The sequence below is a fragment of the Citrobacter sp. CK199 genome (assembly GCF_030333285.1).
In the GTDB taxonomy this organism is placed as follows: Bacteria; Pseudomonadota; Gammaproteobacteria; order Enterobacterales; family Enterobacteriaceae; genus Citrobacter_B; species Citrobacter_B koseri.
This window is the reverse complement of record NZ_JAOWGF010000028.1, coordinates 244333-302003: the sequence shown is the minus strand read 5'-3', so window position 1 is coordinate 302003 and position 57671 is coordinate 244333. Positions and strand designations below refer to the sequence as shown.

Sequence of the window (57671 nt, the reverse complement as noted above, 5' to 3'; positions counted from 1 at the left end):
CCAAAACCTGGGGGATGGAGCTGACGGCGGAATACAACGCCTGGGCCGTATCACCTTATCTGAGCGGCAACCTGATTCGTCGTCAGTATGAAGGTGACGTGCAGAAAACCTGGGATACCGGCGAACCGATGCTGACAGGCCGCGCAGGTCTGAAACACACGCTGCTGCTCAATGCCGCGAATATCACTTCCGATCTCTTCATCCGTGCGGCATCCAGCGCCAAAGACAACACGGGAGAGACTGAAATTCGCTATCCGGGCTGGGCGACGCTTAACCTCGCCTTTAATACCGAGTTTGGTCCGCAGGATCAGTATCAGGTCAATCTGGCGCTGAACAACCTGACCGATAAACGTTACCAGACCGCTCATGAATCCATTCCAGCGGCGGGCTTTAACGCAGCGATTGGTTTTGCGTGGAATTTCTGACGATGAAGAGACTTGTCATTGGCTTACTGGCGCTGGTTAACGCCTTCAGCGTGCAGGCGGCCGAACGACTGGTGGTGGCGGGCGGTTCTCTCAGCGAGCTTATTTTTGCGATGGGCATCGGCGATCGCATTGTCGGGGTGGATGAAACCACCTCTTATCCCCCCGAAACCGCTGCACTGCCGCATATTGGCTACTGGAAGCAACTGAACAGTGAAGGCATTTTATCGCTGCGCCCGGACAGCTTTATTACCTGGCAGGACGCGGGCCCGCATATTGTGCTGGAGCAGTTGCGCACCCAAAAAGTCAACGTTGTCACCCTGCCGCGCGTTCCGGCCACCGTTGACCAGATGTACGCCAATATTCATGCCCTGGCGAACACGCTCCAGGTTCCTGAACAGGGCGACGCGCTGGTTAACCGCATTCGCCAGCGGCTGGATCGTGTGCAGGACAGCGTGAAGGCGAAAGGCGCGCCGGTTAAGGCGATGTTTATTCTTTCTGCGGGGGGCAGCGCCCCGCAGATCGCCGGTAAGGGCAGCGTCGCTGACGCGATTCTGACCCTCGCTGGCGCGCAGAATGTCGCCCAGCATGCGCAATATAAAAGTTACAGCGCGGAATCGCTGATTGCGGCAAACCCGCAGGTGATTGTTGTGACATCACAGATGGTCGAGGGCGATATCAATCGCCTGCGCGCCATTGCCGGTATCACCCATACCTCCGCCTGGAAAAATCAGCGGATCGTCGCCATTGATCAGGCGTTGATTCTGGGGATGGGTCCCCGCGTCGCTGACGCCGTTGAAACTCTGCACCAGCAACTCTGGCCTCATTAAATGGATTTGGCATTACAATTATGAATACTCAACACACGCTGGATCTCACTCCACATTTCGCGCTGGAGGGGAACCAGCCCTTTAAGGATCGTCGGGCCACGATGCCGTGGCGTGGTGCGATTCCTGTCGCAAAAGAGCAATTGTCACAAACCTGGCAGAACGTCATCAGCCAGACCGTTCCACCGCGCAAAAGACTGGTGTATTTACATATCCCTTTTTGCGCAACCCACTGTACTTTCTGCGGTTTTTATCAGAACCGCTTTGAAGAGGATCACTGCGCACGCTATACCGACGCCCTGCTACGTGAAATAGAGATGGAAGCCGACAGCACGCTGCACCAGTCAGCGCCCATTCATGCGGTGTATTTCGGCGGCGGAACGCCGTCTGCGCTGTCGGCCAGGGATCTGGCCAGGATCATCACCACGCTGCGTGAAAAACTGCCGCTGGCGCCGGATTGCGAAATCACTATCGAAGGTCGGGTGCTCAACTTTGATGATGCCCGCGTTGATGCCTGTCTTGATGCGGGCGCCAATCGGTTTTCTATCGGCATTCAGTCTTTCAACAGCAAGATCCGCAAGAAAATGGCGCGCACCTCGAACGGCCCAACCGCCATCGCCTTTATGAACGGCCTGGTGCGGCGGGATCGCGCCGCCGTGGTGTGCGATCTGCTGTTCGGCCTGCCCGGTCAGGATGCCGCCCTGTGGGGTGAAGATCTGGCGATAGCCCGCGATATCGGGCTGGATGGGATCGATCTGTATGCGCTGAATTTGCTTCCCAATACGCCGCTCGGTAAAGCGGTTGAAAGTGGCCGGACGACCGTTCCTTCCCCCTCAGCGCGTCGCGACCTCTACCTTCAGGGCTGCGATTTTATGGATAGCGCGGGCTGGCGCTGCATCAGCAACAGCCACTGGGCGCGTACCACCCGAGAACGCAACCTGTACAACCTGCTGATCAAGCAAGGCGCTGACTGCCTCGCCTTCGGCTCCGGCGCAGGCGGTTCGGTCAACGGCTACTCCTGGATGGTGGAGAGAAACCTTTCCACCTGGCATGAAACTATCGCCGCCGGGAAAAAGCCGTTAATGATGATGATGCGTACCGCCGAACGCGGCTTTCAGTGGCGCCATACGTTACAGGCGGGGATTGAAACGGCGCGCGTACCGCTTGATGAGCTGACGCCTCACGCGGAGCAACTGATTCCGTTACTGACCCAATGGCACAACGCGGGGCTGACCCGCGATGCGTCAACCTGCCTGCGTCTGACCAACGAAGGACGCTTCTGGGCAAGCAATATTTTGCAGTCTCTTGACGAGCTGATTCAGGAACTTAACGCACCGCGCATCGCGGTAGATAAACCATAAAAGGAGTAACTTATGAGCCATGTCTCTTTACAGGATTTTTTGCGCACTGAGCCGGACGGAACGCTGGAAGCGATCGCCGCACAGTACAACACCACGCTTTTAGACGTAGTCAAAAACCTGCCCTCTCATACCCTGGTCAGCGGCGATAAATTCGATACCGTCTGGGACACCGTCAGCGAATGGGGCAAGGTCACAACCCTGGTGCACACCGCCGATGTCATTCTCGAATTTACCGGTGAACTGCCCTCCGGCTTCCATCGTCACGGTTATTTCAATCTGCGCGGTAAAAAAGGCATGACCGGCCATATCAAAGCGGAAAACTGCACGCACATCGCCTTAGTGGAACGCAAATTTATGGGCATGGACACTGCGTCTATTCTGTTCCTCAACCAGGCGGGCAGCGCCATGTTTAAAGTCTTCCTCGGTCGCGACGAGCATCGTCAGCTACTGGGCGAACAGGTTGACGCCTTCCGCACACTGGCCTCCTCTCTGAAGGAAAACGCCTGATGACACCGTGGTTACTTTTCGGTGCCGGCGGTACGGGCGTGGGTGCCAGAACGCTTGAACTCGCGCTGACGCAACAGCGCCCGGTCGTTGCCGTGATTCGTCACCCGGAAACCGCGGCCCTTTTGCAAAGCAAAGGCGTTCAGGTATTTATTGGCGATGCCTGCGACGCAAGCGTCGTGTCCTGCGCCTGCCATGCCGCAGGGCCGGAGGCGCTTGTCATTTCATCAATGGGGGGAAACCAGGATTATCTGGCGCACAGAACCGTTATTGATGAAGCCGAAAAAGTGGGCATCAAACGCATGATTCTGGTGACGTCGCTGGGATGCGGCGACAGTTGGGCATTTTTATCCCCTCGCGCGAAAGCCGCATTCGGCCAGGCCGTGCGGGAAAAAACGCTGGCGGAAAGTTGGCTGCAAACCAGTCAGCTGGATTATGCCATCCTGCGGCCTGGCGGTTTACTGAATGGCGATGCGACAGGTAAAGCGCAGCGCTACCAGGGACAGGAGTGCCACGGGTTTGTGATGCGTGCGGATGTCGCCGCCCATATTCATGAACTGGCCTGCGCGCCTGCGCTTAACAATCAGATCTACAGTCTGGTTGAGCCTGAACTAAAGCCGGTGTGATCCCCTCGCGGCGCGGACATCCGCGCCGCAATGACGTTATGGAGATTCGAGTGTTCAAGGATTCACTCTCTTCCCTCAGTGTATTGACGGGGCTTTCACTCTTGCTGATCGCACTGGTGCTGTTCGGCGCCAGCCAGGGGGCGCTGAACATCAGCTTCAGCGCGCTGTTTAACGAAGAGTACCGGGATATCTGGCTGAACATCCGTTTGCCCCGCGTTCTGTTGGCCGTGCTGGTTGGCGGCGCGCTGGCGACAGCGGGCGTGATCATGCAGGGACTGTTTCGCAACCCGATGGCCGATCCGGGGTTGCTTGGCGTCAGCAGCGGCTCTGCGTTAATGGTCGGCGTCGCGATCGTTTTCCCTCTTTCGTTGCCCGTCGTTCTGGCGCTCTATGAACAGATGATCTTTGCCGTCGCCGGCAGCGTGGTGGTCTGCGCGGTTATTTTTCTGATCAGCCTGCGCCACGCTCACGGCGGCATGATGCAACTGCTGCTGGCCGGGATTGCGATTAATGCGCTGTGCGGGGCGGCTATCGGCATACTGAGCTATGTTGGCGACGAACAGCAATTACGTCAGTTGACGCTATGGATGATGGGCAGCCTCGGCCAGGCGCAGTGGCCGACGCTACTGGTGGCCAGTTCGTTCGCGCTGCCCGCCATCGCCGCCACCGCCTGTCTTTCCGGGACGCTGAACCTGCTGCAATTAGGGGATGAAGAGGCGCACTATCTGGGGGTAAACGTAAAGCGTAAACGTCAGCAGCTGTTGTTGCTCAGCTCCCTGCTGGTGGGCGCTGCCGTTTCGGTAAGCGGCGTGATTGGCTTTATCGGTCTGGTGGTTCCCCATTTAATTCGCATGATCATCGGCGCAGACCATCGCTGGCTCATTCCCTGCTCTACACTTGCAGGGGCATGTTTGCTCCTGGTTGCCGACACGCTGGCACGCACGCTGGTACAGCCTGCGGAGATGCCGGTCGGCCTTCTGACCAGCCTGATTGGCGGCCCCTGGTTCCTGTGGCTCATTCTGAACAGCCGGAGGGTGGTATGATTGATGCCCAAAATCTGGTTTACAGCATTCATGGACGCCGTTTAACGGACAATGTTTCGCTGACTCTGCCTGGTGGTGAAATCGTCGCTATTCTAGGGCCGAATGGCGCCGGGAAATCCACGCTGCTGCGCCAGCTTACCGGGTATCTGAAGCCCGACTCTGGTCGCTGTACGCTTCTGGGCAAGCCGCTGACCGAATGGCCGCTGACGGAACTGGCGAAGACCCGCGCGGTGATGCGCCAGAACAGCCACATGGCGTTTCCGTTCAGCGTTCGGGAAGTCATTCGCATGGGCAGGCATCCTCATCGGACGCATAATCCACGCGATGAAACCGAGCACATCATGGCGTTGTGCGATTGCAGCCAGCTGGCCTCGCGTGATTACCGGCAGTTGTCGGGCGGCGAACAACAGCGGGTACAGCTGGCGCGCCTGCTGGTTCAGCTCTGGGAACCCGAGCCCTCGCCCAAATGGCTGTTTCTGGATGAACCCACCTCCGCGCTGGATATTCACCACCAGCAGCATCTTTTCCGTCTGCTGCGCCAACTGGTGCGTGAACGGCAGTTCAACGTCTGCTGCGTGCTGCACGATCTCAATCTTGCCGCACGCTATGCCGACCGGGTGGTGCTGATGGCAAACGGCCGCCTTATTGATAACGGCAGACCGCAGGAGGTGCTGAAACAACAGGCGCTGAAAACGCTTTACGGCGCGGATATCACGGTTTTAAACGATCCATCAAATCTCTCACCGCTGATCGTCCTCGATCGGTAAAACTTGCGGAGCATCGAATGCTGATGCTCCATTTTCTGTAACAATTGCCTGTTATAAGTGATCGCTTTCTCAATTCTGACTCTTTCAACTGGTCATTCTACGCGGGTAGATTTATTAATCTGCGGTAAAAATATAATATCTACGCGAGTAGAACGTGAAGAGTATAAACCTGCGACTTATGTCGACAGCTAACTTCAAGGAGTTCTTATGAACACGCATTCATCCTCTGTTCCCCTGACGGACGGCCAACAGGCAGCTCAGGAACGACTGGAAACCCCCGAGGGGCGCCGCGAATTCTGGCGAGCGACATTTTCCTGCTGGTTAGGCACGACAATGGAATATGCCGATTTTGCGCTGTATGGCCTCGCCGCAGGCATTATCTTTGGCGACGTCTTTTTTCCTGAAGCCACACCAGTTATGGCGCTACTTTCCAGCTTCGCCGCCTATTCCGTCGGGTTTATAGCACGCCCCATCGGCGCGCTGTTGTTCGGCTGGATAGGCGACCGTCATGGCCGGAAGACTGTCATGGTTATCACTATCGGGTTAATGGGTATGTCGACCATGTTGATCGGTTTAATTCCCAGCTACGCCCAGATTGGCGTTTGGGCGCCGGTATGCCTGGTCATCTTACGATTTTCCCAGGGGCTGGGCGCCGGGGCAGAGCTTTCAGGCGGCACCGTCATGCTCGGTGAATATGCCCCAGTTAAGCATCGCGGACTGGTCTCCTCGATTATCGCTCTGGGCTCAAATAGCGGAACATTGCTGGCTTCTTTAGTCTGGCTCATCGTACTGCAAATGGATAAAGACGCCTTGCTTAGCTGGGGATGGCGCATCCCTTTTCTTTGCAGCTTCCTCATCGCCGCCGCCGCACTGTTTATTCGCCGCCATATGCGTGAAACGCCCGTCTTTGAGCGTCAAAAAGCACTCCTGCAAGCCGAGCGAGAGAACGCGCTTCGCCAGGGTCAGGAGATGCAACAGTATGACACCCGTAGCTTCTGGCAACGCACCAGAGCATTCTGGACCATGGTCGGATTACGCATCGGCGAAAATGGCCCCTCCTATCTGGCCCAGGGATTCATCATTGGCTATGTTGCCAAAGTGCTGATGGTTGATAAATCTGTCCCCACTGTTGCGGTATTTATCGCCTCTATTCTGGGATTTGCCATTATTCCGCTGGCGGGTTGGCTTTCTGACCGATTTGGCAGACGTATCACTTACCGTTGGTTCTGTCTGCTACTGATTCTGTACGCATTTCCGGCATTCATGCTGCTGGATTCTCGTGAACCGTGGATTGTTATCCCGACGATCATTACCGGAATGGGGCTCGCTTCGCTGGGCATTTTCGGTGTTCAGGCTGCATGGGGCGTTGAGCTTTTCGGTGTGACCAACCGTTATACTAAAATGGCTTTCGCAAAAGAGCTGGGGTCCATTATGTCTGGCGGTACGGCGCCACTTGTCGCCTCGGCGCTGCTCTCATTTTACGGACACTGGTGGCCTATCGCCGTCTATTTCACCCTGATGGCCGCAATTGGGCTGGTGACGACTTTCTTCGCGCCAGAGACTCGTGGGCGGGATCTCAACTTGCCCGAGGATGCAATTTGAGGCCAGAGAACGTGAGTTGCGCGTTCTTTACCAAAGATTTTTGGGTCATAACGCCTTATGCTGTCTGGAAAAAAGATCACTCTGAACTCAATCAGGTAGGTGCCTTGTGACCCAATCACATTCACAACGCGTAACACGTTCTGATGTTGCAAAAGAAGCGGGAACATCTGTCGCTGTTGTCAGTTACGTTATTAATAACGGTCCGCGCCCCGTCGCCGAAGCGACCCGACAGCGCGTATTGCAGGCCATAAAAAAAACCGGTTATCGACCTAATGGTATAGCGCGCGCCCTGGCTTCTGGCAGCACGCAAACCTATGGACTCATTGCGCCAGACATCTCTAACCCGTTTATCGCCTCAATGGCGCATGCCCTGCAACGTGAAGCATTTTCTGATGGGAAAGTGCTCCTGCTGGGCGATGCGGGCGACAACAGCGGACGTGAGCGTGAACTGATTAACAATATGCTACACCGTCAGGTCGACGGGCTTATCTATACCAGTGTTGACCGGCATCCCTATATTGAGCTGATTCAGGAGAGCGGAACCCCCTGCGTCATGCTGGATCGCGTGGACCCTGGGTTGAATGTCAGTGTTATTCAGGTAGATGAACAACTGGCGGCCTGGCAGGTGACGAAGCATCTGATTGATCACGGTTACCGCGATATTGGCATTATTTGTGGTCCGCGTGAAATGTTGAACACCCAGGATCGTATCCGGGGATGGCAGCTAGCGCTGGAAGAGTCATCGCTAATTATCAACCCCTCCTGGATCTTTTCGACTAACTATACCCGCGCCGGAGGTTACGAGGCGACAAAACGCATGTTGCAAGGTAAACCGCCGCGCGCGCTGTTCGCAACCAATGAACAGCAGGCGCTTGGCTGTTTACGCGCTCTGGCAGAACAAGGATTACGCGTTCCACAGGATGTGGCGCTGGTCTGCTTTAACGCAACACAAGAATCGGCTTACAACGTACCTTCCCTGACCGCCGTCCGACAGCCTGTCGACAAAATGGCTCGTGCGGCAATTGATATGTTGAAAAACTGGGATGGAGAAGTTCGCCGCGTTGAATTTGAGTTTTTTTTACGAGTGGGAGAGTCGTGTGGCTGCCAGGGACATGAAGTACAACCTGAAACCAGATAAAAATAAATCTATGCGCGTGATTATCGACTGCGATCCGGGTAATGGCATTCCCGGCGCCAATATCGATGACGGCCTCGCGCTGGCACTCGCCATTGCCGCGCCGCAAATCTCTCTGGAGATGATCACAACGGTGGCTGGTAATACACCGGTAGAAATCGGATATGCAGTAGCCAAAGACTTCGTCCAACAATTAGGTGTACCCGTTTCTGTCTACCGTGGCGCCGCACGCGCGCTCAGAGAAGATCCGCAGCCCTGGCGGGAAAAGCTTGATCATGGTGTAGACCAATATGGCTTACGCCAACTCTGGGCTGATGTCCCCGTTCCGCAGGCATACCAGGCCACGAAGCCTCTTGCGCCTGAGGCGATAGGTGAGCTGATATGCAATAACCCCGGTGAGATAACGCTGGTTGCAACAGGCCCACTCACCAACGTCGCCATTGCTCTACAGCTCTATCCGCAGCTCGTTCATACGGTGAAGAATATCGTGATCATGGGCGGAGTATTCAATGTTCCTGGCTACCTGAAAGACACTAATTTTGGCCTTGATCCAGAAGCAGCTCATGCCGTACTCACCAGCGGTGCGCCGGTCACATTGGTTCCGATGGATGTCACGACAAAAACCCAAATGCTTCATACCGATTTGGATCGTCTGGCTGCGGCAGAAAACGTTCTTGGTCTCTATCTGGAAAAAACCATTCGCCCGTGGATCACCTACTCTATGCAGACCCGCAATCTGCCTGGCTGCTGGATCCACGATGTTCTGACGATCGCCTGGTTGCTTGATCCCTCGCTCGCCGCAACGACAGAAGACTTTCTGGACGTCTCGCTTGAAGGCCTTACTCGTGGTATGACCTGTCGTTATGGACGTGACACATTACGCCTGGACGTGGGAATACCCGAGCCCAAAGGCGCGATGATAAAAATTCTACAGACTATCGATAACCATCAACTTCTTTCGCTGATTGAACACTACATCCATCGCTACGGCGCATAGCGATGCTGCACAGAAAAAGAAGATATTCGCGCAGTGTGTAAGGTTATGTTTTTCTGGAGGAAAAATGAATACGTTAGCACTCATCCTCTCTGGTGAAGGAGAACCAATTTTAATTACATTATGCAAAATTTGCGTCGCTTTTTTCCTGGGAGGAATCATCGGGCTTGAAAGAGAATCAAAGGGAAAGCCTGTCGGGTTTAAAACATGTGTGATTATTTCAGTAGCCAGTTGTGCCCTGACCATTGTTTCGATTCAATCTGCGGAGTATTACGCTGAGATTTCAATGAATATCCGTAGCGATCCTATGCGCCTGGCCGCACAAATCATCAGTGGCGTGGGTTTTCTCGGTGCCGGGGTTATCCTCCATCGCCATGATGATGCGATATCTGGGCTAACAACCGCAGCTATCGTCTGGGCTTCTGCTGGCATAGGAATTACCAGCGGAGCCGGTTTTTATCTTCATGCCCTGCTTGCCACAGGGTTATTTCTGCTGGCTATAAAGCTCAGTTATTTTGTGATCTTTTTACAAACAAAAAACCAGCTCCCCGGCAAAGTAAAAATCCGCATTATTCTTGACGAAAAATCAGGGCTACAAACGCTGGTAGAAAGTATTAATCAGCAAAAAAGCATTATTGAGACCATTACTATCCGCGATGTAAAAAAGGGAAAAATAGAGGTCAACCTTAAGGTTGTGATCAGAAAAAAAATAACCTTGCCCGAACTGTACAGCAACCTTTCTACGCTCGAACACGTCTGTGCTATCGCGCTGGAACACTGAAAAACACGAGTATAAAACAAACTTCTTGACCTTCCCCTTGATGGAAGGTTTACCCTTTATCACAGTCAGTTAATCCTGTCATAAAGGAGTGTGTTATGTCTCAAACTATCGACCTGACCCTGGACGGTCTGTCCTGTGGTCACTGCGTCAAACGCGTGAAAGAAAGTCTTGAACAACGTCCTGACGTTGAACAGGCGGACGTCACGGTAACCGAAGCGCACGTTACCGGCAGCGCCAGCGCCGAAGCGCTTATTGAAACCATTAAACAAGCCGGTTACGGCGCGGAGTTAAGCCACCCAAAGGCTAAACCGCTGGCGGAGTCATCAATCCCGTCGGAAGCACTGACAGCGGTTCCCCCTGAGCTTCCGGCAGCGACGGTCGATGATGAAAGCCAACAGTTGCTGTTAAGCGGCATGAGCTGCGCCAGCTGTGTTTCCCGGGTGCAAAACGCATTGCAAAGCGTACCGGGCGTCACACAGGCACGGGTAAACCTGGCGGAACGCACTGCGCTGGTAATGGGCAGCGCGTCCGCCGCAGATTTAGTGCAGGCGGTAGAGAAAGCAGGCTACGGCGCAGAAGCGATCGAAGATGACGTTAAACGCCGCGAACGCCAGCAGGAAACCGCACTCGCTACCATGAAACGTTTCCGCTGGCAGGCGATTGTCGCGCTGCTGGTCGGCGTGCCGGTGATGGTCTGGGGGATGCTCGGCGACAACATGATGGTCACCGCCGATAACCGCAGCCTGTGGCTGGCAATCGGCCTGGCGACCCTTGCCGTGATGGTTTTTGCGGGCGGACACTTCTACCGCAGTGCATGGAAAAACCTGATGAACGGCACCGCCACGATGGATACGCTGGTGGCGCTCGGCACCGGGGTGGCCTGGCTCTATTCGATGAGCGTCAACCTGTGGCCGCAGTGGTTCCCGATGGAAGCGCGCCATCTCTATTATGAAGCCAGTGCGATGATCATCGGTCTGATCAACCTCGGACACATGCTGGAAGCCCGCGCGCGCCAGCGCTCTTCTAAGGCGCTGGAAAAATTGCTCGACTTAACCCCGCCGACAGCGCGCGTGGTCACTGATGACGGTGAAAAAAGCGTACCTCTGGCGGATGTACAGCCGGGCATGTTGCTGCGTCTGACCACCGGCGACCGTGTGCCGGTAGACGGTGAAATCACTCAGGGTGAAGCCTGGCTGGATGAAGCGATGCTCACTGGCGAACCCATCCCGCAGCAGAAAGGCGAAGGCGACAGCGTTCATGCCGGAACCGTGGTGCAGGACGGCAGCGTGCTGTTTCGCGCAAGAGCAGTCGGCAGCCATACCACTCTGTCGCGCATTATTCGCATGGTGCGCCAGGCACAGAGCAGCAAACCGGAAATCGGCCAGCTTGCCGATAAAATCTCCTCGGTGTTCGTGCCAGTCGTGGTGGTGATTGCCCTGGTGAGCGCAGGTATCTGGTATGTCTTTGGGCCGGCGCCGCAAATTGTTTACACGCTGGTGATCGCCACCACCGTCCTGATTATCGCCTGTCCGTGTGCGCTGGGTCTGGCGACACCGATGTCGATTATCTCGGGCGTCGGACGCGCCGCTGAATTTGGCGTCCTGGTACGCGACGCCGACGCGCTGCAACGCGCCAGCACGCTGGACACCGTGATATTTGATAAAACAGGTACGTTGACGGAAGGTAAACCGCAGGTCGTCGCCATCAGGACATTTGGCGATACCGATGAGGCGGGCGCCTTACGTCTGGCGGCAGCGCTGGAACAAGGCTCCAGCCACCCGCTGGCGCACGCTATCCTGGAAAAAGCCGCCGACGCCGCCCTGCCTCAGGTGAATAACTTTCGGACGTTACGTGGCTTAGGCGTTAGCGGCGAAGCGGACGGGCATACGTTGCTGTTAGGCAATCAGGCGCTGCTGAATGAACAACAGGTTGTCACGACCGCAATGGACGATGAAATTTCAGCGCAGGCTTCTCAGGGGGCAACGCCCGTATTGCTGGCGATTGACGGAAAAGCCGCGGCGCTGCTGGCGATCCGCGATCCGCTGCGCAGCGACAGCGTCGCAGCGCTTCAGCGCCTGCACCGCGCCGGGTATCGTCTGGTGATGTTAACCGGGGATAACCCGACCACCGCCAACGCCATTGCCAAAGAAGCCGGGATTGATGAGGTGATCGCGGGCGTGCTGCCGGACGGTAAAGCCGATGCGATTAAGCGTCTGCAAAGTCAGGGACGTCAGGTCGCAATGGTCGGCGATGGCATCAACGACGCACCGGCGCTGGCGCAGGCGGATGTCGGCATCGCGATGGGCGGCGGCAGCGACGTGGCGATTGAAACTGCGGCGATAACCCTGATGCGCCATAGCCTGATGGGCGTGGCGGACGCGCTGGCCATCTCACGGGCGACCCTGCGAAACATGAAGCAGAACCTGCTCGGCGCGTTTATCTATAACAGCATCGGCATCCCCGTTGCCGCCGGGATTCTGTGGCCGTTCACCGGCACGCTGCTTAACCCGGTTGTGGCAGGCGCGGCAATGGCGCTTTCCTCAATTACCGTGGTGAGCAACGCCAACCGGTTGTTGCGCTTTAAACCAAAAGAGTAAGGCGCCTGCGCTAACGCTTATCCGGCCTACGCAGCACTCTCATCGTAGGCCGGATAAGATGCTTTTGCGTCGCCATCCGGCATTTCACGCATTGCACCTTCCAGAGCCACACGCTAGCATGGTTTTCCACTAAGGGAGGGCGTATGGATCTGTTATACCGGGTAAAAGCGTTATGGGCTGCACTGCGCGGCAACCATTATACCTGGCCTGCCATCGACATCATGTTACCCGGCGATCGCTGTTTTCATCTTGTGGGCAGTATTCACATGGGAACGCACGATATGGCCCCCCTTCCGGCAAAACTGCTTAAAAAGCTCAGGCAGGCGGACGCGCTGATTGTTGAAGCCGATGTTTCAGGCAACGATTCGCCTTTTACCGACCTGCCTGCCTTTGCCGACCTGGATGAGCGAATTAGCGACGAGTTACGTCAGCGCCTGCATAAAATCACCCATGAACTGGGCATTTCCCCTTCTCTCTTTTCGACCCAGCCGTTATGGCAAATCGCCATGATATTGCAGGCGACTCAGGCGCAACAACTGGGGCTGCGACCGGAATACGGTATTGATTACCAGTTGCTGAAAACGGCAAAACAGGCGCAAAAACCGATCATCGAACTGGAAGGCGCTTCCAGCCAGATCAATCTGCTGTGCCAGCTCCCTGACAACGGACTGGCGCTACTGGATGATACCCTGACGCACTGGCATACCAACGCCAGACTGCTGCAACAGATGATGAGCTGGTGGCTGAAATCGCCCCCGCAGAATAATGCTATTTCGTTGCCGAATACCTTCAGTCAGTCGCTGTATGATGTGCTGATGCATCAGCGAAATGTCGCCTGGCGGGAGCGTCTGCATGCCATGCCGCCAGGGCGGTACGTCGTGGCGGTCGGCGCGCTTCATCTTTACGGGGAAGGCAATTTGCCTGCGCTGATGCGTTAAAAAAAATGGCCAATATTTCTATTGGCCCGTCAAAGAGGAATTTCATCGTTATTATTATGCCAGGACGTAGCGCCCTGGTTATGTCGATTGTCGCTCAAAGTCACCATCCTGCCAATACTATTGCGCAAGATGGTACTATTTTTTAGACCACCATCAGGCGTATGCTTTAAGGGTATTTTGTCTGGGCCAGGAATAATTGCTATGACACCCGCCGTAAAATTACTCGAAAAAAACAACATTACTTTTCAGATCCACGCCTACGATCACGATCCGTCAGAAACCAATTTTGGCGATGAAGTGGTGCGCAAATTAGGCCTGAATCCTGATCAGGTTTACAAGACGCTGCTGGTTGCCGTAAACGGCGATATGAAGCACCTGGCGGTCGCGGTAACGCCCGTTGCCGGACAGTTGGATCTGAAAAAAGTAGCGAAAGCGCTGGGAGCTAAAAAGGTCGATATGGCCGATCCGATGGTCGCCCAACGGACGACAGGTTATCTGGTCGGCGGCATCAGCCCGCTGGGGCAGAAAAAACGGCTGCCGACGCTGATTGACGCGCCAGCCCAAACGTTCGCCACCATTTATGTTTCCGGCGGCAAACGCGGGCTGGACATCGAGCTGGCGGCGGGCGATTTAGCCAAAATTCTGGATGCGAAATTCGCCGATATCGCACGCCGGGATTAAGCGATTTTAGAATGATTGCCTGATGGCGCTACGCTTATCAGGCCTACAAACCGCATTGACCCGTACCGGCACTACGCCCTGTTACTGCCAGCTGACTTCGCCCTTCGGCTCATACGCGCTGGCATCCAGCGGTGAGTTCTTCTGCACGTACTCTTTCAGCACTTCCGCATCAATAAACCCGGTATTCACGTATCCCGGTTTATTATCAATTTGCGGATACCCGTCGCCGCCCGTCGCATTGAAGCTCAGCGTCGCCATCCGGTAGGTTTTCGCCGGGTCAACAGGCTCGTCTTTAATTTTCAGGTCATGAAGTTTGCCGTCTTTCGCCACAAAACTGACGTTCGCAAACTGCGGATACGCCCCGGAATCCGGCTTCATCTGCGCGACGGCGGTCAGGTAATCAATTACCTCTTTACCGCTCATGTCGACATAGACCACAACGTTGCCAAACGGCTGCACCTTGAGCACGCTTTTATAGGTAATGTTGCCGCCTTCAATGGAGTCGCGAATCCCCCCGCCGCTCATCACGCCGAAATCGGCGCTGGTGCGCGCGATTTGCGCGGCCAGAATCAGATGGCCCATATTAGTCTGCACAAAGCGAACTTTGTTGCGATCCCCTTCAAGACGACCATTGACGCTGCCAATCTTCACGTCCAGCTGCGCTTTACCTTTGTTCTGGAATGGCGTCAGAAGCGAGAGCATTTGCTGATTTTCTGAAATTTCCGGGGTGTAAAGTACGCGCTCACTTTTCCCGTTATCCCAGGTGACTTTCTTCTTCAGGTTTACCGGAATGAGCTGATAGTTGACCATTTTCATCTCGCCGTTACGGAACTCAAAGTCCGCGCGGCCAACGTATTTTCCCCACTCATGCGCCTGCACAATCCAGATGCCGTTCTGCTTATCCGGCGCGCAAGGCGTACCCGGCACATAATCAACCTGCTTTTTGTTTTCGGACGCCATGCACACCGGGTCCTGTGAGTGACCACCCACAATCATCGCCAGCGAGCCTTTTGGCAGACTACGCGCCATTTCAACATCGCCCGGCGCGTTCGAACCGTGATCGCCGTTGTCATAGTGCCCCATGTGGGTAGTAGCGATAATGATGTCCGGCTTTTCATTCACTTGCAGTTCCTGAATCACCACCTTCGCCTCTTCGGCCGGTTTACGGAACTCGATATCGGTGAAGAATTCCGGGTTACCGATCTTCGCCGTGTCGTCCGTCGTCAATCCGAGGACGGCGATTTTCAGATCCTGGCGTTTAAAAATAGCCCAGGGCTTGAACAGGCGTTCTCCGGTACTCTTTTGGTAGATATTGGCGGAGAGGAAGGGGAATTTGGCCCACTTTTCCTGCTGACGCAGCACGCTGAGCGGATTATCAAACTCATGATTACCGACGGCCATCGCATCGTAGCCAATCAGGTTCATACCACGAAAGTCAGGTTCCGCGTCTTGCAGGTCGGATTCCGGTACGCCAGTGTTAATGTCGCCGCCGGAAAGCAGAAGCACGCTGCCGCCTTCAGCCGCAACCTCTTTGCGAATGCCGTCCACCAGCGTTTTTTGCGCCGATAAACCGTACTCGCCGTATTCGCTGCGCCAGAAATGGCCGTGGTGATCGTTAGTATGCAGGATGGTGATTTTATAGGTTTTATCTTTTTCATAAGCCTGAACAGGCTGGCTTGCCAGCGTAAACGCGGCAAACAATGCCAGCGCCACACCCCGTTTCAAAAATTTCATGCTTCTCTCCCTGACTCAATATCAACCGCTGAAATTACAATGATCTGAAATAATAGTCGAAAATGTTTTCAGAATTGAGACTTCCTTCAAACACCGTCCACAGGTATGTTAGTCGAGTAATAATTACAAATTCGATTATCCCCAACATCGCAAACAAAACAGAAGTGACATTCTATGGCAATGAGTGAACCAACCCAGCCGTTAGCGGGCGCCTCTGCTGCGGCGACTAAAGCACGCACCTCGTTTGGCATCTTAGGCGCGATCAGCCTGTCTCATTTGTTGAACGATATGATCCAGTCGCTAATTTTAGCGATTTACCCGCTGCTGCAATCAGAGTTTTCCCTGACCTTTATGCAGATAGGGATGATTACCCTGACCTTCCAGCTCGCCTCCTCCCTGCTCCAGCCGGTCGTCGGATACTGGACGGATAAATATCCCATGCCGTGGTCGCTCCCCATTGGGATGTGCTTTACGCTGAGCGGTCTGGTACTGCTGGCGCTGGCGGGCAGTTTTGGCGCTGTGCTGCTGGCGGCGGCGCTGGTCGGCACCGGTTCTTCGGTATTTCATCCAGAATCTTCCCGCGTGGCGCGTATGGCCTCCGGCGGGCGCCACGGGCTGGCGCAATCCATCTTCCAGGTTGGCGGCAACTTCGGCAGCTCGCTGGGGCCGCTACTGGCTGCTGTCATCATCGCGCCATATGGCAAAGGTAATGTGGCCTGGTTTGTATTAGCCGCGTTGCTGGCCATTATTGTGCTGGCGCAGATCAGCCGCTGGTATGCCGCGCAACACCGGATAAGTAAAGGAAAACCGAAGGCGACCATCGTCAATCCGCTGCCGCGCAATAAAGTGATACTTGCCGTCAGCGTGCTGTTAGTCCTGATTTTCTCCAAATACTTCTATATGGCGAGCATCAGCAGCTATTACACCTTTTATCTGATGCAAAAATTCGGATTATCGGTACAAAACGCACAGTTTCATCTGTTTGCCTTCCTGTTTGCCGTTGCGGCTGGAACGGTAATCGGCGGGCCTCTGGGTGATAAAATAGGCCGAAAATATGTTATTTGGGGCTCAATTCTGGGTGTAGCGCCGTTTACTCTCGTTTTACCCTATGCAACCCTGCACTGGACGGGGATTTTAACCGTGATAATTGGTTTTATCCTCGCATCGGCCTTTTCTGCCATCCTGGTGTATGCGCAGGAACTGCTTCCGGGGCGTATCGGTATGGTTTCTGGGCTCTTTTTCGGTTTCGCGTTCGGTATGGGAGGCCTTGGCGCTGCGGTATTAGGCCTGCTCGCCGACCACACCAGTATTGATTTGGTCTACAAAATATGTGCTTTCCTGCCACTTCTGGGGATACTGACCATATTCTTGCCTGACAACCGACATAAAGCCTGATTTTCCTGCGGCCAAAGGTAAACTTTGGTCGCACTCTCTTCCAGTCACCGTAAGCCTTTAGCTCACAGACACCCCGCCAGTTTTCCAATCCGTGCCTTTTTTATTCTAAATTCCACTTTTCATCAAATTTCAACAATTATTCATAAACATAAACATCGAAATTGTCATAAACTATTACCTGGAATTTTGGTTTCTCTGGCGCCATCGTTTGTGAGGCTGTGCGAGCGATGACGCCAGGGCGACCAAAAATGGATCAACATAACGACCAAAGGAGACGGAATGCATCACGCCACCCCGCTTATTACCACCATTGTTGGCGGCCTCGTGCTCGCTTTTATACTCGGCATGCTTGCCAATAAACTGCGTATTTCTCCTCTGGTGGGATATCTGTTAGCGGGCGTTCTTGCGGGGCCATTTACTCCGGGTTTTGTCGCGGATACCAAACTTGCGCCTGAACTGGCGGAGCTTGGCGTAATCCTGCTGATGTTCGGCGTCGGGTTGCACTTTTCATTGAAGGATCTGATGGCGGTAAAGGCCATCGCCATTCCCGGCGCGGTCGCCCAGATAGCCGTGGCGACGTTGCTGGGTATGGCGCTTTCAGCGGTGTTGGGCTGGTCGCTCATGACCGGTATCGTCTTCGGGTTATGTCTTTCAACCGCCAGTACCGTGGTGCTGCTGCGCGCGCTTGAAGAGAGACAGCTTATTGACAGTCAGCGCGGGCAAATCGCCATCGGCTGGCTGATTGTGGAAGATCTGGTGATGGTTCTGACGCTGGTTCTTCTGCCCGCCGTGGCGGGAATGCTGGAAAAAGGCGATGTCGGCTTCGCGTCGCTGGCAGTTGATATGGGCATCACCATTGGTAAAGTGGTGGCGTTTATCGCCATTATGATGCTGGTTGGGCGCCGTCTGGTGCCGTGGATTATGGCGCGCAGCGCCGCTACCGGCTCCCGTGAACTGTTTACCCTTTCCGTGCTGGCGCTGGCGCTGGGCATCGCCTTTGGCGCCGTCGAACTGTTCGATGTCTCCTTTGCGCTGGGCGCTTTCTTTGCCGGGATGGTGTTAAACGAATCAGAATTGAGCCACCGCGCCGCGCACGATACGCTGCCGCTTCGCGACGCCTTTGCGGTCCTGTTCTTTGTCTCCGTCGGGATGCTGTTTGACCCGTTAATCCTGATTCAACAGCCGATGGCGGTACTGGCTACGCTGGCCATTATTATCTTCGGTAAATCGGTTGCCGCTTTCTTCCTGGTTCGCCTGTTCGGGCACTCGCCGCGCACCGCGCTGACCATCGCCGCCAGCCTGGCGCAGATTGGTGAATTTGCCTTTATTCTGGCAGGTCTGGGCATGGCGTTGGATCTGCTGCCGCAGGCAGGGCAGAACCTGGTGCTGGCGGGCGCGATTCTGTCGATTATGCTCAACCCGGTGCTGTTTGCGTTGTTAGAGAAATACCTCGCCAAAACGGAAACGCTGGAAGAGCAGACGCTGGAAGAAGCGATCGAAGAAGAGAAGCAAATTCCGGTGGATATCTGCAACCACGCGCTGCTGGTCGGTTTTGGCCGCGTCGGTAGTCTGCTGGGCGAAAAACTGATGGCGGCAGGCATTCCGCTGGTGGTCATTGAAACCTCACGTACCCGCGTGGATGAGCTGCGTGAACGCGGTATTCGCGCCGTACTGGGGAATGCCGCTAACGAAGAGATCATGAATCTGGCGCATCTGGACTGCGCTCGCTGGCTGTTGCTGACCATTCCAAACGGTTACGAAGCCGGTGAAATCGTGGCCTCCGCCCGCGAGAAATGCCCGCACATTGAGATTATCGCACGCGCGCATTATGACGATGAGGTGGAATACATCACCGAGCGCGGGGCGAATCAGGTGGTGATGGGCGAGCGTGAAATTGCCCGCACCATGCTGGAGCTACTGGAAACCCCGCCCGCAGGCGAAGTGGTGACGGGTTAAACGGTGTGATGCCGAATGGCGGTGTAATCACCTTATCCGGCCTACGATTTTCTTGTAGGCCCGATAAGCGCAGCGCCATCGGGCAATAACTCAGCGATCCCAGTAAGACTCTTCGAGGCTGTCTTCCCGTTCCGGCAGACCGCGCGTCAACCGCGGGGAATGCTGGTTCAATACCTGATAACTCACACGGTTCGCATACTTACACACCTGCGCCAAAGACGAATAGGTCAGCCAGGTGAATTTATGCTTGCTGGAGTTAGGCACATTGGTGCGGTGATAATTATTGGCGGTAATATCATGTAACAGCGCCGCCAGCGCGCCGTCTCCCGCGCCATTGGTGTTCATGATTTTTTCCGGCCCGCCCATGTACGGGGCGATGTGCGAGTAGACCCGCAGCGGATGGAGACAATCTTTATGCCGCATCGCACGGCTGAACTCATACTGATTAAACTCGGCAATCGCCCCCGGCAGCAGCGGGTGCTGGGTTTTGCGTTTCGCTTCATCTTCGGTAAAGCCCGCCATATACAACCCAATCGGCCCGGCGGTACACAGCACCAAATCCACCCAGTCCAGCGCCTTATCAGACGCCAGCAGCGGATCGTTCTCGCCGGTTAACGCTTCCGCCTCTTCTTCATTCATCGCCAGAATGGAGACATGCTCTTTGAGGAACGCCTGCCACCACTGCGGACTATCGGCGATAACAAACTTCGTCCCCAGGGTCAGCACCACCGGCACATTATGCTTTTTCGCGTACTCAATGGCTTTCATGGTCGCTTCCGGCATCGGCTCGCCCGGTTTACAGCGCACCAGATAGGAGGTCAGCACCAGCGCAGATGCACCCGCAATCACCGATTCCGGGATGCTCTCCGCCCGAAGCTGGTTCATGTGGCCGGGACTGATGGCGAAGGTACGCTCGCCGGATTCGCCAATCAGCGTAAAGCAGCGGCCAATGGGGCCATCAACCCCTTGCAGGTGGTTGAGGTCGGTACGGCTCGATGTGTTACATAAATAGCGATAGGCGTAGCTGCCAATCTCAATGTTGCTGCACATCACGCCCAGCAGAACGGAGCGATCGTCCGCCAGCACCGAGTAGTTGTGCATGGTGTTACCAATGGTGCCACCGGCAAACTGGTGGGTGATCAGGTTTTCACGCACCAGCTCCTGATACAACGCTTCTGCGACATCATCCTCAATCACCAGAGAATGCCCGGCGCTCAATCCATAACGTGTCACAAAGTCATCATCGACTTTCGCTTCAATATCCACCAGCGTCTGATCGATACCAACCACCCATGACGCGCTGGTTTCATTTTCAGCCTGAATTTGTTGCAACAGCGGGTCACGGGCATTAACGGGGAAATAGTGTTTGGATTTACGTTTACCGGGAAATTTCATGATTGTGTTTACAGGTGGATAACTGAGCGGTGCATGGTAGCACATTCCCCCCTGCCCGCGCGACGAGGCGCGGAGTTTCAATATCGGACGGTGAGATCGCAGTTTATTGGCGATCGCTTTCTACAATGGAGGCATTTCACAAGGAGCGCGTTATGAAGCCAGAAAACAAAATTCCCGTTCTCGATCTTATTTCTGCGCAGATGAGGGCCGTCATCAACGTTCATCAGGCGGAGCTGCCGCCGTGGCCTGCGGATGACATTGCGGCGCAGCGCCAGCACTACACCCGCGAGCGCCGGTTCTGGAACGCCGGAGCGCCGCAGATGGCAACGCGGGCGGCGGCGGTTCCCACATCCTACGGCGAGGTCGCCACGCGTCTGTATTATCCACAGCACAACAGCAGAGCAACGCTGTTTTATCTGCACGGCGGCGGATTTATTCTCGGCAATCTGGATACCCATGACCGCATTATGCGGCTGCTGGCGAGCTATACGCGGTGTACGGTCGTCGGCATCGACTATACGCTCTCTCCCGAGGCGCGTTTCCCACAGGCGATTGAGGAGACCGTCGCGGCATGTCGGTTCTTTCATCAACGCGCCGATGAATACGCATTGAACATGGCGCAAATCGGTTTTGCCGGGGATTCCGCAGGCGCTATGCTGGCGCTCGCCAGCGCGCTGTGGCTGCGCGATAAGCAGATTGTATGCGGGAGCGTGGTCGCCACGCTGCTGTGGTATGGTCTCTACGGGTTACAGGATTCGCCCAGTCGCCGTTTGTTTGGCGGAGAATGGGACGGCTTAACCCGTCAGGATCTGGAGAGGTATGAAAACGCCTATCTGCGTGACGAGCAGGATCGCGAATCCCCCTGGTATTGCCTGTTCAATAACGATCTGACCCGCAATGTGCCGCCCTGCTTTATTGCCGGCGCGGAGTTCGATCCGTTACTTGATGACAGCCGTCTGCTGCACCAGACGCTCCAGGCGCATAATCAGCCCAGTGAGTACCGGATGTACCCCGGCACGCTGCACGCCTTCCTGCACTATTCACGCATGATGAAAACCGCTGACGATGCGCTACAGGATGGCGCGCGTTTCTTTATGGCGCAGTTAAAATAGCCTCAGAGGTACGGTGCGGTCAGCTTCAGCATCATATCGATGTGTTCCGGCGCGGCATTGAGCGCCGGAATGTATTCGTATTTTTTACCGCCCGCCTCAAGGAAGATTTCCCGGTTTTGCAACGCGATCTCCTCCAGCGTTTCCAGACAATCCGCCGCAAAACCCGGACACATCACCTGAATATGCCCGGTGCCTTTTTCGCCCAGCATTTTCAGCGTTTCGTCAGTATACGGCGTCAGCCACGGCTCGCGGCCAAAGCGCGACTGGAAGGTCATCATCACTTTTTCTGGCGCCAGACCAAGCGCGGAGACCAGTTCACGGGTAGTATCGCGACAGCGTTGCGGATAGTCGTCGCCTTCATCAGCGTAACGCTGCGGGATGCCGTGATACGAGAGCAGCAGCAAGTCCGGCTCGCCATGTTGGGCAAACGAGGCACGGGCGCTATTTGCCAGGGCGGTGATATAGCTATTGTCATCAGCGTAGTCACGAATAAACGAGACGCCTGGAATACTGCGTTTACGCGCCAGAATACGCGCCAGTTCGTCCCAGACGGCCGCCACCGTCGAACAGGAGTATTGTGGGTAGAGCGGCAGCACCACGATGTGATCGACGTGGTTCGCCAGCAGTTCATCCACCGCGCTTTCCAGCGACGGCGAACCGTAGCTCATCCCCAGCGCAACGGGCGTATCCGGGAGACGCTCTGCCAGCGCCTGCTGTTGCTCCCTGCTGTAAACCAGCAACGGCGATCCGCCTTCCTGCCAGATAGACTGGTACAGTTTTGCGACACGCGGCGCGCGCAGCGGCAAAATCACACCACGTAAAAGCGGCCACCACAGCAGGCGGGAAGTATCCACCACGCGCTCATCGCTTAAAAATTGCTTCAGATAGCGTTTAACCGCTTCAGGAGTTGGGGCATCGGGAGTGCCGAGGTTAGCCAGCAGGATACCGGTTTTCGTCTGACGCATTACCGCCTCTTATTGATTCAAATTGTTGATAATTGTAGCGGAAAAGCGAGGAAGAAGAACTAATTGCTGTGAGAGGTAAGATGAGAATTTGCCTGATGGCGCTACGCTTATCAGGCCTACAAGAAAATCGTAGGCCGTAGGCCCGATAAGCGCAGCGCCATCGGGCAATTTACGGATTAACCGAGGATTTTTTCAAGGTCGGCACGCACATCGGCAACGGCCTGAGTACCGTCCACTTTCGCGTATTTAGTGTTACCCGCTTCCGCTTCTTTCTGGTAGTAACCAATCAGCGGCGCAGTCATCTGATGGTATTCCACCAGACGCTTACGAACGGTCTCTTCCTGATCGTCTTTACGGGTGGTCAGCTCTTCGCCGGTCACATCGTCCTTGCCTTCCACTTTCGGCGGATTGAATTTGATGTGATAAACACGGCCAGACGCCGCGTGCACGCGGCGGCCCACGATGCGGTCAACGATCAGCTCGTCCGGTACGTCGAATTCGAGAACATAGTCAACCGCAATGCCCGCTTCTTTCATGGCGTCAGCCTGCGGAATTGTACGCGGGAAGCCGTCCAGCAGGAAACCGTTGCGGCAATCGTCCTGCGCGATACGCTCTTTTACCAGCGCAATCACCAGCTCATCGGTCACCAGCTTGCCGGCGTCCATGATGTCTTTCGCTTGTTTACCCAGCTCGGAGCCAGATTTCACGGCGGCACGCAGCATGTCGCCAGTGGAGATTTGCACAATACCATATTTCTCCATGATGAACTGAGCCTGAGTTCCTTTACCCGCGCCCGGAGCGCCAAGCAGAATGATACGCATTACGAAAATCCCCTTAAAGGTTGTCGATATTTTTTAAAAAAGCGCTAAACGATACCACCATCACGCAATTCGCTCAAGGAAGGCGCCCTGCGCTGAAACGGTTAACGGCGGGAAAATGAAGAAAAAGAGAGGATAAAATAAAAAATGCCCAATGGCGCTGCGCTTATCGGGCCTACATAAGCAACCTGCTCGTAGGCCGGATAAGCATTAGCGCCATCCGGCATGACGCGGTGCCGATTAAGACACCAGCAACTGGTTCATACGACGGATAAACTGGTTCGGATCTTCCAGCGTACCGCGTTCGGCAAACAGCGCCTGATCCAACAGCAGCTCTACCCATTCGTTAAACTGCGCTTCGTCCTGGGTATCCGCCGTGCGTTTCACCAGTACGTGATCCGGGTTGAGTTCAAAGATGTATTTCACTTCCGGCACGGCCTGACCGGCAGCGGCAAACAGCTTCGCCATCTGGGTACTCATCTCATCAGCGTCGGTGGTGACAATGGCCGGAGTATCGGTCAGACGATGCGTCAGACGCACCTCTTTCACACGATCGCCCAGCAGGGTTTTCACGCGCTCAACGAACGGCGTCAGCGCTTTTTCCGCTTCTTTTGCGCTTTCATCGACTTCATCCGCCAGTTTTTCCAGCGATTCGTCAACTTTAGATACGGACTGGAACACCTTACCGTCGAACTCGGTCAGGTAATTCATCATCCACTCATCAATGCGATCGGAAAGCAGCAGCACTTCGATGCCTTTCTTACGCAGCAGCTCCAGGTGCGGGCTGCTCTTCGCCGCCGCGTAGCTGTCTGCCGTGATGTAGTAGATCTTCTCCTGCCCTTCTTTCATGCGGGAGATATAATCTTCCAGAGAGACGGTTTGTGCGGAAGAGTCCGTATGCGTTGAGGCAAAGCGCATCAGTTTCGCGATGGCTTCCTGGTTGGCATGATCTTCCGCCGGGCCTTCTTTCAGCACCAGACCAAACTGTTTCCAGAAGGTCTGGTATTTTTCCGCATCGTCTTTCGCCAGTTTTTCCAGCATTTGCAGAACACGTTTGGTCAACGCGCTGCGCAGGTTGCGGGTAACTGTGCTGTCCTGAAGGATTTCGCGGGAAACGTTCAGCGGCAGATCGTTGGAATCAATCAGACCACGCACGAAGCGCAGGTAGTTCGGCATAAACTGCTCGGCGTCGTCCATGATAAAGACGCGCTGTACGTACAGTTTCAGCCCATGTTTATGATCGCGGTTCCACATATCCCACGGCGCCTGAGACGGGATGTACAGCAGGCTGGTGTACTCCTGCTTACCTTCCACGCGGTTGTGGCTCCAGGTCAGCGGGTCGGTGAAGTCGTGAGCAATGTGCTTGTAGAACTCGTTGTACTCGTCGTCTTTGATTTCTGACTTATTACGCGTCCACAGCGCCTGCGCCTTATTGATTTTCTCCCAGGAGACGATCGTTTCACCGTCTTTTTCTTCCTGTTTTTCAATCTCTACCGGCAGTGCGATATGGTCGGAATATTTGCTGATGATGGAGCGTACGCGCCAGTCATCAAGGAACTCGTCTTCGCCTTCACGCAGGTGCAGGGTGATTTCCGTACCGCGATCGTCTTTAGTGATATCCGCAACGGTGTACTCACCTTCGCCCGCTGATTCCCAGAACACGCCGTTTTCCGGCTTATCGCCCGCCGCGCGGGTACGCACGGTCACTTTATCCGCAACGATAAACGCAGAGTAGAAGCCGACCCCGAACTGGCCGATCAACTGGCTGTCTTTCGCCTGATCGGAACCCATGGATTCAAGGAAAGATTTAGTGCCGGATTTCGCAATGGTCCCCAGATGATCGATAACGTCATCACGGTTCATCCCCACGCCATTATCGGCGATGGTCAGCGTACGCTTATCTTTATCGAAGGAGACACGCACGCGCAGCTCGCCGTCGCCTTCATACAGATCCGGGTTCGACAGCGCGCGAAAACGCAGCTTGTCCGCCGCATCTGAGGCGTTAGAGATAAGCTCACGCAGGAAAATTTCTTTATTGGAGTACAGAGAATGGATCATCAGGTGCAGAAGCTGTTTTACTTCTGACTGAAAACCACGAGTTTCTTGTCCTTTCATTGGATAAATACCTCAACAATGCCATTTACAAGGTCAAAATGCGTTGAGGGAGAAATGGGGACGGGAAATGAGTTTTCAAGCGGGAGAACGCGAATGTTCTCCCGATTGATTAAAAACGAATCTTATGACGCCCGGCAAGCGAGTGGGACAGCGTGGTGCCGTCGACCATTTCCAGTTCTCCGCCCACCGGTACGCCGTGGGCGATACGGCTGGCTTCAACGCCATATTGCGCGCAAAGTTCGGCAATATAGTTCGCGGTAGCCTCCCCTTCGACCGTCGGGTTGGTCGCGAGGATCACTTCGCTGAGCTGTTCTGACGCCAGACGCTGCTCCAGACGATCGAGACCGATATCGTCCGGCCCGATACCATCGAGCGGCGACAGATGCCCCATCAGTACGAAGTAGCGGCCAGAGAATTGCCCGGTCTGTTCGATGGCGTAGATGTCCGCCGGACTCTCCACCACGCAGATTTGACCGTTTTCCTGACGACGCGGATTCGAACAGATATTGCACACGTCCTGCTCAGTGAAGGTGCGGCAATCGGCACAGTGGCCGATTTCCGACATCGCCCGGGTGAGCGCTTGCGCCAGACGCATCCCGCCGCTGCGGTCACGCTGAAGCAGCGTAAACGCCATGCGCTGCGCTGACTTCGGGCCAACGCCCGGCAGACAGCGCAGTGCTTCCATAAGCTGAGTTAACAGCGGGCTGGTTTGCATCAGAACGGCATCTTAAAGCCAGGCGGCAGTTGCATACCGGAGGAGACAGACGCCATCTTCTCTTTCTGGGTCTCTTCAATGCGACGCGCCGCATCGTTGAACGCCGCAGCGACCAGATCTTCCAGCATCTCTTTGTCATCTTCCAGCAGGCTTGGGTCGATTTCCACGCGGCGGCAGTTGTGCGCACCGTTAATGGTCACTTTCACCAGACCTGCGCCAGACTCGCCGGTGACTTCCAGTTTGGCGATTTCTTCCTGCATCTGCTGCATTTTTTCTTGCATCTGCTGGGCTTGCTTCATCAGGTTGCCCAGACCGCCTTTTCCAAACATAAGCTCTCTCTCTTGATGGTTTACAATCGCAAGCCGGGCTTACGATCAAATGGGGCGAATACTCTCTTCATCCAGATCCGCGTCAAAGAATCGACGCAGCGTCTGAATGTTGTTATCCGCGATAATCGACTCACGCGCCTGCGCAAGTTTCTCTTCATAAATCGCCTGACGCCACTCCAGCGGCGTTCGCACCGCCGGATTATCATCTTCAACGATGGTCAGTTCAACCGTCGTTCCCGTCAGGGCGCTCAATGCTTCTGCCAGCTTTTGCTGCGCGCCAGTGGAGTTAAGGTGTCGCTGCGTGGAGCGCAGATGCAGGCAAATGGTATTGCCGTTCTCCTCTTTCCAGGCGTTTAACGCCACCTGTTCCACCAGCTTCGGCAGGGAGAGCTGGCTAATTTGTGCCGCCCACGGATCGCGTTCAGTCGCTTCCGTGGCCAGTTTGGTCGCCAGTTCCGGTGTTTTTTCATGCTCCAGCGCCTTTTTCAGCGCTTTCGGCGTGGCCACAACCTCTTTTACTTCCACCACCGGATTGGTCGCCTTCCAGCGGTAGGCTTCTTTCTTCGTCGGCGTCTGTTCCAGCGCAGACGGCGCCGGACGCGCCTGAACGCGTTCAGAGACAGAGGCTAATCTTTCCAGCGCAGCGTTATTTACCGGCCGCGCGCGGGAAGCGGCTGCCGGTTCACTCTTTTTTGTTTTGGTTGCTCCCTGAGCACGCTGAAGCTGGTTGCGCGCCGCCAGCACCTGGCTGGTGGCATCTGGCAACGGCACCTCCTGGCGTACCGGAGCGGACTGTTGCGAAGGCACCTGCGTCGGCGTCATCACCGCCGTTGGCGCGACCGGCGCAAAAGATTGCTGCGGCCTTTCCGGTTCCGGCAGCGGCATACGTGGGTGGAATGCCAGCGCGCGTAATAGCGTCATTTCAACGCCCATCCGTCTGTCCGGCGCGTAAGGCAATTCTTTGCGGCCAATCAACAGCGTCTGGTAATAAAGCTGTATGTCCGCTGGCGGCACGGTTCGCGCCAGTTCACGCATGCGCTGCTCAATCGCCGCCATATCGTTACCCAGCGCGGCAGGCGACAGCTGCACCATCGCAATGCGGTGCAACAGCCCCAGCATTTCGACCAGCAGCGCTTCCCACTCAATACCGCGCGCGGCGGCATCGTTCACCAGCGACATCACGCGCTCGCCATTGGCGGCAACCACCGCCTCGACCAGCGAAAGCGCCTGGTCATCATCCAGCGTGCCGAGCATCGCGCTCACCGCCTGGGTGGAGACCTGCCCGTCACCGCTGGCGATCGCCTGGTCGGTCAGGCTGAGCGCATCGCGCAGGCTGCCGTCCGCTGCGCGGGAGAGCAGTTGCAGCGCGCGCGGCTCATGCGCGATATGTTCTTCGTTAAGGATATGCTCAAGCTGATGGCGAATTTGTTCGACATCCAGCGCCTTGAGATGGAATTGCAGGCAGCGCGACAAAATCGTCACCGGCAGCTTCTGCGGATCGGTGGTCGCCAGCAGAAACTTGACGTGCGCGGGCGGTTCTTCGAGCGTTTTAAGCAACGCGTTGAAGCTGTGCCGCGAGAGCATATGCACTTCGTCGATCAGATAGACCTTAAAGCGGCCGCGCGCGGGTGCGTACTGGACGTTGTCCAGCAGGTCGCGAGTATCTTCCACTTTGGTGCGCGACGCGGCGTCGATCTCAATCAGATCGACAAAACGCCCCTGCTCGATTTCCCGGCAGTTGTCACATACGCCGCACGGCGTGGCGGTGATGCCGGTTTCACAGTTTAGTCCCTTCGCCAACAAACGGGCGATGGAGGTTTTACCGACGCCACGGGTGCCGGAAAAAAGATATGCGTGATGAATACGCCCTAACGACAAGCCGTTCGCCAGTGCGGTCAGCACATGTTCCTGGCCGACGACGTCAGCAAAGGTTTGTGGGCGCCATTTTCGGGCTAAGACCTGATAACTCATTGGCTGGCTCTGAAACGCTGGAAGGTGGATTCATGAGGGGAATGCTAACACAACCTCGCAAATACAGCGAGGTTGTGAGGCTTTATTCGCGACGCTCACCCTTTTGAGCCGCCGCAAGCGGCGTTCAAAACGCAAATGCGTTTTGTCGGGCACTGGCCGGAACCAAAGTGGCGAATAAGATAGCCTGAATCAGTGCCCCGGGAAGGGAACCAGGCTATAACAGGTAATCCCCTGTTTTGCCAGACGCTGCTCACCACCCAGATCGAACAGATTGATGATGAAAGCGGCATCGGTCACTTCCCCACCCAGACGACGGATCAGCTTCACAGTCGCTTCAATTGTGCCGCCGGTCGCCAGGAGATCGTCCACCACCAGCACTTTATCGCCCGGTTTGATGGCATCAACGTGGATTTCCAGCTGATCGGTGCCGTACTCCAGCTCATAGCTTTCAGCGATCGTTTCACGCGGCAGTTTGCGCGGTTTACGCACCGGAACAAACCCGACGCCCAGGCCCAGCGCGACCGGCGCGCCAAACAGGAAGCCACGCGCTTCGGTGCCGACAACTTTGGTGATGCCTGCATTTTTGTATCGTTCAACCAGCAATTCAATGCTGAGCGCATAGGCTTTCGGGTCTTCCAGCAAGCTGGTGACATCACGGAAAAGAATGCCCGGTTTCGGGTAGTCGAGAATGCTTTTAATGCTATTTTTGAGAAACTCAAGCTGCTGTGCAGTCGCGGTCATGGATATATGCCTGCTATTACGGTGTTACTCACGGCGCGAATTAAGGGGGTCAAAGTAACGATTGTTTAACCTTTAACCGTCTGCGCCTGTGCTCGAAAACGGTCGAATTTACTGGCTGCGTAAGACAATTGCAACAGCGATTATTGCGCTTCAGTGCTTTTGTTGCTTTTCATCAATCACCGGTATCCGCCACATAAAAATCAACAGGCAGGCCAGGATCGCCAGCAGCAGTATTCGTACCCACATCATATGCACCAGCCAAAGCGAGATACCGAATGTAATCAATATCAACGCAATAGCGCGCGGTTTCGCCCCCGGCGGCATCGCGCGATGCTTTTGCCAGTGACGCAAATAGCCGCCAAACCAGGAGCGGTAAAGCAGCCAGTCATGAAAGCGCGGCGACGAACGGGCAAAACACCAGGCCGCCAGTAAAATAAACGGCGTAGTAGGCAATAGCGGCAACACGACGCCCAGCGTCCCTAACACTACCGCCAGCCAGCCAATGATGATTAAAATAGTACGTTTCATAATGACAGTACGTAGCACACAAGGCTGCTACTGTAGCATAACAGTTATCATTTTCATCGGAGTGTTACATTGAAAACCGCCATGCTGTTACACAGGCTGGAAAGCCAGCTCGCCAGTCTGCGCCAGCAGAGCGCGCCGCTGGCACAGCATGCGACGCTCAGCGCACGCTTTGACAGGCATCTTTTTCGCACCCGCAGCACGCTATTGAAGGCGTATCTGGATGAAGCCGGAACCAACCTTGACGCGTTGCGCCATGCGGTTGAACAACAGACGTTGCCGCAGATTGCCTGGCTGGCGGAACGCCTGGTTTCACAGATTGAGGCGATAACACGGGAAACCGCGACCTGGTCGCTCAGGGAGTGGGACAGCGCCTCCCCGGGGCTGGCGCGCTGGCAACGTAAACGCGTAAAACATCAGGAGTTTGAGCGTCGTCTGCTGGAAATGACCGAGGAGCGTAAAGCCCGTCTGGCACAGGTCACCGGCTTCACCGAGCAGCAGGCGCTGCACCGGGAAATCGAGGCGTTTGAAGGCCGTCTGGCGCGCTGTCGCCATGCGCTGGAAAAAATAGAGCGCGTACTGGCGCGCCTGACCCGTTAACCACTGGAGAAAATATGTCGCTTGAGAATGCCCCGGACGACGTCAAACTGGCCGTCGATCTGATCGTCCTGCTTGAAGAGAATCAGCTGCCCGCGCAAACCGTGCTACGCGCGCTGGAAATTGTGAAGCGTGATTATGAAAACAAACTAAAAAACGCGGAAGACGCCTCGCAAAGCGATTAAAAGGGAGCTGGTGCGTCCTCACCGTCAATGTCAGAGTCTGCGTCGGGACACAATGACGACGGACAGTTCATGGAACGACTTTCAACCACGCCGCATGATGCGGTATTTCGGCAACTGCTGACGCAAAAAGCGATCGCGCGGGATTTTTTACAGATCCATTTACCTGACACCTTTCTTCGCATCTGCAATCTGGATTCCCTGACGCTGGAGTCAGGAAGTTTTGTCGAAGACAACTTACGGGCCAGCTATTCAGACATCCTCTACTCCCTGCAAACTACGCATGGACCAGGCTACGTTTATGCGCTGATTGAGCATCAAAGCAAACCCGATAAATTCATGGCGTTTCGCCTGATGCGTTATGCCATCGCCGCCATGCAGCGGCATCTTGATGCCGGGCACGACACGCTGCCGTTAGTGGTTCCCTTACTGTTCTACCACGGATCAATTAGTCCGTGGCCCTACAGCCTGAACTGGCAGAATATGTTTTGTGAGCCCGCGCTTGCCAATAGCCTTTACAGCAATGAATTTGCGCTGGTAGACCTGACCGTAATGCCGGATAATCAGATCATGCGGCATCGGCGAATGGCGATGCTGGAGTTACTGCAAAAGCATATACGTCGACGCGATCTGGCCGAATTACAGGATCAATTAATCACGCTATTAACGCAGGAACACCTGACCCGTAGCCAAATCAGCGTGCTGATACACTATATGTTGCAAGTTGGGAATACCACGGACCCCGGCGCGTTGATCCGCAAACTGGCCAGCAGCGCCCCCCAGTATAAGGAGCAACTGATGAGCATTGCCGAATGGCTGGAAGAGAAAGGCAGAGCAGACGGACTGCAAAAAGGAATGCAACAGGGAATGCAGCAAGGACGGCAAAAGGGCTTAGAAGAAGGTCGTCAGGCCGAAGCGCGCAGCATCGCTCTCAAAATGCTCAACAGCGGTCTGGCCCCCGATCTGATCACCCACCTAACCGGACTCTCGCCAGAAGAGCTGTCTGCGCTCTCCCATTAGAGGCACTCAGGGCGGCCAGGCCGCCCTGAACAGAACTTAGCCCACCGACGGCGTCGGATCGTCGCCTTTGATTTCGCGTTTAACTTCCGTCACTTCGTCACCTTTCTCATTGCGCAGATGCACTTCAAGCTGGTTAAAAGCGATGTCGATGTTATTTTCACGACACAAACGATCGATGGTCCGGTTCAGCTCATCCACCGTATGGCTGCGATCGCGCAGTTCACGCACGTACAGACGCAGTTCATGATCGAGCGTACTGGCGCCAAACGTGGTAAAGAACACCGCAGGTTCTGGCTCACGCATCACTTTCGGGTGCTCCGTCGCCGCCTGCAACAGCACTTTTTTCACTTTGTCCAGATCCGAGCCATAGGCGACACCAAGGCGGATCACCAGCCGGGTGGTGGTGTCGGACAGCGACCAGTTGATCAATCGCTCGGTCACGAAGGCTTTGTTCGGAATGATCACCTCTTTACGATCGAAGTCGGTAATGGTGGTCGCACGAATACGGATCTTGCTGACCGTCCCGGAGAAGGTGCCGATAGTCACCGTATCGCCAATGCGTACCGGGCGTTCAAACAGGATAATAATGCCAGAGACGAAGTTACCGAAAATCTCCTGCAAGCCGAAACCAAGACCGACCGATAACGCCGCCGCCAGCCACTGTAGTTTGTCCCACGATACGCCAAGCGATCCGAATACCGTCATCGCGCCAACGGCAATGATGATGTAGTTGAGGATCGTGGTGATCGCATACGAAGCCCCCTGGCGCATTTTCAGTCTGGAAAGTACCAGAACTTCCAGCAGGCCAGGTAAGTTACGGATTAGCGCCCAGGCCACCATTGACACAATAATGGCAAACAGCAGGCTGCCCATCGTAACGTTTTTAACCACCGCAGCGCCCGCTTCTGTGCCGTTGTAGTGCCAGAGCGTGATGCTGTCGAGATAGCTGAACACGGTGATCAGATCGGACCAAATCGCCCAGAACATCACCCCGAACAGGGCAATCATCAGCAGCATGGTGATGCGCAGCGTTTGCTGGTTAACCTGTTCCAGCGCAATAGTCGGTTCTTCCTGCGGCTCCGCGCCTTCCGCCCCCTCTTTCACCAGATTCTGACGACGCGCCAGCGCACGGCGCCAGGCAATACGACGCGCCGCGACGCTCAGGCCGCGTAACACGGTCTGATACAGCAGGTTCCAGATAATCACCAGATAGACGGTTTCAATCCAGCGCCCGGACAGGCGTAGCGTGGTATAGAAATAGCCCGTCGCGGTCAACACCATCAACGCGACGGGAATGATGGAGAGCACGGTAATCGTGATCAGACGTAAACCATGCGACTCCTTATCACGCCAGCTATCGCTGCACATTGGCCACACCAGCAAAGTAATAAGCAGAAGGTTGAGGAAAATCACCACCTGCCCCAGCACATCATCCATCAGGTGCAGCGGAGAAAGTTCAGCGACCACCGACCAGAAATGCAGCGGCAGTAGCGCCAGACTGATGCGCACAATCTGGCGGCGCCAGTGGCTGGTCAATTTCGCCGGCATGCCGAAGTGCCGAATGGCAACGCCCTCTTTCTCCAGCACCTTCCAGCACAGACCGAATACCAGCCAGAACAACGCCAGCTTTTTACTGAACGCCCATAACAGGTCGCTAATATTCAACTGCATGGTGAGGAGGATCAGCCCCACCGCAAGGATTATCAGACAAACCGGCAAGGCGCGAATCAGATCGATGAAAATCGCTTTCGGCGTATTGAGCTGGCTGTCGTTACGCAATGATCCCACCGCGGCCGCCAGCTTCTCCTGGTACGCTTTAAGCCATTTCAGTCGCCAGCGAATCACCCCGGCGATCAGCAGCAAAGGCAGCCCCGCGAGGAATGCGATGAATACCGCAGGCCAGGCCTTTTCCCAGTTCACCGTAATTTTCATCGACCTGAACTGATCTTTCAGCGTTTGCGGGAAGGCTTTAATCCAGTCCCAGTCCATCGGGCGGTTACTGTTAACCCAAAAGATTTGCTGAGTCAGGATCTCTTTAAGGTTTTTCGAGACGCTCATCAGCTGCTGTTGATTGATTTGCAGATTAATGGCCATCATCAGCTGATTGCCCAGCTGCTTATTCAACTGATCCAGCAATTCCCTGCGCATATCAACCACTTGCAGCAGCGCATCATGCACTTCGTCATTAACCTCGTCAGTGTGCCCTTCTTCCAGTTTGGCCACAAAGGCATCGTTCTGGAACAAAGCGTCACGCTGCTGGTTAACTTCAAACTGCTCCAGACGCAAATCCGCAATCCGGTTGGTCATATCGACAAGTTCATCTGCCGACGGCAGCGTTTGCTGCTGCTGATACAAGATACGCGACAACAGCAAACTGCCTCTCAGCACCGCAATCTGCTCTTTGATATTGCGCTCTGATTGCAGCGCGCGATCAAGCCAGTTTTTGACTTTGATGTTCTGCTGCATGAGCGCGTTGCCGTTTTCGGTTGCCGTGATCAGGCGCTGGCTCAGTTGATGATTGACATCCAGCTCCTGCTTCACAAGAGGGTTAGCCTGAATACGCGCCGTTTCATCCGGCGAGATCGCCTCCTGCGCCGTCTTCTCGGTTAGCGTCAGACGTTTGCTGTTGACCGCTTCCTGCAAAAGCTGGAGCTGGTGTTCCAGTCGATTGGTGTTCGCCGTGACGTAATCGCGTTGCTTTTGCAGGGTATCCTGCAAAACCGTATTGCCTTCCAGACTTTTCCGCTGCTGATCGATTTGCGCGTTAAGCAACGCCTGTTGCGCCTGTAGCAGAGCCTGTTGACTCGGGCGCAATGCGCCGTCCCCGACACTGGTGCCGTCCAGTCGATTACGGATTTGCTGCATTTGCTGCGACGCGGTATACATCGCGTTTTGTACACGCTCAGGCTGCGTCTGGAGCGAAACCAGCTGACTATTGTAAGTCGCCAGATCGTTTTGCGAGTTCTGCAAATCGTCCAGCACCTGCGCAACCCGAAGTTCCAGCTGGCGCAGCGAAAGTGTGCTCAACGTTTTTCGCGTTTCGTCGTCATTATCCACATCGCTGAGGGCATTCAGCGCGTCCGTCGCCTGACGCATTTTTTCCGGCGCCTGCGCGACTTTCTGACGTAATTGCGTGGTCTCCTCTTTTACCCGATCGATTTTATCAAGCGTGGCGAGCGTATCGATGAGATCCTGCTGGACCAGTTTATCCAGCGCCGAGAGGTCTTTCTGTTTACCCAGCGCATCCAGCTGGCTTTGCACGTCCGCTTTCGACGGCAGATCGCTATTCGTTTGCGCACGGGCAAACGCCGACGACTGACCGCACAGCAATAACACAAAGAAAATGATTGAGATAAAAACAAGATGCGATGAACGTTTATAGAGCTGCAACATAGTCATGGGAGTGAAGGTTTCTGAACCGGAAGAATGACCGGAAATAGTCAAGCCGCAAGAATATCACGGCGGTGACGGACAGAATAGCGGAACGGAAAATGTCCAGGATAATTCCTGGAATGATATCAGGGGCTTTCGAGGACAGGCGCCGCTCTCAGCGTCGGGCAAAGCAGATACATTTCCAACAAGATGGCGACGTAATCTCGCGCTTCTTTTTTCAGATCAAAGGATTGCGGCGCAAAGAGCCAGTTTTCCATGATGCCGGAAATATAGCCGCGCATTAATATTGCCGCACGGCGCGTCATCAGGTTTCCCGGGAGCATTTTTGCTTTAATACAATGTGTTAGCGTTTGTTCAATGCGATCATAGCTTTCCACGCAGATGCTTCGCTGCGCCTGTTGCACTACCGCCATTTCACCCACGAATTCGCATTTGTGGAATATAATTTCCATCAATAAACGTCGGCGCTCTTCCGTCACGGTTGCTTCAAGAAGATGGACTAAAATTTCTCTTAATACTGATAGTGGATCGTCGGGGAATTTTGCCTGATACTCAATCTCAAGCTCACCAATATTGGATTCTGATAGCTCCCAGATTTCACTGAATAAATCCGACTTGTTTTTGAAGTGCCAATAGATTGCACCGCGTGTGACGCCAGCGGCTTTTGCAATCTCCGCGAGCGAAGTGGATGATACCCCTTGTCGCGAGAACAAACGCAGAGCTACATCCAGGATGTGTTGCCGAGTTTCCTGTGCTTGTTGTTTGGTTTTTCGTGCCATATGTCGGTGAATTTACAGGCGTTAGATTTACATACATTTGTGGATGTATGTACCATAGCACGACGATAATATAAACGCAGCAATGGGTTTGTGGACTTTTGACCATTGATCAATTTGAAATCGGACACTCGAGGTTTACATATGAACAAAAACAGAGGGTTTACGCCTCTGGCGGTCGTTCTGATGCTCTCAGGCAGCTTAGCGCTAACAGGATGTGACGACAAACAGGCCCAACAAGGTGGTCAGCAGATGCCAGAAGTTGGGGTTGTGACGCTCAAAACTGAACCTCTACAGATCACTACTGAACTTCCGGGTCGCACCAATGCATACCGTATTGCGGAAGTTCGTCCTCAGGTAAGCGGAATTATCCTGAAACGTAACTTTACGGAAGGTGGCGACATTGAAGCGGGTGTGTCTCTCTATCAGATTGATCCTGCGACTTACCAGGCGGCTTACGAAAGCGCCAAAGGCGATCTCGCTAAAGCGCAGGCGGCTGCAAATATCGCTCAGTTAACGGTTAAACGTTATCAGAAACTGTTGGGTACGAAATACATCAGCCAACAAGACTACGATAGCGCGCTGGCAGATGCGCAACAGGCGAATGCGTCCGTTGTGGCGGCAAAAGCGGCCGTTGAAACCGCACGCATTAATCTGGCGTATACCAAAGTGACCTCCCCGATTAACGGCCGTATCGGTAAATCATCCGTAACGGAAGGCGCGCTGGTACAAAACGGCCAGGCTACCGCCCTCGCGACAGTACAGCAACTCGACCCGATCTATGTGGATGTAACGCAGTCAAGCAACGACTTCCTGCGCCTGAAACAGGAGCTGGCGAGCGGCAAACTGAAGCAAGAGAACGGCAAAGCGAAAGTCGAGCTGGTCACCAGCGACGGCATTACCTATCCGCAATCCGGTACGCTTGAGTTTTCTGACGTCACCGTCGACCAAACCACCGGTTCTATTACGTTACGCGCAATCTTCCCTAACCCGGACCATACCTTACTGCCTGGTATGTTTGTTCGCGCACGTCTGGAAGAAGGCACCAATCCTGATGCATTGCTGGTTCCCCAGCAGGGCGTTACCCGTACGCCACGCGGTGATGCCAGTGCGTTGGTTGTCGGCGCCGATGACAAAGTGGAAACCCGTCAGATCGTCGCAAACCAGGCGATTGGCGATAAGTGGTTAGTCACTGATGGACTCAAATCGGGCGATCGCGTGATTGTTACCGGGCTGCAAAAAGTGCGTCCTGGCGCGCAGGTTAAAGCGCAGGAAGTCACCGCGGATAATGAACAGCAAGCCGCAAGCGCTAACCCGTCTGAACAGTCTAAGTCTTAACTTAAACAGGAGCCGTTAAGACATGCCTAATTTCTTTATCGATCGCCCTATATTTGCGTGGGTGATCGCCATTATCATCATGTTGGCAGGGGGCCTCGCGATCCTCAAACTGCCGGTAGCGCAATATCCAACGATTGCGCCGCCCGCAGTGACGATCTCCGCGACTTACCCTGGCGCTGATGCGAAAACCGTGCAGGACACGGTGACGCAGGTTATCGAACAGAACATGAACGGTATCGATAACCTGATGTACATGTCCTCAAACAGTGACTCCACGGGTACCGTGCAGATCACTCTGACCTTCGAATCCGGTACGGATGCAGATATCGCGCAGGTTCAGGTGCAGAACAAACTGCAACTGGCCATGCCGCTGCTTCCTCAGGAGGTTCAACAGCAGGGTGTGAGCGTTGAGAAATCATCCAGCAGCTTCCTGATGGTTGTGGGCGTCATTAACACCGACGGCACCATGACCCAGGAGGATATCTCTGACTACGTTGCGGCGAACATGAAAGACGCCATCAGCCGTACGTCAGGTGTGGGTGACGTGCAGCTGTTTGGTTCGCAGTACGCGATGCGTATCTGGATGGACCCAACGAAGCTGAACAACTTCCAGCTCACGCCAGTGGATGTGATTAACGCGATCAAAGCGCAGAACGCCCAGGTTGCGGCCGGTCAGCTTGGCGGTACGCCGCCAGTGAAAGGCCAGCAACTGAACGCCTCCATCATCGCACAAACGCGTCTGACCTCTACGGAAGAGTTCGGTAAAATTCTGCTGAAAGTGAACCAGGACGGCTCCCAGGTTCGCCTGCGCGATGTAGCAAGAATTGAACTGGGCGGTGAGAACTACGACATCATTGCGAAGTTCAACGGACAGCCTGCGTCTGGTCTGGGGATCAAACTGGCGACCGGTGCGAACGCGCTGGATACCGCAAACGCCATCCGTGCAGAACTGAAGAAGATGGAACCGTTCTTCCCGTCAGGGATGAAGATCGTTTACCCGTATGACACCACCCCGTTCGTGACGATCTCCATTCACGAAGTGGTGAAAACGCTGGTAGAAGCCATCATCCTCGTGTTCCTGGTCATGTACCTGTTCCTGCAAAACTTCCGCGCGACGTTGATTCCGACAATCGCGGTGCCGGTGGTGCTGTTGGGGACATTCGCCGTGCTTTCGGCGTTCGGTTTCTCGATAAACACGCTAACAATGTTCGGGATGGTGCTCGCCATCGGTCTGTTGGTGGATGACGCCATCGTGGTGGTAGAGAACGTTGAGCGTGTAATGTCCGAAGAAGGATTGCCGCCGAAAGAAGCCACGCGAAAATCAATGGGCCAGATTCAGGGCGCGCTGGTGGGTATCGCGATGGTGCTGTCAGCGGTATTTATCCCGATGGCCTTCTTCGGCGGGTCTACAGGGGCTATTTATCGTCAGTTCTCCATCACCATTGTGTCCGCAATGGCGCTGTCAGTGCTGGTGGCATTGATCCTGACGCCAGCCCTGTGCGCCACCATGCTTAAGCCGGTTGCCAAAGGCAGCCACGGGTCAACCAAAGGTTTCTTTGGCTGGTTCAACAACATGTTCGAGAAGAGCACGCACCACTACACCGACAGCGTAGGCAACATCCTGCGCAGCACCGGTCGTTATCTGCTGCTCTATCTGATCATCGTTGTCGGCATGGCTTACCTGTTCGTTCGTCTGCCAAGCTCCTTCTTGCCGGACGAGGACCAGGGGGTCTTCCTGAGCATGGCGCAGCTGCCAGCGGGCGCAACCCAGGAGCGTACGCAGAAAGTTCTCGATGAGATGACCGACTATTATCTCACCAAAGAGAAAGATAACGTTGAATCCGTCTTTGCGGTTAACGGCTTTGGTTTTGCTGGTCGTGGTCAGAACACCGGTATCGCGTTCGTCTCGTTGAAAGACTGGGCCGACCGTCCGGGGGATGAGAATAAAGTCGATGCGATCACCGGTCGCGCGATGGGCGCATTCTCCCAGATTAAAGATGCGATGGTGTTCGCCTTTAACCTGCCAGCGATTGTCGAACTGGGTACGGCAACGGGCTTCGACTTCCAGTTGATTGACCAGGGCGGCCTCGGTCATGAAAAACTGACGCAGGCGCGTAACCAGCTGTTTGGCGAAGTGGCAAAACACCCGGATCTGCTGGTCGGCGTTCGTCCGAACGGTCTGGAAGATACGCCGCAGTTCAAGGTCGATATCGATCAGGAAAAAGCGCAGGCGCTGGGTGTTTCCATTAGCGATATTAACACGACGCTGGGCGCAGCATGGGGCGGCAGCTATGTGAACGACTTCATCGACCGTGGTCGTGTGAAGAAAGTTTACGTCATGTCTGAAGCGAAATACCGTATGTTGCCGGAAGATATCGGAAACTGGTATGTGCGCGGTAGCGATGGTCAGATGGTGCCGTTCTCGGCCTTCTCCTCCTCGCGCTGGGAATACGGTTCACCGCGTCTGGAACGCTATAACGGTCTGCCTTCAATGGAAATCCTCGGCCAGGCGGCACCAGGTAAGAGTACCGGTGAAGCAATGGCGATGATGGAAGAGCTGGCAAGCAAACTGCCATCCGGCATCGGCTACGACTGGACCGGGATGTCTTATCAGGAACGACTGTCCGGCAACCAGGCGCCTGCCCTGTACGCCATTTCACTGATCGTGGTCTTCCTGTGTCTGGCGGCGCTGTATGAGAGCTGGTCTATTCCGTTCTCCGTTATGCTGGTGGTGCCGCTCGGGGTTATCGGCGCGCTGTTGGCGGCAACCTTCCGTGGCCTGACCAACGACGTTTACTTCCAGGTGGGCCTGCTCACAACCATTGGGTTGTCGGCGAAGAACGCGATACTTATCGTCGAATTCGCCAAAGACTTAATGGATAAAGAAGGCAAAGGTCTGATAGAAGCAACGCTGGAAGCGGTACGTATGCGTTTACGCCCGATCCTGATGACGTCTCTGGCGTTTATCCTCGGTGTTATGCCGCTGGTTATCAGCTCTGGCGCAGGTTCCGGCGCGCAGAACGCTGTGGGCACCGGCGTAATGGGCGGGATGGTCACCGCAACGGTTCTGGCTATCTTCTTCGTTCCGGTCTTCTTTGTGGTGGTACGCCGCCGCTTTAGCCGCAAGAGCGAAGACATTGAGCACAGCCATTCGGTAGAGCATCATTGATTCATCTCCTGTGAAAAGGCCGCGCAAGCGGCCTTTTTTCTGGATAAAAATCATAAAAAGCGCTTATTGTTAGTTTGTTTATTCACCGTAGAATAAATAAGACATATAATCCCCAGCGTGCTAAAGGCTATTCTTAGAGAGTCTGGTCATTTCTTATTTTTTCCGTTAATTAAGAAATCATTAAGATTATTCCTGGTATATCGTGAGTGTAACAGCCTTCTTAACAATCGTCGTTAGCACAAATGACGATAACTCAATGATTGCAAAAACAATAAAAAGATCGCCTCATTTCAGGCATCGTCTTTTACGGTTAAAATGTAAAATTGCGTTGGGGCAACATACTTTTACCTAATTGTAATTTTTCGTAATAGGACGATGAAATCTTTTTTAGAGTGGATTATAGTTAAAACATCAGGAGAAGAGCGCAAGTTCCAGGTCAGTTAGTTGTATCCATCCCGAAAGGTGTTCGGTTAGTTCAAGCCACTAAGAAGGGGATGCGTTATGGATGAGTACTCACCCAAAAGACATGATATCGCACAGCTTAAATTTCTCTGTGAAACCCTGTATCATGACTGTCTTGCAAACCTTGAAGAAAGCAACCACGGTTGGGTTAATGACCCTACTTCGGCAATCAATCTTCAGCTCAATGAACTGATAGAGCATATTGCAACCTTCGCACTTAATTATAAAATTAAGTATAATGAGGACAATAAGCTGATTGCACAGATAGATGAATATCTGGATGACACCTTTATGTTGTTCAGCAGTTACGGCATTAATGCGCAGGATCTGCAAAAATGGCGAAAATCAGGAAACCGCCTGTTTCGCTGCTTCGTCAATGCCACCAGGGCGAATCCTGTTAGCTTGTCATGTTAAAAATTATTACAATCATAGGTAAGATTTATGTCCGATAAACCATTAACGAAAACAGATTATTTGATGCGTTTACGACGCTGCCAGACAATAGACACGCTGGAACGTGTAATAGAGAAAAATAAATATGAATTGTCTGACAATGAATTGGCTGTATTTTACTCAGCAGCAGATCACCGTCTTGCAGAATTGACGATGAATAAGCTCTACGACAAGATTCCCACCTCCGTGTGGAAATTCATTCGCTAATTTTTGCATAACGCTATGGAGAATACGTTCGTTCTGTCTGACCGAGGGCTTCCCTGTATTTACCGTTAATTCCTATTTTACGTCTCGTGATTTAGATCACACCAAGGCAACGGGAACGTTCCCTTAAAAGGCGTTGCGCTTTACTGTACTGCGGCAGTTAATCCACAAACAGAAGAGTGCATAATGAGCGAAGAAAAGCAGAAGATGATTGCCGGTGAGTTATATTGCCCGGCCGATGAGACATTGCGCAACGACCGCCTGCGGGCGCGCCAGTTGCTTCATCGATACAACCACTCCGCACCGGACGAGAAGAATGCGCGACAGGCTATTCTGAGCGACCTGCTAGGCCAGAGCGACGGTGCGTATATTGAACCCTCCTTCCGCTGTGATTACGGTTACAATATTTACCTCGGCAAAGCATTTTACGCTAACTTCGACTGTGTGATGCTGGATGTCTGCCCGATTCATATCGGCGACAATTGTATGCTCGCGCCTGGCGTGCATATCTATACGGCGACGCACCCGCTGGATGCCACAGAACGCAATAGCGGTAAGGAACTGGGTAAACCTGTAACCATCGGGAATAATGTCTGGATCGGCGGTCGCGCCGTGATTAACCCTGGCGTCACCATTGGCGATAACGCCGTTATCGCATCAGGCGCCGTCGTGACCAAAAGCGTTCCGGCCAACGTTGTGGTCGGTGGAAATCCCGCGCGAATCATTAAAACGCTGTAAAGCGAATTGTAACTGTTATGATAAATTGTGGTTAATCTGTTACTTTTTTCATGAAGTTCGCCCTTCTAAAATGGGCTGTTCCCTGAATGTTACAGAAATCACAAAGGCAAATGATGACAGAAATACAGCGCCTGCTGACGGAAACGATTGACGATCTCAATGCTCGCGAGAAACGCGACAACAGACCGCGTTTCAGTATTAGTTTTATTCGCAAACATCCGGGGCTGTTTATTGGCATGTATATCGCCTGGTTTGCCACGCTGGCCGTCATGCTGCAATCAGACACGCTGGTGGATTCAGTGTGGCTGCTGGTCGTATTATTCGTCCTGTTGAATGGTTTTTTCTTTTTTGATGTCGCCCCGCGTTATCGCTACGAGGATATCGACGTGCTGGATTTCAGGGTTTGCTATAACGGAGAATGGTATAACACGCGCTTCGTTCCCCCTGCGCTGATCCACGCTATTCTTCAGTCACCGCATGTTGGCAGCGACCAGAAAGCACAATTACAGAAGATGATAACGCGTAAAGGCGAACTCTCTTTCTACGATGTTTTCACGCTCACTCGCACAGAAACAAGCCACTAGTTTTCTCACTGTTGCAGATGTAAAAAGTGCGTACCGTCCCTGGCACGCACTGTAGTCCCTGCAATGTTGGCAAATCATTAACGTCTTTTTTTACGACCCTGCACCGCTTTAAAACGTGGATTGGATTTGCAGATCACATATAAACGCCCTTTGCGTTTAACTATCTGGCAGTCCGGGTGCCGCTGCTTTGCGCTACGCAATGAATTCAGTACCTGCATCTTATCCTCGCTTAGCGCCAATAAAATTTCCGAAACGTTTCTGGAAACGTGCTGCGCTGCCTTCGTTATCAAAGGTTTTTTGTTTTCCGGTGTAATAAGGGTGTGATTTAGAAGACACCTCAATGGTGACATACGGATAGGTCACGCCCTCAAGCTCAATCTCACGCTCGGTTTTGATCGTTGACCCCACCTTAAAGTATTCATTCGCACTGGTATCGTGGAACACCACGGTGCGATAGGCAGGATGGATATTCGGTTTCATGACAGCCTCAATATTATGTTATAACGTAACAATAAAATACGCCGCAAATTGCCGCTTTTCAACCCTCATAATGATGTGGTTATCCTTCAATATTGTACGTTTTAAGTCGAAACAAGCCCTTATTGAGCCAGAAAGAGCAAAAGCAGTTAGAATAACGTGATTAAACGAAGGGCTTTTTTACGTTCAGATATACTCGCCATATGCTGCATCAATAAGGATATCACCGTGACAACACGACATTTGGTCAGCCTGGTCACAGGGGTGCTCATTCTGTCTGTCCTTGCCCCTGTGGGATTAAGCCTCTGGCTCGCTCATCGCCAGGTTGAAAAGAAATTTATTGAGGAACTTAACGTCTATTCATCACGCGTAGCCTTACGCGCTGACAAAGTTGCCTCCCAGAGCAAGCTGGCGTTAGACCAGCTAAACGCCTTTCGCGGTACGCCTTGTAGTAATGCGCATTTACTGACAATGCGCCGAATATCTTACAGTCTGCGCTACATTCAGGAAGTGCTATACCTCGACCAAAATATGCCTGTTTGCTCATCGCTGGAGCAAAAAAGCGCCCCCTTCGTTTTCCCCAAACCGGAAAAGATCACCCAGGACGGCTACCGCATATGGCTTACCTCGCAAAATGATTTAGGGCTCAAGCGCTTTATGGTCGCTGTGGGTAAAGAACACTATGTGGTCATGATGGACCCCGCCTCCTTCATTGATGTGATCCCATTTAGTTCATGGCATATTGATGCCGCTATTATTGGCGAAGCAAATAACATCGTGGCCGCCAGTAGCAATCGGCTCGATCCCGACATTATTCGACAATTGCAGCAGTCGCCCGGTCAATACCGGGAAGATCGCAACAGTGTCTACACAATTCAGCGCTCTCCTGAAATGAACATCGCCATCGTGACCTGGGCCTCCACGCTGCCGCTACAAAAGAACTGGTATCGCCAGGCTTTTATCTGGCTACCGCTGGGGATGATGGCGAGCCTGCTGGCGGCGGCGTTTATTCTGCGCATTCTTCGCCGCTTACAATCACCACACCACCGTTTACTGGACGCCATCCATAACCGTGATATTAAGGTGCATTATCAGCCGATTATTTCGCTGAGTAGCGGGAAGATAGCAGGCGCGGAAGCGCTGGCTCGCTGGCCGCAAACCGACGGCAGCTACCTTTCGCCGGAAATATTTATTCCCCTCGCAGAACAAACGGGGCTTTCCGAACCGCTCACCCACCTGATTTTAGAGACCGTTTTTGAGGAGATGGGAACATGGCTGCGACAACACCCTGAGCAGCACATTTCTATCAATATTGAGGCAACGACCCTTGCGTCAGAGAAACTTCCGGTACATCTCAGCCAGTTGCTTAACCGGAGTCAGATTTCACCGTCGCAAATCGCGCTGGAGCTGACCGAGCGTGAGTTTGCCGATCCCAAAACCAGCGCGCCAGTCATTGCCAGATACCGCAAAGTCGGTCACGCGATTTATCTTGATGACTTTGGCACCGGCTATTCCAGTCTTTGCTACTTACAGAATCTGGACGTGGATATTCTGAAAATCGACAAGTCCTTTGTTGATGCGCTGGCCTACAAAAATGTGACGCCGCATATTATTGAAATGGCGAAAACACTGAAGCTGAAAATGGTGGCGGAAGGTATTGAAACGACGCATCAGGAGGACTGGTTACGCCAGCACGGCGTGCAGTATGGTCAGGGATGGCTTTACAGCAAAGCGCTGCCCGCCGCAGAATTTATTTTGTGGGCGGAAAAACGGATTTAGAATGGGGACGGCTGGCGGCACGCCGCACAGCCTGCCGCTTCAGTCATCCAGAATGGGAGAGAATCCGCCGTAAATCATGCGCTTGCCATCAAAAGGCATGGCATCGCCAAACTCCTTCATTCGTGGGTCTGACATCATTTTCTGATTCGCCGCGTCGCGAACCTCTTTCGAAGGGTATTCAATCCAGCTAAACACCACCTCTTCGTGATCTTCCGCTTTCACCGCCATGCGAAAGTCGGTCAATTTGCCATCCGGCACATCATCAGCCCAACACTCAACGACGCGTAACGCCCCAAACTCTTTAAAGAGAGGAGCCGCTTTTGCCGCCATTTCCCGATACGCCTCCTTGTTTTCAGCAGGTACGGCAACCACAAAACCATCAACATACTTCATGAGAAAAACCTCCGAAGCGTACTGCGCGGCAAGCCAATTCTGGCCGCGTCAGTCGTTGTTAAGTCTAGTCGCCATCGCGTTACTCTGCTGTGGGCGAATGACGAACCCGAATGCGGGCCCGGGGCTGATAGCGAAACCACGGCAAGCAGATCTGAATCAGCGGCCCGATAGCCAGCGCATACAATACCGTACCGACGCCCAGCGTCCCCCCCAGCAACCAGCCGCTCAGCAATACCGAAACTTCAATCGCCGTACGGATGGCGCGTATCGACCAACCGGTGCGCGCGTGAATCCCGGTCATCAGGCCATCTCGCGGGCCTGCGCCGAAACCGGCCCCAATATACATGCTGGTCGCCAGCGCGTTGACCACTACAGCGGAGATCAACAGAACACTGCGGACAAGCAACGACTCAAAAGCGGGCAATACGGCCAGCGCAACATCCGCCGCCAGCCCAATAACGATCACGTTGCTGATGGTGCCAAGGCCCGGGCGTTGACGCAGCGGTATCCACAGTAATAACACCAGCACGCCAACGGCGATAATCACCATGCCAATGTTCATTGACAGCAAATTCGCCACGCCAAGGTGGAAAACGTTCCACGGATCGGCCCCTAAGTCCGCACGCACAAACATTGCAGTCGATACGCCATAAAGAGCCAGACCGGTATACAGTTGAATCAGACGACGCAGCATTCTTCCATTCTCCCCGTTCAGATACCTTTCATCTTCACCGCAATTGGCACTATGATTAATGTCCAGTTTTAAAAAAGTGGACTGCTATGTCATCACGCCGCTATGGAAGCCAGTCTCTTCAGCGCCTGCTTGGGCACTGGCAGGAGACTCCCTCACGTACTCCTGTCTGGCGTCAGCTGGCGGAGGCCCTGCGCCTGCTGATTCTTGATGGCCGACTGGCGCTCGATAGCCGACTGCCCGGCGAACGCGAACTGGCCGCCGTATTGAAGATCAGCCGAACAACCGTCGCCAGCGCAATAGCGCAACTTCGGGAAGAAGGCTATCTGGAAAGCCGTCAGGGTAGCGGCTCGCGGGTGATCTTACCGGATGCCATCCACCCTGTGCCCACGCGCGGCGGAGCCAATATGGCATTGGATCTCTCTACCGCCGCGCTCAGCGCAGGCCCTGAAATTCACCAGGCTTACCAGCAGGCGCTTTGCGCAATGCCGCAGCATCTGCTGAGTTCCGGGTATCTGCCGCAAGGCTTGCTCTCTTTACGTGAATCTATCGCCCGGCACTATTGCGAGCGCGGCTTGCCAACCCGCCCTGATGAAATCATGGTGGTCAATGGCGCCGTGAGCGGGCTGGCGCTGCTCCTGCGACTCCTGACGGGCCCAGGCGATCGCGTGGTGGTGGATCACCCGACCTACCCGCTCGCAATCGCCGCAATTCAGGGAGCCTCCTGTCGCCCCGTTGGCGTCTCATTGCCCGAACAGGGTTGGGACACCGCCGGTCTGATGGCGACCATTGCGCAGACCGCGCCGAGAATGGCTTATCTGATGCCGGATTTCCATAATCCCACCGGGCGCTGTATGGATGCCGCCACGCGGCAAGCGGTCGCGGATATTGCCGCCAGAACGCATACCACGCTGGTTGTGGACGAGACGATGGTTAATTTGTGGTACGACGCCCCGCCGCCGCCCCCACTCGCGCATTACAACGCCGACGCGCCAATTATTATGCTGGGATCGGCAGGAAAAAGTTTCTGGGGCGGGTTACGTCTGGGGTGGGTTCGCGCCTCATCACGGACAATCGCCGCGCTGGTACAAACCCGGGATACGTTTGATTTAGGATCGCCGGTACTGGAGCAGTTAGCGACCGGCTGGCTGCTTGATAATGCCGCCAGCTTTCTTCCTGACAGACGGCAGTTGCTGTCCCAACGACGCGACCTGTGTTGTGAACTGATGCACGCGCATTTTCCTGAATGGCGCTTCAGGCAGCCGCAGGGCGGGCTCTCTTTTTGGGTGGAGTTACCCGACACGCTGGCCACGCTCTTTGCAACGCGCGCCGAAAGCGAAGGGATTCAACTGGGCACCGGTACGCGTTTTGGTCTCGCGGGTGCGTTTGATCGTTTCTTACGTATGCCGTTCACCCTGCCGGATGAAACACTGCGATCGGCTTTTCAGACATTACAGCCGATATGGGACAACCTGCGCTCACAAAACAGCGCAGGGAAAATACGCAAAATTATCTAATATGGCCTGTCATCGTCGTTTTATTGCTGGCGTGGGACGGGGAAACCTTTCAGGGAAATAATGAAGTTCTCGCCGTCTTTCTTTATTTTTGCCCCGGCATCGCACCAGTCGGAGGCAATACGAAAGAATTCATCGCTACCAACATTCCAGTTAAGACGAACATGCTTCACATAGCCGGAACGCAGTAATTCGCAGGCTTCGCCATAATTACTGGCGATTGAGAGTTGTTGTTTCATTTTTTCTTCTTGAGTAATCTGCGTAATGCTTTGATTTCTTTAGGAGTAAGCGGCTCATCTACGGATTCTTCCGTATGCTGACTGTCGATATCACTCGCCGAGACTCCCGCCTCTTCTGCGGCCTCAAATGCAATCAGCAGCAGTTTTTCTGTGGTGATACTTAAGTTCTCATTATTTGCTTCGGCATAATGGCGAAGCTTCTCTTTTAACGTCTCATCGATTTTGACATTTAGTACAGCAGTAGCCATCGTAAAGAGTCCTTGTAAACAGGCAAAACACGTCGTGTGCGACACAGCTATCGTCACCGCGTGAATATCAGGGCACAAACTGATTAATAACGTCCCGATAACACTCTGCCAGCATTTGATGACAAAATAATGACGTTAATATGACAAGAGGAGGAAAATGAAGAGGTTGCCGGACGGCAGAATTGGTGGGGCCCTGCCATCAGCCATTAGTACTAAATTGTGTTGGTTAATCAATTGGTTATAGTGGTAGTACTACAACAGTACTGTACCACTCTCGATAGTACCGTCCAGCACAAAATCTTGCAAGGTAACGTGTCGGGGGAAGTAGGATGAGAGTCATAAGATTTACATTGAGCACCAGCATGACGGTAGCCTATGTAAAGCAATGGGAGTCCACATTTATCTGATATGCGTTAAGCGAATGCTAAATCTTGAATTGGATGAAAGCGTAAGAAAAGGATGGCTCAAAGACATCTTTAACAGGCTATGCCACCATATGCTTTGCTTACTTCATGATGACTTTCCCCGCAAGCTCTTAAAATAATAAGTGCATTCCGCATTAGAGCCTCACTGCGTTCAGGTTCAAACCATTCACCGTTGAATTTACCGCCATGAAAGAGGTTGTTCCTTACACGACGTATCAGGATTAAAATTTTTTTTGCGATGATTTTTTCTTCAATGGGAGTCTGATCCCATGCAAGCACACCATCATTAACAACCTGTTTTTTGGGAGGGAAATTTAAAAAATATTCGATTGCAGCTTTAAGCTCAGGATCTTCTGGTGACTCAAAGACATGAGTAACCGCCATAGCGTACATATCCCAATTTGCTTTAGCATCTCTGGTATTGAATCGAAAACCAGTGGCTTTTAGACAGTACTCATAGCGTGCAAACTCTCGGAAAAACTCATAACACAGATTGTCTATCATCGAGATTTCCTAGTTGGTTAATATCCGCTCAAACATACAATAACCTAACGGTATAGATAGCAAGATAACATATTAACTAAATTTCACTTTAATAATGACGTCGAATGAAATATTAGTCACCACACGAAACTAAGTAGTGTTGCACTCTCATAACTCTTGTTCGGTAAAAATTTAAAAGGGGCGATTAAGCCCCTCTAGGGCTACTTCTTGTCTTTTGGCGGACAAGGATCGTTGCCATGAGAATCTTTTTTCGCAATCTTGCCATCCTTGTTATGGATCACAAGCTCACTTTTTTGATTTGTAGCAATCCCTCTTGCAGCGTCCACCGCAGATTGCTTTGTTGAGTGAACGGAGGTGGCTTTACTGTTTCCTGCCCCCTTGACGGCCCAACCTCCATCATGAGGAACAACATGCTGATCTTTACCCATTATCGAACCCTCTATTTCCATGGAAAAATCAGCATATAGTGACATCACCAATCATTCAATACTACATATTGTGCTTAAATTGATTTTCATCACAAAACATGGATAGATATCGAAAGGATTCTTTTACTACAAAACTGTAAGTACCCTTCCTTAACCCTATACCGCTATATCTGTTCATAATCTGGCAGTGCTGGCATACTCTGCCCTTTATTACCCACTATTCTTCTGTAAGAGACGAGTTTTTAGCCACCTTTGCGATAGTAGCTCTTGAACAACCGATCAAAGCCTGGATTTTGCTCCAGCTTTTACCGTCAGACAGCAGTTCTTGTACTTTATGATGCAAGCTCTCATCGACTGGACGACCACGATACTTTTTCTCTTTCTTGGCCTTTTCAATACCCTGCTTTTGTCGTCTGCGGCGATCTTCATAGTCCTTGCGACTGATTGCCGCCAACATATCGAGCATCATAGAATTCATTGCTTCAAACATACGTGCGGTGAACTCATCCTGAACATGCAAAAGCTGATGGCTCGTAGGCAAATCTAACGATACAACCCTGATCCCTTTAGACTCGATGAATCCTCGTAAGGTTTTCCAGTCCTCTGCGGTAAGTCTGCTTATACGATCTATTTGCTCACAGAGAAGAATATCGCCACGTTCCGCGATATCTAAGAGTAAAAACAATTGAGGACGCTGTAGGCTTGCACCTGATTCATTTTCTTTAAAGTACTTGGATATTTTTAGATCATGTGAATGAGCAAATGCCTCCAACTCTTTCAATGCCCGATCCGCATCTTGCTCTTTCGTCGATGCTCTTAGATATGCCCATACACGCATGATAGTCACCATCAGTCTGTTTTATATGGTTCATTATATATAGTCTGTTTTATGTTGTAAAATCCATTTAATGAACCAATTTGAATGAAGATCTGTGCAGGTCTGCTTGAGGTATACATATGATGCACTAGGAATACTGCACATCAATAACAATAAGTTACTATTTCCAATGAAATAATATCCATTTACGCATAGACAAATCGAGCTAACTGTCTGGCTTATAGAGAATTTTTCATGTTTAATTAGATGTATCGCAGTCGGCAGTGTTTATGTTAGTGACAACCTCTTCTAATTTTTTGTAAAGGTGCTGGTAGATAGATTCATTCGGAATATACTGTATGAATAACCAGTGCTGTGATTTGATTTCTTATAAGGACTTATCAGCAATGAGTGAACTTAAAGTTATATCACACGCAATGTTTAACATATCCGTAGAACAGGCAGAAGCAAGTAGGGTAGACCTTGAACACGGTGAGGGCGATTTTCAGAAGTATTGCGGCCAATTGTTAGATGAGTTACTAGAAAATACTCGCAGCAAATCCTTTAAATTCAGAGCAATAGAAGAATTTGTCCCTGCTCATCTTAACGTGCTTGTTAATGATCAAAACGAGTGGGACAAGAGAACACTTGGAATTGCTGAAAAACTTTTGTCCGTGGAAATAGATGCTCAAGATAAAATTAAGGCTATGAAGAAAAAAATTAAAAAAGGAGCCTTATTAATTTTACTACTTTCTCGTGACAATAATTTCAATTTCGTAATACTTAAAATTGAACATAGCGATTTTTTTGATGAGATAGAGTCAAAAATCAAAAAAGGACTTCCTCTTAATCGTCAAAGGCTCCAAAAATCATGTTTAGTTAGCTTCAGCAACACATACGATGTTGAAGAGATTCTTATATCGGATAGTGGAGCTTCAATTAGTGAATATTGGTGGAAAAACTTCCTCAGTACTGTAGAACTTCAAAGTTCTGAACTTAATACAAAAAATGCGTTTGGTTCAATTGAAAACTTTCTTAAAAGGGAAGTAGAAAAGCACTCTTCCGTGGATTATTGGTATATGCGTAATGACATTATTGCTTACTTTAGAAACAATGAGCAATTTGCATACGATGAATTAGTAGAGAAAGTACGTTCACATAAGCCAGAAAGCCCAGCTATTGATGAACGTTTCGACCAAATAATCGAGAAATTTAAAGCATTACCAGATCATAAAAACTCGAAATTTGATAGGCAATTTCAATTAGAACCAAATGTAATTCGTGCTAGAATAAAGAAAACAATAGCTTTGTCAGACAACATTGAATTAAGAATCAACGGGGAAGTTGCTGATTTCCGTAAAAAAATTGTTCCCGAATCAGATGCGTTAGGTAAATATCTGAAAATCTACTCAGATACTGGTTACGAAGAATTTAGTGCAGGAAAAGAAGATAACGTATGAATATAGTATCTAAAATAGCCGATTTATTCATGCCATCGCAAGAAGTTTCTTCTTGCGACAACTTTCATTTATTTAAGGCTGAATATCGTATTTTAGAAACTACTATCCATCAAGATTATTCTCAACGGGTGGAAGAATTAACAAATGAAGTCATAGCTAACAATCTAGATATTGAAATTGACTTTAAGTTTGAGACTTGTGATTCATTCACCCTTCTTATTTCCCCAGAATATTGTAGTGTTCTTCAACAAGTTAAAGATAAAATTGACAATGCTATTCAATTTTCAGAAACTGATGATACCATTATTATTTGCATTTCTATTGATAAAAAAATCGCCTTAGATAAAGACAATAAAATACATATATTTAACTTTGATAATTTCATCAAAAATGTCTTTGGGGCGAATGTATCCAGTATTCTGACATATCTTAACTGCTTTGATCTACATAAGGAGTTGCTTTTTAATGTCTGGGACGACATTAACTCCTTTGGTAGTGAAACAATCAAATTTGTTAGCCAAAAAGATTTGGTTGGTTCTAATACTCTCAGCATAGCCCGGGATTCCATCATCTCAAAAAGAAATAAAAGCTGCCATTTCATAAATGATTCACAATATAAATTCATTCCCGATGATTTTTTCCTGTCCCCTTCAGGGTCTTGTCATTCTGATATAAAAAACACATTTGATTCTCTATTAACAACTTTTCTCATTGTTTATCTCGCTGATACATCTGAAATTTCAGTTGAGAATGATAGTAATGATTTATATATTGATTATAAATTCAAAGGTTATAGACTAATCAGTGAAGTTATTGCAATAAAAGACATGAGCAATAACAGTACAAGTGAGCTTTTCGATATTTACAAGTGGGTCTATAATAGCGGCAACTTCATAGATAAAATTGGTCTTGCTCGAAATATAATATCCATTCATATGGTGGATAAGAGTATGACATCGATAAATCATGGCACATTAAAGTCCATAGAATCGGGCTATGACATTTACCTTAAGGATAATGTAAAGCAATACATTGAAATAAAAAATAAAATTTCTGAGTTTCTCGTTGGGCAATCAGACAAAGCATCTGACATTACTAAAAACATGTTTTCCACCTTCAAAACTAGTTTTTGGAGTATTATAACATTCTTTATTTCGGTATTTCTCATTAAGATAATCACATCCAATAGTTATAGAGGAACTGTAACCTTAGAAACTCTAGTTGTAACTCTGGTGTTTATTTTATTCTCTGTTGTCTATTGGTATTTTACAAATAAAGAAGTATTGGAAGAAAAAGATAGATTACTCAGCCGTTATGACACAATCAAAAACAGATATAAAGATCTTCTTAATGAAGACGATTTAAATAACATAATTAATACAGAAAAATTAAAAGCAGATGACACTGCATATATAGAGTCCCGACGGAAAAGATTTTCAATTATTTGGAATAGTTTTAATGCTGTTATTGCAATAGTGGTATTGGGGTTGTTTTGCTTAGATAATAATATGTCACCGAGTAATAAATTAGAAGAAGAGGTAAAAGCACAGCCACAGCCACAGCCACAGCCACAGCCACAGCCACAGCCACAGCCACAGCCACAGCCACAGCCACAGCCACAGCCACAGCCACAAAATACAAAGCAGAAATTTCAAAATCAAGATCTAAATACAAATTAAGTGATATTTTAATTCGTGTAGAAAAAAATAGCCTTTATTTTTATTTGCGTAAACGATTCCTTTACTTTTAGCACTAAAAGCAAGAAAACTATAATTTTATAATTTTCTTTGTTTAAGGCCAGTAATGTTATCGGCGTTTCAATTGTCCTCGACGAAGGCCGCTTCCGCGACCTTATCTAGCCCGTGCTCATTGAGAACGATCAACTACCATGTATGTTGGTTGACACAGGCTGCCGCGTTCCTGTAACCAGTAGTAATCAAGATCCGCAACACGCATATCCAACCCCGAATCCACACGATTGATCTGTAACCGCAGCCCTACAGTATCTTTGTACGATAAACCAGATTTAACATTGTACTTGTACTTAACCCCGCTTTCTTCTTCAAAAGATTTGAGATAAGGGGTGATTTGCTTCTGAATTTCTTTCAAACAAATAACTTCCCCATCAATTACGAACGGCTTTTCAGTTTTACCGTCAGGAATAGTAGCCGCAATTGTGGTTAATGGAACTATCGACAACAGTACTGATAATGCTCTTTTCATCTGTTCTTCCCCTTGAATATAATCATTGTTTAGAACAAATTTGTGTAATGGTTGCATTATGGTTAAATTCAACATCAATTACTTTTATAGTATTATCATTAAGTACAGATACAAAATAATTACTTGACGAATTTCCGTACTTCCTTGAACCATCTGCTGCAATCTTGTTGAATTTAGCAGTATACACACTATCTTTATCGCCGGGAATTGGCATTCGACTGATTAATTCATTATCGGATATAGTATAATAAATTAAAATTCCTTTATCTGAATAGTAACCTGAATCGCTTTTTGTTCCCTGTCGAGTTTGTATTATTGCATCGAACTTATCGCATTTATAAACATTGGTTTTGGCCTTTTCAGTACTGGTAGACGTTGAAGCCTTTGCATCAGTACTTTTATCTTGTGAAACAACCCCGGAACCGATACCTACCGAAACGACAAAGACAATAAAACTCATGCCTAACGACGTAATCAAAGTACGGAACTTTCCCCGACCTTTATTTCTGGAATAGTTTGAAACTTTCCTGAAAGTAAGTACTGCAAGGATCACACAAATGATGAAAACGACAAGCCCGGCCATAAAATCCCTCAAACGTTGTGTATCAAAGGCAATCATAGTATCACTTCGCAATACATTGATCGATTAAAGCGATCAATTTTTAATTTTCGATCGGTTAAATCTATCAATATCTATTAATTGAAGGCAAATCAATAGGTAAAAACGATCAGACGTTGGTCAGTACTTCGGAAACACCAGAAGTATGGTTTGGGTCTGCCGTTTAAACGCCCTCAGAAAACCGCTAAGGTCTCTTTATCGCATATGGCTTGGGATTTCAGCCTTTGGCTAAAATCGCTTTCAGGGGGGCTTCTTGTGCGTTTTGTCGGGAACACCATCATGGAGGGGGATAAATCGGATCGAAGTCGCTTCGCTCTGGTCAGTACTGGAAGGGTTAGCTTATCTGGCGAGGGAAGATGAATTGCCAGGCTTCATGAAGATGGTTGGTTTTGTGGACAAGAAGAACTGCCGTTTTGAGTATTCCCCCTCACACCCAACAAACCTACCCATTAGCAAGGGGGAGTACTTTCTCGTAGTATACAGAACGAATAAATTCTTTGTATACTTCCGTTTTATCCTAAAGCGATTTGATTATGGACGAGAATAATAAAGAAGTTATTGAAATAAGACCAGAAGATAAGGACTTTTTCGCAGAATTTATTGATTGTGAAGGTCCAATTATTCAAGATTCAATTGATCATAAAAAAATCACCCTCGCACTTGATAAAGCCCACGACATAAGAAAGTTTGAAATAGATCTCTATTGGAAGCGTGCTACATACTTCTTCGCATTCTTCACTGTAATAACAGCTGCATTTGGTTATTTGTTCACCCATAACAACTATACTTTCTTAGCCCCTGCACTTGCGATCATTGGTTCTGTTTTTGCTTTATGTTTTTGTTATGTGAATATCGGTAGTAAGTATTGGCAAGAAAACTGGGAGTTTATAATTGATAAAATTGAATATTATGTCACAGGAAACCTTTATAAACTTTTCTTCTTCGAAAACCATAGAACCAAACGCCCATCAGTCACTAAGATTAATATATTTCTAAGCAAGCTAATTATAGCTATATGGTACGCTTGCTTTATACTTTCCATGCACCAGATATGGAATCAAAGCATGGTATTAAATGTCTCTTATATTATCCTTATCATATATAGCACTGGAACGACATTATATTACTGCGATAAAACTGTTGCAGACATATCGAACAATGATAAAGAATCACCACGATTCTTTAGATTCAGAAATCCTAATTACATAAAATCATAAACATGGGGGCATTTGATGCCCCTTGTAAATTGATAATCCGACCTAAAAACACTTTGAGTACTTCATTTGTCAGTACTGTTATCTGTTTGAGCGAAAGCGAGTAACGGCTTTGGCGTGCTTTCGAGTACTGCGAGAAAAACGCAAAGTTACGATCTGATATTTGGTTTTTATAGAGACTAACGAGCAAAGCGAAGTTAGGCTCTTTAGATACTGAATATCAGTAAGGCTAATACATTCAAAATATCAGGTGAAAGGCAATATTATATTAAGTTACGGTTATTCACCCCACTGCATAAAACAAGAATAACCTACTGATTTTACGGACTTTTATTTGAATAATAATTCACTAATAATCATGATAACCGTATTTCTTAGTTTTAAGTTACGGTTATAGGTACGATTAAACAATGGTTCGTAGATATGCAATCAGATCTTTCGCTGAGGCATTACTGTTCAATAGTTCCTGTACTGCGTTCTTCTGTTCGTCGGTTAATGGCTTACCAGGCAATGCTTTCTTTAGTCCACATAGCGTACCACCTTCTTCTACAAACTTATCCAATGCTTTAGCAACTGCAGTACAGGCTAATTTGTACTTCTCGATAGATGATTCACTTGCTGCAAATTTCTTCATCTGATCTGAACGGGTTAAGGTAAGATAATACTTAACCTGTACTTTTGAAAGCTCTGTAGCGTGTTTGACGATGTAGAAGACATCTTTAACAGGTAACTTGTACTTTCCCAATGATTTACACTCTTGAATCGTCTGGTTAATTATTAGAGTTGCTTCTGATGTTAGGCCACTGTAAGTAACACGTTTTAGTGCTTCTTCTAACTTTTTATTGTTATAAATCCTTTCTTTTTTTGCCATGATAAATATCCCTATGGAAGATGTTAATTAATATTGGCCTGATGTATTCCTAATACTCAGGCTTTTTATTTAAGAAGAAAATGGGTGGGGTTATACTCCACGTACCTTCTTGAACCATTCACTATACTCTGGCACTTTATTTTTGCGTAAATTGCTAATGAAATCTTGATCGCAATTAACTTTAAGTAAATTACAAATCCTAGCACTTGTCATATCACTTAGTAGGATATTCTCGTACTGAGAGAATGTTAGTTGAATGAAATTAACCTTTTCTTTCTTTCGAACTGATTTGTTCAATGACTTCCTATTAGTCCTGATTTTATTTTTTGTTTTTATTTTACCGTTTTTCTTTGACATTTTGTCACTCCTCTAAATTAAAATTCATCTCATGGTTAACCTCCTACGGCTGCTGTTTATGTTCGATTGGCTATATGTTAACGGGCAAAATTGCCCCAATCAAGGAATAGTTGCAACTTTTTCTTGACAATATCATTACTATTCAAGTCAAAAAATCATATATCATTTAGGCACTATCTTTGTACTTTTTAACTGGTACATTATTAGATGATTTAGCGAGTATCTTTGTACTTTCTTACTGATACATTCGTAAATTGTTTTAGAAGTATTCATGTACTTTCTAAGTGGTGCATAAATTTATGCGACCTTGCGGTCAGGCAGGATATAAAAAAGAAAAATCAATAAACATAATAACAAATCTATTGAAACACGTTACCTTGCAAGATTTTGTGCTGGACGGTACTATCGAGAGTGGTACAGTACTGTTGTAGTACTACCACTATAACC

At 51.3% G+C, this 57671-nt stretch carries 55 protein-coding genes and 1 other annotated feature (1 of these 56 running past the window's edge); of the genes, 31 read left to right on the top strand and 24 right to left on the bottom strand.

From position 1 onward, the window contains the following. The 14 genes from OGX75_RS16410 to ybaK form a co-directional block, all read left to right on the top strand. Positions 1-425, top strand: partial view of a TonB-dependent receptor gene (locus OGX75_RS16410; RefSeq protein WP_286451447.1) — the final stretch only. Its footprint begins 1702 nt before the window's first position; 425 of the gene's 2127 nt are visible here — the last part of the coding sequence; the start codon falls outside the window, past its left edge; its stop codon occupies positions 423-425. Between the two features lie 2 nt (positions 426-427). Then, entirely contained in the window at positions 428-1252 is an 825-nt protein-coding gene (locus OGX75_RS16405; RefSeq protein ID WP_286451448.1) for a heme/hemin ABC transporter substrate-binding protein, read from the top strand. A 20-nt stretch (positions 1253-1272) separates the two neighbouring features. After that, positions 1273-2610, top strand: coding sequence for a heme anaerobic degradation radical SAM methyltransferase ChuW/HutW (gene hutW / locus OGX75_RS16400; RefSeq protein WP_286451449.1), 1338 nt, complete (start codon positions 1273-1275; stop codon positions 2608-2610). 12 nt (positions 2611-2622) lie between these two features. After that, positions 2623-3117 carry a heme utilization cystosolic carrier protein HutX gene (gene hutX, locus OGX75_RS16395; RefSeq protein WP_012133483.1) on the top strand — a complete coding sequence of 165 codons (495 nt, stop codon included), beginning with the start codon at positions 2623-2625 and terminating at the stop codon, positions 3115-3117. Beyond that, a complete protein-coding gene (chuY, locus tag OGX75_RS16390; RefSeq protein WP_112002138.1) occupies positions 3117-3740 on the top strand; it encodes an anaerobilin reductase in 624 nt (207 codons plus the stop codon). The genes hutX and chuY overlap by 1 nt, the downstream gene beginning before the upstream one ends. Positions 3741-3790: 50 nt before the next feature. Continuing rightward, positions 3791-4783 carry a FecCD family ABC transporter permease gene (locus OGX75_RS16385; RefSeq protein WP_230032201.1) on the top strand — a complete coding sequence of 331 codons (993 nt, stop codon included), beginning with the start codon at positions 3791-3793 and terminating at the stop codon, positions 4781-4783. Further along, a complete protein-coding gene (locus tag OGX75_RS16380; RefSeq protein WP_012133486.1) occupies positions 4780-5550 on the top strand; it encodes a heme ABC transporter ATP-binding protein in 771 nt (256 codons plus the stop codon). The genes OGX75_RS16385 and OGX75_RS16380 overlap by 4 nt, the downstream gene beginning before the upstream one ends. Positions 5551-5757: 207 nt before the next feature. Then, the gene (locus OGX75_RS16375; RefSeq protein ID WP_024130581.1) at positions 5758-7152 is read left to right on the top strand and encodes an MFS transporter; all 1395 of its coding nucleotides are present in this window, start codon (positions 5758-5760) and stop codon (positions 7150-7152) included. Between the two features lie 106 nt (positions 7153-7258). Beyond that, positions 7259-8290, top strand: a complete 1032-nt coding sequence (locus OGX75_RS16370) for a LacI family DNA-binding transcriptional regulator (RefSeq protein WP_024130582.1) — start codon at positions 7259-7261, stop codon at positions 8288-8290. A gap of 10 nt (positions 8291-8300) precedes the next feature. Next, positions 8301-9284: a nucleoside hydrolase gene (locus tag OGX75_RS16365; RefSeq protein ID WP_410735703.1), complete on the top strand. Its 984-nt coding sequence runs from the start codon at positions 8301-8303 to the stop codon at positions 9282-9284. 64 nt (positions 9285-9348) lie between these two features. Continuing rightward, on the top strand, positions 9349-10062 hold the full coding sequence (locus OGX75_RS16360; RefSeq protein ID WP_047458375.1) for an MgtC/SapB family protein: 714 nt from the start codon (positions 9349-9351) through the stop codon (positions 10060-10062). A 95-nt stretch (positions 10063-10157) separates the two neighbouring features. After that, a complete protein-coding gene (gene copA / locus OGX75_RS16355) occupies positions 10158-12659 on the top strand; it encodes a copper-exporting P-type ATPase CopA (RefSeq protein ID WP_286451450.1) in 2502 nt (833 codons plus the stop codon). Positions 12660-12802: 143 nt separating this feature from the next. Then, positions 12803-13597, top strand: a complete 795-nt coding sequence (locus OGX75_RS16350) for a TraB/GumN family protein (RefSeq protein WP_286451451.1) — start codon at positions 12803-12805, stop codon at positions 13595-13597. A gap of 201 nt (positions 13598-13798) precedes the next feature. Then, the gene (ybaK, locus tag OGX75_RS16345; protein ID WP_012133493.1) at positions 13799-14278 is read left to right on the top strand and encodes a Cys-tRNA(Pro)/Cys-tRNA(Cys) deacylase YbaK; all 480 of its coding nucleotides are present in this window, start codon (positions 13799-13801) and stop codon (positions 14276-14278) included. An 81-nt stretch (positions 14279-14359) separates the two neighbouring features. On the opposite strand, the gene ushA is transcribed toward ybaK, so the two are convergent. Further along, positions 14360-16012 (bottom strand): bifunctional UDP-sugar hydrolase/5'-nucleotidase UshA, encoded by a 1653-nt coding sequence (ushA, locus tag OGX75_RS16340; RefSeq protein ID WP_199971331.1) that lies wholly within the window; start codon positions 16010-16012, stop codon positions 14360-14362. Between the two features lie 174 nt (positions 16013-16186). On the opposite strand from ushA, the gene fsr reads away from it, so the two are divergent. Then, positions 16187-17407 (top strand): fosmidomycin MFS transporter, encoded by a 1221-nt coding sequence (gene fsr / locus OGX75_RS16335; RefSeq protein ID WP_012133495.1) that lies wholly within the window; start codon positions 16187-16189, stop codon positions 17405-17407. 279 nt (positions 17408-17686) lie between these two features. Then, a complete protein-coding gene (gene ybaL / locus OGX75_RS16330; RefSeq protein ID WP_047458388.1) occupies positions 17687-19363 on the top strand; it encodes a YbaL family putative K(+) efflux transporter in 1677 nt (558 codons plus the stop codon). Positions 19364-19453: 90 nt separating this feature from the next. Here the strand turns inward: ybaL and gsk are convergent, their stop codons facing one another. After that, a complete protein-coding gene (gsk, locus tag OGX75_RS16325) occupies positions 19454-20758 on the bottom strand; it encodes an inosine/guanosine kinase (RefSeq protein WP_286451452.1) in 1305 nt (434 codons plus the stop codon). A 152-nt stretch (positions 20759-20910) separates the two neighbouring features. Between gsk and aes the strand changes: the two genes are divergently transcribed. Next, the gene (gene aes, locus OGX75_RS16320) at positions 20911-21870 is read left to right on the top strand and encodes an acetyl esterase (RefSeq protein WP_104868980.1); all 960 of its coding nucleotides are present in this window, start codon (positions 20911-20913) and stop codon (positions 21868-21870) included. Between the two features lie 2 nt (positions 21871-21872). On the opposite strand, the gene hemH is transcribed toward aes, so the two are convergent. The 8 genes from hemH to OGX75_RS16280 all read right to left on the bottom strand — a co-directional run bounded on the left by hemH (position 21873) and on the right by OGX75_RS16280 (position 30052). After that, positions 21873-22835, bottom strand: coding sequence for a ferrochelatase (gene hemH, locus OGX75_RS16315; RefSeq protein ID WP_047458399.1), 963 nt, complete (start codon positions 22833-22835; stop codon positions 21873-21875). 176 nt (positions 22836-23011) lie between these two features. Beyond that, positions 23012-23656 (bottom strand): adenylate kinase, encoded by a 645-nt coding sequence (adk, locus tag OGX75_RS16310; protein WP_012133500.1) that lies wholly within the window; start codon positions 23654-23656, stop codon positions 23012-23014. A gap of 237 nt (positions 23657-23893) precedes the next feature. Continuing rightward, complete coding sequence (htpG, locus tag OGX75_RS16305) at positions 23894-25768, bottom strand: molecular chaperone HtpG (RefSeq protein WP_286451453.1); 1875 nt, start codon at positions 25766-25768, stop codon at positions 23894-23896. A gap of 109 nt (positions 25769-25877) precedes the next feature. Beyond that, positions 25878-26483, bottom strand: coding sequence for a recombination mediator RecR (gene recR / locus OGX75_RS16300; RefSeq protein WP_012133502.1), 606 nt, complete (start codon positions 26481-26483; stop codon positions 25878-25880). After that, positions 26483-26812 (bottom strand): YbaB/EbfC family nucleoid-associated protein, encoded by a 330-nt coding sequence (locus OGX75_RS16295; protein WP_001515903.1) that lies wholly within the window; start codon positions 26810-26812, stop codon positions 26483-26485. The genes recR and OGX75_RS16295 overlap by 1 nt, the downstream gene beginning before the upstream one ends. Positions 26813-26857: 45 nt before the next feature. Next, the gene (dnaX, locus tag OGX75_RS16290; protein WP_130028223.1) at positions 26858-28783 is read right to left on the bottom strand and encodes a DNA polymerase III subunit gamma/tau; all 1926 of its coding nucleotides are present in this window, start codon (positions 28781-28783) and stop codon (positions 26858-26860) included. Further along, positions 27461-27525 (bottom strand) — a sequence feature (DnaX frameshifting element). (Overlaps the previous gene by 65 nt.) A gap of 189 nt (positions 28784-28972) precedes the next feature. Next, on the bottom strand, positions 28973-29524 hold the full coding sequence (gene apt, locus OGX75_RS16285) for an adenine phosphoribosyltransferase (RefSeq protein WP_047458406.1): 552 nt from the start codon (positions 29522-29524) through the stop codon (positions 28973-28975). A 150-nt stretch (positions 29525-29674) separates the two neighbouring features. Beyond that, a complete protein-coding gene (locus OGX75_RS16280; RefSeq protein WP_012133505.1) occupies positions 29675-30052 on the bottom strand; it encodes a DUF454 family protein in 378 nt (125 codons plus the stop codon). Between the two features lie 69 nt (positions 30053-30121). Here OGX75_RS16280 and priC point away from each other — a divergent pair, with 69 nt between their 5' ends. The 3 genes from priC (at position 30122) to OGX75_RS16265 (ending at position 31848) form a co-directional block, all read left to right on the top strand. Beyond that, positions 30122-30649, top strand: coding sequence for a primosomal replication protein N'' (gene priC, locus OGX75_RS16275; RefSeq protein ID WP_024130585.1), 528 nt, complete (start codon positions 30122-30124; stop codon positions 30647-30649). A gap of 14 nt (positions 30650-30663) precedes the next feature. Further along, positions 30664-30831, top strand: coding sequence for a pleiotropic regulatory protein RsmS (rsmS, locus tag OGX75_RS16270; RefSeq protein ID WP_012133507.1), 168 nt, complete (start codon positions 30664-30666; stop codon positions 30829-30831). 69 nt (positions 30832-30900) lie between these two features. Beyond that, on the top strand, positions 30901-31848 hold the full coding sequence (locus tag OGX75_RS16265) for an Rpn family recombination-promoting nuclease/putative transposase (protein WP_286451454.1): 948 nt from the start codon (positions 30901-30903) through the stop codon (positions 31846-31848). A gap of 36 nt (positions 31849-31884) precedes the next feature. On the opposite strand, the gene mscK is transcribed toward OGX75_RS16265, so the two are convergent. Both mscK and acrR read right to left on the bottom strand, forming a co-directional pair. Then, a complete protein-coding gene (gene mscK, locus OGX75_RS16260; RefSeq protein ID WP_286451455.1) occupies positions 31885-35247 on the bottom strand; it encodes a mechanosensitive channel MscK in 3363 nt (1120 codons plus the stop codon). A 119-nt stretch (positions 35248-35366) separates the two neighbouring features. Further along, on the bottom strand, positions 35367-36020 hold the full coding sequence (acrR, locus tag OGX75_RS16255) for a multidrug efflux transporter transcriptional repressor AcrR (protein WP_058668709.1): 654 nt from the start codon (positions 36018-36020) through the stop codon (positions 35367-35369). 141 nt (positions 36021-36161) lie between these two features. Between acrR and acrA the strand changes: the two genes are divergently transcribed. The 6 genes from acrA (at position 36162) to OGX75_RS16225 (ending at position 42965) form a co-directional block, all read left to right on the top strand. Then, positions 36162-37355 carry a multidrug efflux RND transporter periplasmic adaptor subunit AcrA gene (acrA, locus tag OGX75_RS16250; protein ID WP_047458420.1) on the top strand — a complete coding sequence of 398 codons (1194 nt, stop codon included), beginning with the start codon at positions 36162-36164 and terminating at the stop codon, positions 37353-37355. A gap of 22 nt (positions 37356-37377) precedes the next feature. Then, positions 37378-40524 carry an efflux RND transporter permease AcrB gene (gene acrB, locus OGX75_RS16245; protein ID WP_012133513.1) on the top strand — a complete coding sequence of 1049 codons (3147 nt, stop codon included), beginning with the start codon at positions 37378-37380 and terminating at the stop codon, positions 40522-40524. Positions 40525-41025: 501 nt separating this feature from the next. Further along, positions 41026-41400: an Hha toxicity modulator TomB gene (tomB, locus tag OGX75_RS16240; RefSeq protein WP_012133514.1), complete on the top strand. Its 375-nt coding sequence runs from the start codon at positions 41026-41028 to the stop codon at positions 41398-41400. 27 nt (positions 41401-41427) lie between these two features. Beyond that, entirely contained in the window at positions 41428-41646 is a 219-nt protein-coding gene (hha, locus tag OGX75_RS16235; protein ID WP_002892050.1) for a hemolysin expression-modulating protein Hha, read from the top strand. A gap of 183 nt (positions 41647-41829) precedes the next feature. Next, positions 41830-42381 carry a maltose O-acetyltransferase gene (gene maa, locus OGX75_RS16230; protein WP_012133515.1) on the top strand — a complete coding sequence of 184 codons (552 nt, stop codon included), beginning with the start codon at positions 41830-41832 and terminating at the stop codon, positions 42379-42381. A 113-nt stretch (positions 42382-42494) separates the two neighbouring features. Continuing rightward, positions 42495-42965 carry a YlaC family protein gene (locus OGX75_RS16225; RefSeq protein WP_024130587.1) on the top strand — a complete coding sequence of 157 codons (471 nt, stop codon included), beginning with the start codon at positions 42495-42497 and terminating at the stop codon, positions 42963-42965. 77 nt (positions 42966-43042) lie between these two features. On the opposite strand, the gene ykgO is transcribed toward OGX75_RS16225, so the two are convergent. Beyond that, positions 43043-43183, bottom strand: coding sequence for a type B 50S ribosomal protein L36 (gene ykgO / locus OGX75_RS16220; RefSeq protein ID WP_003859006.1), 141 nt, complete (start codon positions 43181-43183; stop codon positions 43043-43045). A 1-nt stretch (position 43184) separates the two neighbouring features. Continuing rightward, positions 43185-43445: a type B 50S ribosomal protein L31 gene (locus OGX75_RS16215; protein ID WP_012133519.1), complete on the bottom strand. Its 261-nt coding sequence runs from the start codon at positions 43443-43445 to the stop codon at positions 43185-43187. A 225-nt stretch (positions 43446-43670) separates the two neighbouring features. Between OGX75_RS16215 and pdeB the strand changes: the two genes are divergently transcribed. Further along, positions 43671-45221, top strand: a complete 1551-nt coding sequence (gene pdeB / locus OGX75_RS16210; protein WP_286451456.1) for a cyclic di-3',5'-guanosine monophosphate phosphodiesterase PdeB — start codon at positions 43671-43673, stop codon at positions 45219-45221. 39 nt (positions 45222-45260) lie between these two features. On the opposite strand, the gene OGX75_RS16205 is transcribed toward pdeB, so the two are convergent. Both OGX75_RS16205 and yczE read right to left on the bottom strand, forming a co-directional pair. Then, positions 45261-45614, bottom strand: coding sequence for a DUF1428 domain-containing protein (locus OGX75_RS16205; protein WP_012133521.1), 354 nt, complete (start codon positions 45612-45614; stop codon positions 45261-45263). Positions 45615-45693: 79 nt separating this feature from the next. Beyond that, entirely contained in the window at positions 45694-46308 is a 615-nt protein-coding gene (gene yczE / locus OGX75_RS16200; RefSeq protein WP_012133522.1) for a membrane protein YczE, read from the bottom strand. Between the two features lie 86 nt (positions 46309-46394). On the opposite strand from yczE, the gene yczR reads away from it, so the two are divergent. After that, positions 46395-47822: a MocR-like transcription factor YczR gene (yczR, locus tag OGX75_RS16195; protein WP_286451457.1), complete on the top strand. Its 1428-nt coding sequence runs from the start codon at positions 46395-46397 to the stop codon at positions 47820-47822. 20 nt (positions 47823-47842) lie between these two features. Here yczR and OGX75_RS16190 read toward each other — a convergent pair whose 3' ends face one another. From OGX75_RS16190 to OGX75_RS16170, 5 genes are all read right to left on the bottom strand, one after another. Next, entirely contained in the window at positions 47843-48058 is a 216-nt protein-coding gene (locus OGX75_RS16190; RefSeq protein WP_012133524.1) for a hypothetical protein, read from the bottom strand. Continuing rightward, the gene (locus OGX75_RS16185) at positions 48055-48306 is read right to left on the bottom strand and encodes a hypothetical protein (protein WP_012133525.1); all 252 of its coding nucleotides are present in this window, start codon (positions 48304-48306) and stop codon (positions 48055-48057) included. Before OGX75_RS16185 ends, OGX75_RS16190 begins: the two co-directional genes overlap by 4 nt. Before the next feature lie 476 nt (positions 48307-48782). Continuing rightward, entirely contained in the window at positions 48783-49235 is a 453-nt protein-coding gene (locus tag OGX75_RS16180) for a hypothetical protein (RefSeq protein WP_000566735.1), read from the bottom strand. Positions 49236-49435: 200 nt separating this feature from the next. Then, positions 49436-49663 carry a DUF2188 domain-containing protein gene (locus tag OGX75_RS16175; RefSeq protein WP_000513895.1) on the bottom strand — a complete coding sequence of 76 codons (228 nt, stop codon included), beginning with the start codon at positions 49661-49663 and terminating at the stop codon, positions 49436-49438. A gap of 217 nt (positions 49664-49880) precedes the next feature. Continuing rightward, entirely contained in the window at positions 49881-50501 is a 621-nt protein-coding gene (locus OGX75_RS16170; protein WP_001267010.1) for a recombinase family protein, read from the bottom strand. A 386-nt stretch (positions 50502-50887) separates the two neighbouring features. Here OGX75_RS16170 and OGX75_RS16165 point away from each other — a divergent pair, with 386 nt between their 5' ends. Further along, on the top strand, positions 50888-51940 hold the full coding sequence (locus tag OGX75_RS16165; protein WP_032082908.1) for a nucleoid-associated protein: 1053 nt from the start codon (positions 50888-50890) through the stop codon (positions 51938-51940). Beyond that, entirely contained in the window at positions 51937-53619 is a 1683-nt protein-coding gene (locus OGX75_RS16160) for a hypothetical protein (RefSeq protein WP_286451715.1), read from the top strand. The genes OGX75_RS16165 and OGX75_RS16160 overlap by 4 nt, the downstream gene beginning before the upstream one ends. A 187-nt stretch (positions 53620-53806) precedes the next feature. Here OGX75_RS16160 and OGX75_RS16155 read toward each other — a convergent pair whose 3' ends face one another. Further along, a complete protein-coding gene (locus OGX75_RS16155; RefSeq protein WP_036406479.1) occupies positions 53807-54163 on the bottom strand; it encodes a hypothetical protein in 357 nt (118 codons plus the stop codon). Between the two features lie 22 nt (positions 54164-54185). After that, positions 54186-54782, bottom strand: a complete 597-nt coding sequence (locus tag OGX75_RS16150; protein ID WP_036406482.1) for a hypothetical protein — start codon at positions 54780-54782, stop codon at positions 54186-54188. 533 nt (positions 54783-55315) lie between these two features. Between OGX75_RS16150 and OGX75_RS16145 the strand changes: the two genes are divergently transcribed. Beyond that, positions 55316-55999, top strand: a complete 684-nt coding sequence (locus OGX75_RS16145) for a RipA family octameric membrane protein (protein ID WP_142512182.1) — start codon at positions 55316-55318, stop codon at positions 55997-55999. Between the two features lie 400 nt (positions 56000-56399). Here OGX75_RS16145 and OGX75_RS16140 read toward each other — a convergent pair whose 3' ends face one another. After that, positions 56400-56867: a hypothetical protein gene (locus tag OGX75_RS16140; RefSeq protein WP_001074470.1), complete on the bottom strand. Its 468-nt coding sequence runs from the start codon at positions 56865-56867 to the stop codon at positions 56400-56402. Between the last annotated feature and the right edge of the window lie 804 nt (positions 56868-57671).

Coding starts and splice junctions, on each gene's coding strand:
- OGX75_RS16405 (WP_286451448.1), top strand. CDS start 428: ATGAAGAGACTTGTCATTGGCTTACTGGCGCTGGTTAACGCCTTCAGC.
- hutW (WP_286451449.1), top strand. CDS start 1,273: ATGAATACTCAACACACGCTGGATCTCACTCCACATTTCGCGCTGGAG.
- hutX (WP_012133483.1), top strand. CDS start 2,623: ATGAGCCATGTCTCTTTACAGGATTTTTTGCGCACTGAGCCGGACGGA.
- chuY (WP_112002138.1), top strand. CDS start 3,117: ATGACACCGTGGTTACTTTTCGGTGCCGGCGGTACGGGCGTGGGTGCC.
- OGX75_RS16380 (WP_012133486.1), top strand. CDS start 4,780: ATGATTGATGCCCAAAATCTGGTTTACAGCATTCATGGACGCCGTTTA.
- OGX75_RS16375 (WP_024130581.1), top strand. CDS start 5,758: ATGAACACGCATTCATCCTCTGTTCCCCTGACGGACGGCCAACAGGCA.
- OGX75_RS16365 (WP_410735703.1), top strand. CDS start 8,301: ATGCGCGTGATTATCGACTGCGATCCGGGTAATGGCATTCCCGGCGCC.
- OGX75_RS16360 (WP_047458375.1), top strand. CDS start 9,349: ATGAATACGTTAGCACTCATCCTCTCTGGTGAAGGAGAACCAATTTTA.
- copA (WP_286451450.1), top strand. CDS start 10,158: ATGTCTCAAACTATCGACCTGACCCTGGACGGTCTGTCCTGTGGTCAC.
- OGX75_RS16350 (WP_286451451.1), top strand. CDS start 12,803: ATGGATCTGTTATACCGGGTAAAAGCGTTATGGGCTGCACTGCGCGGC.
- ybaK (WP_012133493.1), top strand. CDS start 13,799: ATGACACCCGCCGTAAAATTACTCGAAAAAAACAACATTACTTTTCAG.
- ushA (WP_199971331.1), bottom strand. CDS start 16,012: ATGAAATTTTTGAAACGGGGTGTGGCGCTGGCATTGTTTGCCGCGTTT.
- fsr (WP_012133495.1), top strand. CDS start 16,187: ATGGCAATGAGTGAACCAACCCAGCCGTTAGCGGGCGCCTCTGCTGCG.
- ybaL (WP_047458388.1), top strand. CDS start 17,687: ATGCATCACGCCACCCCGCTTATTACCACCATTGTTGGCGGCCTCGTG.
- gsk (WP_286451452.1), bottom strand. CDS start 20,758: ATGAAATTTCCCGGTAAACGTAAATCCAAACACTATTTCCCCGTTAAT.
- aes (WP_104868980.1), top strand. CDS start 20,911: ATGAAGCCAGAAAACAAAATTCCCGTTCTCGATCTTATTTCTGCGCAG.
- hemH (WP_047458399.1), bottom strand. CDS start 22,835: ATGCGTCAGACGAAAACCGGTATCCTGCTGGCTAACCTCGGCACTCCC.
- adk (WP_012133500.1), bottom strand. CDS start 23,656: ATGCGTATCATTCTGCTTGGCGCTCCGGGCGCGGGTAAAGGAACTCAG.
- htpG (WP_286451453.1), bottom strand. CDS start 25,768: ATGAAAGGACAAGAAACTCGTGGTTTTCAGTCAGAAGTAAAACAGCTT.
- recR (WP_012133502.1), bottom strand. CDS start 26,483: ATGCAAACCAGCCCGCTGTTAACTCAGCTTATGGAAGCACTGCGCTGT.
- OGX75_RS16295 (WP_001515903.1), bottom strand. CDS start 26,812: ATGTTTGGAAAAGGCGGTCTGGGCAACCTGATGAAGCAAGCCCAGCAG.
- dnaX (WP_130028223.1), bottom strand. CDS start 28,783: ATGAGTTATCAGGTCTTAGCCCGAAAATGGCGCCCACAAACCTTTGCT.
- apt (WP_047458406.1), bottom strand. CDS start 29,524: ATGACCGCGACTGCACAGCAGCTTGAGTTTCTCAAAAATAGCATTAAA.
- OGX75_RS16280 (WP_012133505.1), bottom strand. CDS start 30,052: ATGAAACGTACTATTTTAATCATCATTGGCTGGCTGGCGGTAGTGTTA.
- rsmS (WP_012133507.1), top strand. CDS start 30,664: ATGTCGCTTGAGAATGCCCCGGACGACGTCAAACTGGCCGTCGATCTG.
- OGX75_RS16265 (WP_286451454.1), top strand. CDS start 30,901: ATGGAACGACTTTCAACCACGCCGCATGATGCGGTATTTCGGCAACTG.
- mscK (WP_286451455.1), bottom strand. CDS start 35,247: ATGACTATGTTGCAGCTCTATAAACGTTCATCGCATCTTGTTTTTATC.
- acrR (WP_058668709.1), bottom strand. CDS start 36,020: ATGGCACGAAAAACCAAACAACAAGCACAGGAAACTCGGCAACACATC.
- acrA (WP_047458420.1), top strand. CDS start 36,162: ATGAACAAAAACAGAGGGTTTACGCCTCTGGCGGTCGTTCTGATGCTC.
- acrB (WP_012133513.1), top strand. CDS start 37,378: ATGCCTAATTTCTTTATCGATCGCCCTATATTTGCGTGGGTGATCGCC.
- tomB (WP_012133514.1), top strand. CDS start 41,026: ATGGATGAGTACTCACCCAAAAGACATGATATCGCACAGCTTAAATTT.
- hha (WP_002892050.1), top strand. CDS start 41,428: ATGTCCGATAAACCATTAACGAAAACAGATTATTTGATGCGTTTACGA.
- maa (WP_012133515.1), top strand. CDS start 41,830: ATGAGCGAAGAAAAGCAGAAGATGATTGCCGGTGAGTTATATTGCCCG.
- OGX75_RS16225 (WP_024130587.1), top strand. CDS start 42,495: ATGACAGAAATACAGCGCCTGCTGACGGAAACGATTGACGATCTCAAT.
- ykgO (WP_003859006.1), bottom strand. CDS start 43,183: ATGCAGGTACTGAATTCATTGCGTAGCGCAAAGCAGCGGCACCCGGAC.
- OGX75_RS16215 (WP_012133519.1), bottom strand. CDS start 43,445: ATGAAACCGAATATCCATCCTGCCTATCGCACCGTGGTGTTCCACGAT.
- OGX75_RS16205 (WP_012133521.1), bottom strand. CDS start 45,614: ATGAAGTATGTTGATGGTTTTGTGGTTGCCGTACCTGCTGAAAACAAG.
- yczE (WP_012133522.1), bottom strand. CDS start 46,308: ATGCTGCGTCGTCTGATTCAACTGTATACCGGTCTGGCTCTTTATGGC.
- yczR (WP_286451457.1), top strand. CDS start 46,395: ATGTCATCACGCCGCTATGGAAGCCAGTCTCTTCAGCGCCTGCTTGGG.
- OGX75_RS16190 (WP_012133524.1), bottom strand. CDS start 48,058: ATGAAACAACAACTCTCAATCGCCAGTAATTATGGCGAAGCCTGCGAA.
- OGX75_RS16185 (WP_012133525.1), bottom strand. CDS start 48,306: ATGGCTACTGCTGTACTAAATGTCAAAATCGATGAGACGTTAAAAGAG.
- OGX75_RS16180 (WP_000566735.1), bottom strand. CDS start 49,235: ATGATAGACAATCTGTGTTATGAGTTTTTCCGAGAGTTTGCACGCTAT.
- OGX75_RS16175 (WP_000513895.1), bottom strand. CDS start 49,663: ATGGGTAAAGATCAGCATGTTGTTCCTCATGATGGAGGTTGGGCCGTC.
- OGX75_RS16170 (WP_001267010.1), bottom strand. CDS start 50,501: ATGCGTGTATGGGCATATCTAAGAGCATCGACGAAAGAGCAAGATGCG.
- OGX75_RS16165 (WP_032082908.1), top strand. CDS start 50,888: ATGAGTGAACTTAAAGTTATATCACACGCAATGTTTAACATATCCGTA.
- OGX75_RS16160 (WP_286451715.1), top strand. CDS start 51,937: ATGAATATAGTATCTAAAATAGCCGATTTATTCATGCCATCGCAAGAA.
- OGX75_RS16155 (WP_036406479.1), bottom strand. CDS start 54,163: ATGAAAAGAGCATTATCAGTACTGTTGTCGATAGTTCCATTAACCACA.
- OGX75_RS16150 (WP_036406482.1), bottom strand. CDS start 54,782: ATGATTGCCTTTGATACACAACGTTTGAGGGATTTTATGGCCGGGCTT.
- OGX75_RS16145 (WP_142512182.1), top strand. CDS start 55,316: ATGGACGAGAATAATAAAGAAGTTATTGAAATAAGACCAGAAGATAAG.
- OGX75_RS16140 (WP_001074470.1), bottom strand. CDS start 56,867: ATGGCAAAAAAAGAAAGGATTTATAACAATAAAAAGTTAGAAGAAGCA.